General features: G+C 67.1%; 39 protein-coding genes, 1 tRNA gene and 1 riboswitch. Of the genes, 26 read left to right on the top strand and 14 right to left on the bottom strand.

The genetic code is table 11. From position 1 onward, the window contains the following. Nucleotides 1–229: 229 nt before the first annotated feature. The 3 genes from ABE423_RS13275 (at nt 230) to pncB (ending at nt 3,207) form a co-directional block, all read left to right on the top strand. Entirely contained in the window at nt 230–1,084 is an 855-nt protein-coding gene (locus tag ABE423_RS13275) for a glycosyltransferase (protein ID WP_032128059.1), read from the top strand. Beyond that, nucleotides 1,081–1,920: a glycosyltransferase family 2 protein gene (locus ABE423_RS13270; RefSeq protein WP_032128058.1), complete on the top strand. Its 840-nt coding sequence runs from the start codon at nt 1,081–1,083 to the stop codon at nt 1,918–1,920. Before ABE423_RS13275 ends, ABE423_RS13270 begins: the two co-directional genes overlap by 4 nt. Nucleotides 1,921–2,028: 108 nt before the next feature. Then, nucleotides 2,029–3,207, top strand: a complete 1,179-nt coding sequence (pncB, locus tag ABE423_RS13265) for a nicotinate phosphoribosyltransferase (protein ID WP_125894930.1) — start codon at nt 2,029–2,031, stop codon at nt 3,205–3,207. 10 nt (nt 3,208–3,217) lie between these two features. Here the strand turns inward: pncB and ABE423_RS13260 are convergent, their stop codons facing one another. After that, the gene (locus ABE423_RS13260) at nt 3,218–3,583 is read right to left on the bottom strand and encodes a hypothetical protein (protein ID WP_014645902.1); all 366 of its coding nucleotides are present in this window, start codon (nt 3,581–3,583) and stop codon (nt 3,218–3,220) included. 459 nt (nt 3,584–4,042) lie between these two features. Here ABE423_RS13260 and ABE423_RS13255 point away from each other — a divergent pair, with 459 nt between their 5' ends. The 8 genes from ABE423_RS13255 to ABE423_RS13220 all read left to right on the top strand — a co-directional run bounded on the left by ABE423_RS13255 (nt 4,043) and on the right by ABE423_RS13220 (nt 17,712). After that, entirely contained in the window at nt 4,043–4,582 is a 540-nt protein-coding gene (locus ABE423_RS13255; RefSeq protein WP_032128057.1) for a fimbrial protein, read from the top strand. Nucleotides 4,583–4,667: 85 nt separating this feature from the next. Beyond that, on the top strand, nt 4,668–5,396 hold the full coding sequence (locus ABE423_RS13250) for a molecular chaperone (RefSeq protein WP_032128056.1): 729 nt from the start codon (nt 4,668–4,670) through the stop codon (nt 5,394–5,396). A gap of 92 nt (nt 5,397–5,488) precedes the next feature. Then, on the top strand, nt 5,489–8,053 hold the full coding sequence (locus ABE423_RS13245; protein ID WP_125894950.1) for a fimbria/pilus outer membrane usher protein: 2,565 nt from the start codon (nt 5,489–5,491) through the stop codon (nt 8,051–8,053). Further along, nucleotides 8,044–9,078: a fimbrial protein gene (locus ABE423_RS13240; protein WP_125894928.1), complete on the top strand. Its 1,035-nt coding sequence runs from the start codon at nt 8,044–8,046 to the stop codon at nt 9,076–9,078. Before ABE423_RS13245 ends, ABE423_RS13240 begins: the two co-directional genes overlap by 10 nt. A 266-nt stretch (nt 9,079–9,344) precedes the next feature. Further along, a complete protein-coding gene (wecB, locus tag ABE423_RS13235; protein ID WP_346486318.1) occupies nt 9,345–10,529 on the top strand; it encodes a UDP-N-acetylglucosamine 2-epimerase (non-hydrolyzing) in 1,185 nt (394 codons plus the stop codon). Then, nucleotides 10,526–12,727 (top strand): hypothetical protein, encoded by a 2,202-nt coding sequence (locus ABE423_RS13230; protein WP_346486316.1) that lies wholly within the window; start codon nt 10,526–10,528, stop codon nt 12,725–12,727. The genes wecB and ABE423_RS13230 overlap by 4 nt, the downstream gene beginning before the upstream one ends. 6 nt (nt 12,728–12,733) lie before the next feature. Further along, nucleotides 12,734–14,881: a glycosyl transferase family protein gene (locus ABE423_RS13225; RefSeq protein WP_346486314.1), complete on the top strand. Its 2,148-nt coding sequence runs from the start codon at nt 12,734–12,736 to the stop codon at nt 14,879–14,881. Further along, nucleotides 14,878–17,712, top strand: coding sequence for a hypothetical protein (locus ABE423_RS13220; RefSeq protein WP_346486312.1), 2,835 nt, complete (start codon nt 14,878–14,880; stop codon nt 17,710–17,712). Before ABE423_RS13225 ends, ABE423_RS13220 begins: the two co-directional genes overlap by 4 nt. Here ABE423_RS13220 and ABE423_RS13215 read toward each other — a convergent pair. The 3 genes from ABE423_RS13215 to ettA all read right to left on the bottom strand — a co-directional run bounded on the left by ABE423_RS13215 (nt 17,706) and on the right by ettA (nt 21,943). After that, on the bottom strand, nt 17,706–18,716 hold the full coding sequence (locus ABE423_RS13215) for a DUF4434 domain-containing protein (RefSeq protein WP_346486310.1): 1,011 nt from the start codon (nt 18,714–18,716) through the stop codon (nt 17,706–17,708). The genes ABE423_RS13220 and ABE423_RS13215 overlap by 7 nt on opposite strands. 81 nt (nt 18,717–18,797) lie before the next feature. Continuing rightward, nucleotides 18,798–20,114, bottom strand: coding sequence for an NCS2 family permease (locus ABE423_RS13210; protein ID WP_005408048.1), 1,317 nt, complete (start codon nt 20,112–20,114; stop codon nt 18,798–18,800). Nucleotides 20,115–20,278: 164 nt separating this feature from the next. Beyond that, the gene (gene ettA, locus ABE423_RS13205) at nt 20,279–21,943 is read right to left on the bottom strand and encodes an energy-dependent translational throttle protein EttA (protein ID WP_005412220.1); all 1,665 of its coding nucleotides are present in this window, start codon (nt 21,941–21,943) and stop codon (nt 20,279–20,281) included. 253 nt (nt 21,944–22,196) lie between these two features. Between ettA and ABE423_RS13200 the strand changes: the two genes are divergently transcribed. The 6 genes from ABE423_RS13200 to ribD all read left to right on the top strand — a co-directional run bounded on the left by ABE423_RS13200 (nt 22,197) and on the right by ribD (nt 26,959). Next, entirely contained in the window at nt 22,197–22,670 is a 474-nt protein-coding gene (locus ABE423_RS13200; protein ID WP_154262284.1) for an RcnB family protein, read from the top strand. Between the two features lie 184 nt (nt 22,671–22,854). After that, complete coding sequence (gene glyA, locus ABE423_RS13195) at nt 22,855–24,108, top strand: serine hydroxymethyltransferase (RefSeq protein WP_010481990.1); 1,254 nt, start codon at nt 22,855–22,857, stop codon at nt 24,106–24,108. 66 nt (nt 24,109–24,174) lie between these two features. Continuing rightward, complete coding sequence (locus ABE423_RS13190) at nt 24,175–24,594, top strand: hypothetical protein (protein ID WP_346486306.1); 420 nt, start codon at nt 24,175–24,177, stop codon at nt 24,592–24,594. A gap of 27 nt (nt 24,595–24,621) precedes the next feature. Then, nucleotides 24,622–25,071, top strand: coding sequence for a hypothetical protein (locus ABE423_RS13185; RefSeq protein WP_180838553.1), 450 nt, complete (start codon nt 24,622–24,624; stop codon nt 25,069–25,071). A gap of 149 nt (nt 25,072–25,220) precedes the next feature. After that, complete coding sequence (nrdR, locus tag ABE423_RS13180; protein WP_004143350.1) at nt 25,221–25,742, top strand: transcriptional regulator NrdR; 522 nt, start codon at nt 25,221–25,223, stop codon at nt 25,740–25,742. Nucleotides 25,743–25,873: 131 nt separating this feature from the next. Further along, nucleotides 25,874–26,959 (top strand): bifunctional diaminohydroxyphosphoribosylaminopyrimidine deaminase/5-amino-6-(5-phosphoribosylamino)uracil reductase RibD, encoded by a 1,086-nt coding sequence (ribD, locus tag ABE423_RS13175; RefSeq protein WP_346486303.1) that lies wholly within the window; start codon nt 25,874–25,876, stop codon nt 26,957–26,959. 35 nt (nt 26,960–26,994) lie between these two features. Here ribD and ABE423_RS13170 read toward each other — a convergent pair whose 3' ends face one another. From ABE423_RS13170 to ABE423_RS13160, 3 genes are all read right to left on the bottom strand, one after another. Next, complete coding sequence (locus ABE423_RS13170) at nt 26,995–27,429, bottom strand: hypothetical protein (protein WP_346486301.1); 435 nt, start codon at nt 27,427–27,429, stop codon at nt 26,995–26,997. A gap of 95 nt (nt 27,430–27,524) precedes the next feature. Next, the gene (locus ABE423_RS13165) at nt 27,525–28,409 is read right to left on the bottom strand and encodes a hypothetical protein (RefSeq protein WP_121504865.1); all 885 of its coding nucleotides are present in this window, start codon (nt 28,407–28,409) and stop codon (nt 27,525–27,527) included. A gap of 152 nt (nt 28,410–28,561) precedes the next feature. Beyond that, nucleotides 28,562–29,182 (bottom strand): hypothetical protein, encoded by a 621-nt coding sequence (locus ABE423_RS13160; RefSeq protein ID WP_032128042.1) that lies wholly within the window; start codon nt 29,180–29,182, stop codon nt 28,562–28,564. Nucleotides 29,183–29,369: 187 nt separating this feature from the next. Beyond that, nucleotides 29,370–29,515: riboswitch (FMN riboswitch) on the top strand. Between the two features lie 74 nt (nt 29,516–29,589). Between ABE423_RS13160 and ABE423_RS13155 the strand changes: the two genes are divergently transcribed. Both ABE423_RS13155 and ribB read left to right on the top strand, forming a co-directional pair. After that, nucleotides 29,590–30,216, top strand: a complete 627-nt coding sequence (locus ABE423_RS13155; RefSeq protein WP_049425005.1) for a riboflavin synthase — start codon at nt 29,590–29,592, stop codon at nt 30,214–30,216. Continuing rightward, a complete protein-coding gene (gene ribB, locus ABE423_RS13150) occupies nt 30,213–31,313 on the top strand; it encodes a 3,4-dihydroxy-2-butanone-4-phosphate synthase (RefSeq protein WP_346486298.1) in 1,101 nt (366 codons plus the stop codon). Before ABE423_RS13155 ends, ribB begins: the two co-directional genes overlap by 4 nt. A gap of 36 nt (nt 31,314–31,349) precedes the next feature. Here the strand turns inward: ribB and ABE423_RS13145 are convergent, their stop codons facing one another. Beyond that, nucleotides 31,350–33,470 (bottom strand): methyl-accepting chemotaxis protein, encoded by a 2,121-nt coding sequence (locus ABE423_RS13145; protein ID WP_125895749.1) that lies wholly within the window; start codon nt 33,468–33,470, stop codon nt 31,350–31,352. Nucleotides 33,471–33,653: 183 nt separating this feature from the next. Between ABE423_RS13145 and ABE423_RS13140 the strand changes: the two genes are divergently transcribed. Next, nucleotides 33,654–34,109, top strand: coding sequence for an Rrf2 family transcriptional regulator (locus ABE423_RS13140; RefSeq protein ID WP_033833804.1), 456 nt, complete (start codon nt 33,654–33,656; stop codon nt 34,107–34,109). Beyond that, nucleotides 34,099–35,004: an NAD(P)/FAD-dependent oxidoreductase gene (locus ABE423_RS13135; RefSeq protein ID WP_125895748.1), complete on the top strand. Its 906-nt coding sequence runs from the start codon at nt 34,099–34,101 to the stop codon at nt 35,002–35,004. Before ABE423_RS13140 ends, ABE423_RS13135 begins: the two co-directional genes overlap by 11 nt. A gap of 138 nt (nt 35,005–35,142) precedes the next feature. Here ABE423_RS13135 and ABE423_RS13130 read toward each other — a convergent pair whose 3' ends face one another. The 4 genes from ABE423_RS13130 to ABE423_RS13115 form a co-directional block, all read right to left on the bottom strand. Next, the gene (locus ABE423_RS13130) at nt 35,143–36,363 is read right to left on the bottom strand and encodes an RtcB family protein (protein ID WP_197615708.1); all 1,221 of its coding nucleotides are present in this window, start codon (nt 36,361–36,363) and stop codon (nt 35,143–35,145) included. A gap of 56 nt (nt 36,364–36,419) precedes the next feature. After that, a complete protein-coding gene (locus ABE423_RS13125) occupies nt 36,420–37,544 on the bottom strand; it encodes a slipin family protein (protein WP_049398660.1) in 1,125 nt (374 codons plus the stop codon). 357 nt (nt 37,545–37,901) lie between these two features. Beyond that, nucleotides 37,902–37,975: transfer RNA gene (locus ABE423_RS13120), tRNA-Thr, on the bottom strand. Between the two features lie 647 nt (nt 37,976–38,622). Further along, nucleotides 38,623–39,579 carry an aldo/keto reductase gene (locus ABE423_RS13115; RefSeq protein ID WP_032129150.1) on the bottom strand — a complete coding sequence of 319 codons (957 nt, stop codon included), beginning with the start codon at nt 39,577–39,579 and terminating at the stop codon, nt 38,623–38,625. Nucleotides 39,580–39,748: 169 nt separating this feature from the next. Between ABE423_RS13115 and ABE423_RS13110 the strand changes: the two genes are divergently transcribed. The 4 genes from ABE423_RS13110 (at nt 39,749) to ABE423_RS13095 (ending at nt 42,128) form a co-directional block, all read left to right on the top strand. Further along, the gene (locus ABE423_RS13110) at nt 39,749–40,606 is read left to right on the top strand and encodes a class I SAM-dependent methyltransferase (protein ID WP_049398658.1); all 858 of its coding nucleotides are present in this window, start codon (nt 39,749–39,751) and stop codon (nt 40,604–40,606) included. Between the two features lie 205 nt (nt 40,607–40,811). Next, on the top strand, nt 40,812–41,072 hold the full coding sequence (locus tag ABE423_RS13105) for a hypothetical protein (RefSeq protein WP_032129148.1): 261 nt from the start codon (nt 40,812–40,814) through the stop codon (nt 41,070–41,072). 135 nt (nt 41,073–41,207) lie between these two features. Then, entirely contained in the window at nt 41,208–41,459 is a 252-nt protein-coding gene (locus tag ABE423_RS13100; protein WP_346486323.1) for a hypothetical protein, read from the top strand. A 129-nt stretch (nt 41,460–41,588) separates the two neighbouring features. Continuing rightward, on the top strand, nt 41,589–42,128 hold the full coding sequence (locus ABE423_RS13095) for a pseudouridine synthase (RefSeq protein ID WP_253143696.1): 540 nt from the start codon (nt 41,589–41,591) through the stop codon (nt 42,126–42,128). A 94-nt stretch (nt 42,129–42,222) separates the two neighbouring features. Here the strand turns inward: ABE423_RS13095 and ABE423_RS13090 are convergent, their stop codons facing one another. Continuing rightward, nucleotides 42,223–42,597: a hypothetical protein gene (locus ABE423_RS13090; RefSeq protein ID WP_019336760.1), complete on the bottom strand. Its 375-nt coding sequence runs from the start codon at nt 42,595–42,597 to the stop codon at nt 42,223–42,225. A 135-nt stretch (nt 42,598–42,732) separates the two neighbouring features. Next, nucleotides 42,733–45,237 carry an ATP-dependent helicase HrpB gene (gene hrpB, locus ABE423_RS13085; RefSeq protein WP_346486292.1) on the bottom strand — a complete coding sequence of 835 codons (2,505 nt, stop codon included), beginning with the start codon at nt 45,235–45,237 and terminating at the stop codon, nt 42,733–42,735. A 67-nt stretch (nt 45,238–45,304) separates the two neighbouring features. On the opposite strand from hrpB, the gene ABE423_RS13080 reads away from it, so the two are divergent. After that, entirely contained in the window at nt 45,305–46,102 is a 798-nt protein-coding gene (locus ABE423_RS13080) for a TatD family hydrolase (protein ID WP_346486290.1), read from the top strand. Nucleotides 46,103–46,184: the final 82 nt, after the last annotated feature.

Genomic DNA, 46,184 nt, shown 5'->3' with positions numbered 1-46,184 from the left:
GTCCGGTTGTGGGGGCGTGAGCCGCATGGATGCGGCGACCGAGTTTACATGGACGTACTTGCAGCGTCCCCCGCAACCGGACCCACCCCGCCATCCCCCAGGAACCCAGCTTTTGCTCCGGCTGTTGCTTCGGCTCTGGCTCTGGCTCTGGCCTCTGCAGGTGCCGGGTGCAACCCGGCCGATACCCTCCCAGTGCTAGGCTGTGGCTACCGACAACCACGGAGGCGGGATGGGGGCGATCGTGTTGTTGCCGCTGTGCGTGGACGATGCCGCGCTCGACCGCTGCCTGGCCGCGCTGGATGCCGGCACCGCGCCGGGAACCGCGGTCTGGCTGGCCGATGACGCGCAGACCGGCCCGCGTGCGCAGGCGGTGGTGGAGCACTGGTTGGCGCATACGCCATTGCAGGCCGAATACACCCGCCGCGCGCGGCCGTTGGGCGAGGTCGCCCATCTGGATGAGATGCTGCGCGCCTGCGAGGGCATGGACGTGGCGGTGCTGGCGCCGGACAGCGTGCCCGCGCCGGGCTGGCTGCAGCAGCTGCAGGATGCCTTCGCCCGCGACGCCGCCATCGCCACCGCAACCCCGTGGTGCAATGCCGGCGAAACCGCTGCATGGCCGCGGCTGGGCGAAATCAATCCCGAACCGGAGGACCCGGCGCTGCTGGCACACACCTGTGCCACGCTGCCGGTGCTGCATCCGGAGCTGCCCTCGGCGGTCACCCACGCGGTACTGGTGCGCGGCAACGCGCGTCGCCGCGCCGGCGGCCTGGACGTGGACAGCTACGCCGGCTGGAACGCGGCACTGGTGGACCTGAGCCTGCGCATGGCTGGCCTGGGATGGCGCAACGTGCTGTGCGAGACCGCCTTCGTCAGCCGGGCAGGGGAGGCGGTCAGCCGTGATGGCGATCTCGAGGCCCTGGCCGCGCGCTGGCCGGGGTGGGTGCCACGGTTGGCTGACTTCCTCATGCACGATCCGTTGCATGGCCTGCGTGCCGATCTGCAGCAGCGCATGCGGCAGGCGATAATGCCGAAGGAACAGGGTGACCTGTTCGTCTCGTCTTCCGCGCCGGAGCCTCCTGCTTGAATGTTGCCATTGCCGCCATCGTCGTCACCTACCAGAGCGGCAGCACCATCGACGCCTGCCTCTCGCGTCTGCGCCAGGCGCAGGACGTGGCCGAGATCCGGGTGATCGACAATGGCTCGATGGATGGCACGCTGGATATCGTGCAGCGCCATGCCAGCCACGACCCGCGCGTGCGTTTCGTCGGCAATCCGGACAATCCCGGCTTTGCCGCCGCCAACAACCAGGGCGTGGCCGATTCGCACAGCCCATGGCTGGCCTTCATCAACCCGGACCTGATGGTCGAACCGGAGACGTTGGCCGCACTGCGCAGCCGCGCGGAAGGACTGGGCGACTGCCTGCTCGGTGTCGAGCAGGTGGACGAGCAGGGCCATGCCGACGAAGCCGTGCGCCGCCGCGACCCGGATTTCCTGATGATGCTGCGCTCGCCGGGCAAGGGCTCGAAGCTGGCGGTGCCGCGTGACCCGCAGCAGGCGCTGCAGCGGGTGCCGGCGCTGTCCGGTGCGCTGCTGATGATGCCGCGTGCATTGTTCGACTGCATCGGAGGTTGGGACGCCGGCTATCGCCTGCATGCCGAAGACCTGGACCTGTGCCGGCGTGCACGCGAAGCCGGAGCAGTGGTGGCGATCGCCAATGACCTGCAGGTCACCCACGTTCGTGGCGTCTCCAGCCGCTCGCGGCCGTTCTTCGTGGAATGGCACAAGCACAAGGGCCTGTGGCGCTATTTCCAGAAGTTCGAGGCCAGGCAGCGTTCGCTGCCGGTGCGGGTAGCGGTGTGGGGCGCGATCTGGGCGCACGCGCTGATGCTGGTGCCGAAGCTGCTGCGCAGGGCGCTGTAGCGCCGAGCCCACGCTCGGCTCAGGCAACACATCCAGCCGAGCGTGGGCTCGGCTCTACGGAGGGCGGGCGCGCCCACGGTTCACTCCGCCGGGCGCATAATCCGCCCCATGCCTATCATCCAGTCCCTGCTCGACACCGACCTGTACAAGTTCACCATGATGCAGGCGGTGCTCCACCAGCACCCCGGCGCCCAGGTGCAGTACCGGTTCAAGTGCCGCACGCCCGGCATCGACCTGGCCCATTACATCGACCAGATCGACGAAGAGATCGACCACCTGTGCAGCCTGCGTTTCAGCGACGCGGAGCTGGACTACATGCGTGGCCTGCGCTTCGTGAAGCCGGACTTCGCCGATTTCCTCGGCCTGTTCCACCTCGACCGCAAGTACATCCAGCTGCGCGCGTCGGAGACCGTGCCCGGCGAGATCGAACTGGACATCACCGGCCCCTGGCTGCACACCATCCTGTTCGAAGTGCCGCTGCTGGCGATCATCAACGAAGTCTGGTTCCGCAACACCACCACCGCCGACTTCGCCGAGGGCGAGCGCCGCCTGCAGGCCAAGGCCGCGCTGCTGCGTGATACCCCGGGGTTCGAGCAGTGCCGCATCGCCGACTACGGCAGCCGCCGCCGCTACTCGCGTGACTGGCATGCCCGTCTGCTGCCGCTGCTGCGCGATGCGCTCGGCCCGCAGCTGGTCGGCACCAGCAACGTGCACTTCGCCCGCCTGTACGGCATGACCCCGCACGGCACCATGGCCCATGAGTACCTGCAGGCGTTCCAGGCGCTGGGCCCGCGCCTGCGCGATTCGCAGGTGGCGGCACTGGAGTCGTGGGCACGCGAGTATCGCGGCGACCTCGGCATCGCGCTGTCCGACGTGGTCGGCCTGGATGCGTTCCTGCGCGACTTCGACATGTACTTCTGCAAGCTGTTCGACGGCGTCCGCCATGACTCCGGCGATCCGTTCGACTGGGGCGACCGCATGCTGGCGCACTTCCAGCAGCGCCGGGTGGATGCACGCAGCAAGGTGCTGGTGTTCAGCGATGGGCTCGACATCGCCAAGGTGATGCGCCTGTACGACTACTTCCGTGGTCGCTGCCAGGTCGCCTTCGGCGTCGGCACCCACCTGACCAATGATCTGGGGCCAACGCCGCTCAACATCGTCATCAAGATGGTCCGCTGCAACGGCCAGCCGGTGGCCAAGCTCAGCGATTCGCCGGGCAAGAGCATGTGCGACGACCCGGGCTACCTGGCCTATCTGCGCCAGGTGTTCGAGCTGCCGCCGGCGTAAACACGTCGGCTTACAGGTAGTCGACCACCACCAGGTAGGCGCCCTGCAGCGGCTGCTGCTTCGAAGCCTGCACGCTGTAACGCTCGGAGAAGGCGATATCGCCGGCGCGCATCGCGCTGGCCGACACCGACAGCTTCTGGCCCTGGCGCTTGCCGTCGCGCAGCGTCGCGGCCTGACCATCGGCCAGCGCCGTCACGGCCACCGTCGAGCCCTTGGCCGAGGGCGGGCAGGCGGCCAGGCTCAGCTCACCCTGGGACAGGTTCGTCGTGCAGCCCGGCTCGGCGATACGGCCGCTGAAACGGATGCTGCCGCTGCTGGCCTGGGCCAGCGCACTGACGGACATCAGGGCCACACACAGCAGAATGGAGTTCCTCATGACACGTTCTCTGGTTCGGTGTGTCCTAGTTAGCGACAGGTTCGATCCGTCTTTAATAGGACAAATCCGAATCTGCTAGGGCCATCACCAAGAAAGAGTGATGCGCATCAAATAAGGCGATTTCCACCTGAAAAAAGCCTGTTTTCGCGCATGCCGAACGCGCCACGGGAAGCGTCATGCAGGGTCGTTTGTGACCTGATCGCCTTGCCGTCAAATCCCCCACGCCCGCCGGGCTCTCATTCCGCTTACCACGTCACATTTGAGGCGTCAATGAATTGGCGTTCAGAAAAATAATGAGACTTTCATCACAGTTGTGCCTATACTTGCGTCACGGATTCAGGGGAAGGTATGTCCGAGTCCGGCCACAGGTGAGACGCAAGGATGGGTCTTGATAGCCCGGCAGTGCTCCTTGCTTCCTCCTCTACTTCTCATCTCTTCAGTAGGGTTAGGTAAAAGCGAATGCACAAGATCAATATCATCGCCGCTCTGATGCTGGCCGCCGCTCCGCTGGCCGCCAACGCCGCCGACGGCACCATCACCTTCAACGGCAAGGTGACCGACAAGACCTGCACCATCTCGACCCCGGGCGGCAAGGACTTCTCCGTCAACCTGCCGACCGTGTCCAAGAACACCCTGGCCGCCGCCGGTAACGTTGCCGGTCGCACCCCGTTCGCCATCAACCTGACCAAGTGCAGCGCCGGCAACGTCGCGACCTACTTCGAGCCGGGTTCGACCGTTGACTTCAACACCGGCCGCCTGCTGAACCAGGCTTCGGCCAACGCTGCCACCAACGTGCAGCTGCAGCTGCTGGGTTCGAACAACCAGGTCCTGCCGATCAAGGCTGCAGGCGCTGGCCAGGCCCAGACCAACTCGCAGTGGGTCACCGTCGGCACCGACGGCTCGGCCGATCTGAACTACTACGCTGAGTACTACGCCACTGCCGCCGCCACCCCGGGCGACGTCACCAGCAGCGTCAAGTACACGATCATCTACAACTGATCGTAGTCGTACCCGCACTGGCCGGCGTACGCGCCGGCCAGTGCCTCGCGGCCCCTGGCCACATACCTCGAGCGTAGTACTTCCGATGAAAGCATTCTTTCCCCGGGCGCTGCTGCTGGCAGCGTTCACGCTGCCCTTCTGCCAGAACGCTCTGGCCGGCGTGGTGGTCAATGGCACGCGAGTGATCTATCCGGCGCAGGCGCGCGAAGTCACCGTGCAGGTCGACAACGTGGGCGATTCGCCGGCGCTGGTGCAGGCCTGGATCGACAGCGGCGACGCCAACCAGACCGCCGATACCAGCGATGCCCCGTTCGTGCTGACGCCGCCGATCGCGCGCGTCGAGCCGGGCCGCAGCCAGGCGCTGCGACTGATCTTCTCCGGCGCGCAGCTGCCGACCGACCGCGAGTCGGTGTTCTGGCTCAACGTGCTGGATGTTCCGCCGTCCCCGGACAACGCCGACAGCGGCGAACAGAATTACCTGCAGGTCGCGTTCCGTTCGCGCCTGAAGCTTTTCTACCGGCCGCAGGGCCTGAAGGGCGTCGCCAACGACGCGCCGGCAGCGCTGCGCTGGACCCGCACGGGCGACCGTCTGCGGGTGGAAAACCCGAGCCCCTTCCACGTCACTCTGGCCGAAGTACATGCCGTGACCGGCAGCAGTGAAAAGGCCGTCGAGGACAAGGGCGCGATGGTCGCGCCGAAGCAGAGCCTGGAGTTCGCCGCACCGGCGGGCACCGACCAGGTCCGCTTCATCACCATCAACGACTACGGCGGCCGGGTGGAACACACCATCCGCCTCGGCAGCACCGGGGGCTGAACGCGCCGCGCCGGCCTTGGGCCTGCGCATCCCGCCACCGCCGCTGTGCGGCGAATTGAAGGAATGTCAGTGTGATCGGAAACAGATTGACATTGTCGATCCATCAGGCGCTTTGCCTGTTGGTTGCTGGCGTGGCCTGCCCAGGATGGGCGCTGGCTGCCCCGGCCAATCTCGGCGAACAGGCGCTGATGGCGCAGAGTGGTGCGGCCAATGCGCGTGCACCGGAATCGGCCCAGTTCAACTCCAGCTTCCTGTCTGGCCAGGCCAAGCAGGTCGATCTGGCGGCCTTCAGCAACGGCAACCCGATGGTGGCCGGCAACTACCGTGTCGACGTCTACGTCAACGGTGCCTGGCAGGGCCGTCGCGATCTGCAGTTCAAGGCCGATGCGCAGGGCCGTGTCGACGCCTGCCTGCCGCTGCCGATGCTGGAAGAAATGGGCGTGGACAGCGAAGCCGTGCTGCTGCAGCAGGATCCGTCCGTGCCGACCGACAAGACCAGCTGCGTGCCGGTCCAGCAGCGCATGGCCAATGCCTATGGTGTCTATGACAGCGGCAACCTGCGCTACGACCTGAGCATCCCGCAGGTGTTCCTGCGCCGTGAGGCACGCGGCTACGTCAACCCGGCGCTGTGGGACCGCGGTATCAATGCCGGCTTCGTCGGCTACAGCTTCAATGCCATCGACAGCGACAGCCGTGTCGAAGGTGGCCAGCGCAACCGCAGTGCCTACCTCGGCCTCAACGCCGGCATGAACCTGGGTGGCTGGCAGTTCCGCCACGATTCGAACCTGACCTGGTCCGAGGGCGATGGCCGCCATTGGCAGAGCATCGCCACCTATGCGCAGCGCGGCATCCCGCAGGTGCGCGGCATGCTCACCATCGGTGAGGCCTACACCACCGGTGAACTGTTCGACTCGATCGGTTACCGCGGTGCCAGCCTGGCCAGCGACGACCGCATGCTGCCCGATTCGCTGCGCGGTTACGCGCCGGTCGTGCGCGGCATCGCCGAGACCAACGCACGCATCGAAGTACGCCAGAACGAGCAGCTGATCTACTCCTCCACCGTGTCGCCGGGCAGCTTCGTCATCGACGACCTGTACCCGACCGGCTACGGCGGCGACCTGGAAGTGAGCGTGATCGAGGCCGATGGCCGCCGCCGCGAATTCAAGGTTCCGTTCGGTTCGGTGCCGCAGATGCTGCGCGAAGGCGTGTCGCGTTACTCGCTGACCGCCGGCCAGGTGCGCAACAAGCTGCTGGCCGATGAGCCGTGGCTGGTGCAGGGCACCTACCAGCGCGGTATCGGCAACCAGCTGACGCTGTACGGCGGCAGTGCACTGAGCGACGGCTACCTGTCGCTGCTGTACGGCGTCGGCCTGTCCACGCCGGTTGGCGCGTTCGCCGCCGACGTCACCCACGCACGTACGACGTTCGACCACTACGGCAACCACACCGGTGCCAGCGTGCGCTTGAGCTACAGCAACATGATCGGCGAGACCGGGACCAACCTGACCCTGGCCGCCTACCGCTATTCGACCGAAGGCTTCTACAGCCTGCAGGACGCGCTGTATGGCCGTGATTCGGACAAGCGCGGCATCGATCCGACCACCCGTGGCCGTCAGCGCAGCCAGTTCCAGGTAACGCTGAACCAGCCGCTGGGCCGTCGCGGCGGCGCGCTGTACGTGACCGGCTCGGTGCGTGACTTCTACGACCGCCCCGGCACCTCCAAGCAGTATCAGGTGGGCTACAACAACGCCTGGCGTTCGGTGAACTACGGCTTCTCGGCGCTGCGCACCGAAGAGGGCGTGCTCGGCCGTTCCGATACCCAGTACCTGCTGTCGATGAGCGTGCCGCTGGGCCGGGGTTCGCACCCGGTGTCGTTCAGCGCCGACCTCGGCGTGCGCGAGCGCGGTGGCTACGACAACAGCCGCGTTGGCATCACCGGTTCGACCGGCATCGACAACAACTTCAGCTACGGTGTGGCGCTGTCCGACTCCCGCGAAGGTGGCACCACCGCGGTGGGCAGTGCGGAATACCGCAGTCGCTACAGCGCGTTGAACGCGACCTACAGCCACTCGCGCGATTTCCGCCAGGCGTCGGTCGGTGCCAACGGCAGCGTGGTCGTGCATCCGGGTGGCTTCACCTTCACCCCGCAGCGTGGCGACACCATGGTGCTGGTCGAAGCGCCGGGCGCACGCGATGCGATCGTCAGCAACGCCCCGGGCCTGCGCGTCGACGGCCGCGGCTACGCGGTGGTCCCGTACGTGTCGCCGTACCGCCTCAACACCGTCACCCTCGACCCGCAGGGCATGGCCCACGACGTCGAGCTGGAAAGCACCAGCCAGTCGATCGCGCCGTTCGCCGGTGCCATCAGCTACCTGCGCTTCGATACCCGCAAGGGCAACGCGCTGCTGATCCAGGTGCGCAACCCCGATGGCCGTACCATGCCGTTCGGTGCGCAGGTCAAGGACGAGCAGGGCCAGCCGGTGGGCATGGTCAGCCAGGGCGGCCGCCTGTACGTGCGCAGTGACAAGAACCAGGGCAGCCTGCTGGTGGAGTGGGGCGCGGGCGCCGACCAGCGCTGCACCGTTGATTACCAGGTACCGGCAGGCGCCGATGCGTCCAAGACCGGCTTCATCCCGCTGGAGGCAGCATGCCGATGATTTCTTCCCGTGGCCGCAAGGCGTTGGCTGCCATGGCCGTGCTCGGTGGCGTGTTGCTTGCGCAGCAGGCCAGCGCCGCGTGCCGTATCAGCTCAAGCTGGTTCACCGCACAGGACGTCACCATGGACATGGGCCAGATCGTGATTCTGCCCAGCACGCCGGTCGGCGGCGTGATCAAGGAGATCAGTGAGTCGATCACTCAGCGAGATCGGGTTGCCAGCTGTGACTGGAGCGGTGGTCGTTCGATCGGTGAATACGTCAACGCGGCGCAGAAGCGCCCGGTGCCCGGTTTTGCGAATACCTATGAAACCGATGTCCCCGGTGTCGGCATCAAACTGTTCCGTGATTCGGGATCGATCCAGGTCTACTACCCCCATCAGCTGAGCTTCGGCGGTGGTAGCAGTGTTACGTTGATCGGGGGTCGCTTCCGCATCCAGTTGATCAAGACTGCCGCACAGACCGGCTCGGGCGTGATCGCGCCGAATGGTCGCTTCACTACGTATTACTTTGATGGTGACGGTGCCAGCAAGCCAGTGCTGACCTCGACCTTCAGGGGCTCGGGCACCACCGTGGTCAGCCCGACCTGTGAAGTGCAGGCCGGCAGCCGCAACATTGCTGTCGATTTCGGCAGCGTGCCCAACACCACCTTCACCGGTGTCGGTTCCAAGGCTGTCGATCGCGATTTCGAGATCCGCCTGAACTGCCAGGGCAGCAATGTCGCGCAGTATCAGAGCAAGATCGGTATCCGCCTGGATGCCGACCAGGACAGCTCGAACATGCCGGGCGTGCTGAAGCTCAGCGCGGCCACCAACAGTGCCACCCGCATCGGCATCCAGATGGTCCAGCGTGATGGCAGCACCGAGCGCGAAGTGCGTTTCGGCCAGACCGTCAACGTCGGTACCACCACGCCCGGCACCAGCACGATGACCTTGCCGCTGCGCGCGCGTTACGTGCAGACCCAGGCCGGCACGGTGGGTGCAGGTGTCGCAAACGGCCAGGCTACCTTCACCATCCAGTACGAGTAAGTCGGCCGCAGGCCGTGCCACTGCTGCGTTCCACCGCAACGTCGCCCGTTCCACGGGCGGCGTTGACTGCGTCTTGATCTTCCAACGATGAAGATCAATACCACGACGCGCGTACCATCATTCGAATGTGATGTACGTCGCGATTTTGGAGTTTCCTCATGAGGTGACCGTCTCCTGCCTGCGGGTGTTGGACGGGAACGCCGAAAGGATCCAGACGTGGCTACAGCTCCTGGCATTCCCTCGCGCCGGCCTTTCGGAACGCTGCGATGAAGGTCCTGTCGGTGTTCGGCACGCGACCGGAAGCGATCAAGATGGGGCCGCTGGTAAGGGCCTTGGCGGAGGCTGCGGACATCGAATCGGTGGTCTGTATCACCGGCCAGCACCGGGCGATGCTGGACCAGGTGATGTCGCTGTTCGCGATCACCGCCGACCATGACCTCGATGTCATGGTGCCCAACCAGACCCTCAATGGCCTGTGTTCCAAGCTGTTCGAACGGCTTGACGCGCTCTACATGCAGGTTCGTCCGGACCGGGTACTGGTGCACGGCGATACCACCACGGCGATGACCGCCGCACTGGCCGCGTTCCACCACCGCATTCCGATCGGTCACGTCGAGGCCGGCCTGCGTACCGGCGACATCAACCGGCCGTGGCCGGAGGAAATGAACCGGCGGGTGATCGATGTGGTCGGCCACCAGCTGTACGCGCCCACGCCCAGCTCGCGCGCCAACCTGGCCGGTGAACACCTGGGCGGGCAGATCCTGGTCACCGGCAATACCGTCATCGATGCCCTGCAGCAGACCGTAGAGCGGCTGGATGCCGACCCGGCGCTGCGTGCGCGGGCTGACGAACCCTTCCACATGCTTGACCCCGATCGTCGCCTGCTGCTGGTCACCGGCCACCGCCGTGAGAGCTTCGGGCAGGGCTTCGAGGACATCTGCCGTGCACTGGCCGAACTGGCGCGGCGGCCGGACCTGCAGGTGCTGTACCCGGTGCATCTCAACCCGAACGTGCAGGGCCCGGTCAACGCCCACCTCGGCCATCTCGACAACGTGCACCTGGTGCCGCCGCAGGACTACCTGCGCTTCGTGCGCCTGATGCAGCGCGCCGACGTCATCCTCACCGACTCCGGTGGCGTGCAGGAAGAAGCGCCTGCGCTGGCCAAGCCCGTGCTGGTCATGCGCGACGTCACCGAACGCCCGGAGGCGGTCGAGGCCGGTGTGGTGACGCTGGTCGGCACCACGCCCTCGCGCATTGTCGAGGCGGTCAACGCAGCACTGGCCCAACCACCGCAGCCGACCCACTTCGACCCCGATGCCAGTCCCTACGGCGATGGCCGTGCCAGCGCGCGCATCGTCGCCGCCCTGCGTGGCACGCCCCTTCCCGAATTCTCGCCCGGCCTCCGCAACAGCGGTGCCGCCCACCCCCATCCACGCGAAGTGACGCCATGACCCAGACCGGCCGCTCTCCCCTGTTTGCATCCGCCGCCGCGTTCGTCCTGTCGGGCGTGGTTGCCAGTGCCCATGCCGCCGACAGCGTCGCCGGCCAATTCGCCGAATGGAGCGGCGACAGCACGGTCAACCGGCAGATGACCCTGCGTGAACTCGGTTTCCGCCAGCCGCTGGTGCTCAGCGGGCAGGAGAGCCAGCACGAGGTCTACCTGCCGGTGCCTGCAGGCGTCGCCACCCGCGATGCGCAGCTGCAGCTGGACGGGCGCTATGTGCGCGGCCACGCCGGGCGCACTTCCGGCCTGTGGTCGGTCGATGGCGATCCGATCGCCGCGCGCTCGATCACCGATGCGCAGGGGGACGCCAGCCAGCTGCTGGCCATTGATGGCGAACCTCGCCAGAACGGCTTCGTGCGGGTCGGCGTCGGCTGGTGGTCGATCGTCTCCGACTACCAATGTGCCGACCAGAGCGCGCCGGCCAACGTTTTGCGGCTGTCGCCGGACTCGCGTTTCAGCTACCGCTTCGACGGCCGCGCCGTGGACACCGTGGCCAAGGCCTGGGGCGCGCTGCCACCGCAGGTGCGCCTGCTGGTGGACGGCAAGGCGCTGCAGGCGCCCGCCTACGACGCCGCCTGGCGCATCGGTACCGCGTTGCAGGGCGGTGGCAAGCAGGTGCAGGTGGTGGCGCTGCCCAAGGTCGGTGACAGTGTCGACCTGGCCGGCATCAGCATCCCGGCCAGCCTGCAGGGCGTGCCAGCCTATGCCGCGCTGGCTGCGGGCGAGCGCACGCATGCGATCAAGGACCTGGCCGAAGTGGGGGCGCTGCTGTCGCTGCGTGACAGCGGACCCTTGGCCGCTGACGTGATGATCGGCAGCGATGCGCTGCGGGCCGGCGTACGCGCGGCACTGGACGCGCTGGCCGTACAGGTTGCGGCTACGGGTGCCGATGCGGGCGCTGCCTTCGCCGCGTGGCGCGGTACCGATATGGGCGGCCTGGAAAAGCCCACGGCCAACGCATCGGTCAGCGTGGTCGCCGTTGCTGGCCGTCCGACGCTGGTGGTCGACCCGGCGGCGGCGGGCAAGGTCGCCGGGTTGTTCGCCGAACAGTGGCGCAGCTATGCGCTGGGCCGCAGCCTGCAGGTCAGCGCGGCGGGAACACCGAAGCTGGACGGAGACCAGGTGCTGCTGAGCCGGCTCGGCAACATCGCCGGTACGATGGATGTGGTAACCCGCGCGGACCGCAGTGCCACCTTCGACCTCGGCACGCTGTCGGCCGATGGGCGCCTGCCCGAGGAAGTGGTGATCGATGTCTCGGCGGCGCCCAACGCCGCCGGGCAGGGCGCGGTGGCCACGATCCATTTCAACGATTACCTGCTGGGCGGTAAGGTGCTGTCGGCCAATGGCCAGCCGCAACGGCTGGTGGCCAAGGTGCCGGCCTACGCGCTGTCGGCGCGCAACGAGATCCGCGTCAGCTTCCTGCGCCAGCCGGCACGACCTTATTGCCACGATCCGGCCACCGCCTATCCGGTCTCGATCCTGCCCAGCAGCCACCTGACCCTGGCCAAGCGGTCGCTGGGCAGTGATTTCGTCGGCGCCAGCAGTCAGCTGTCGCGCGGCAACCAGGTGTTCGTGCCGGCCACGTGGCTGCAGGATGCACCGGCATCGCTGCGCAAGGTGATTGCGGTGGCCAGTGCAGTGGGTGCCTCGCCGGAGGCGTCGGAACTGAAGGTGGTCGATGCCGGTGCGGCGGTCAGCCCGGGTGCGCCGTGGCTGGCGTTCGGTGTGGCGCCATCGGGTGTCGATGTGGCCGGCCTGAAGGACGGTCATCTGCTGCTCGGCGGGGAGCCGCAGCCGCTGCTGGATGTCAGCGGGTTGGATCGTGCCGCGGTGGTGCAGGTCGGCACCGCCGGCGGACAGCTCGGCGTGCTGTACAGCGACCTGGGCGCACAGGCACCGCCGTTCGGCGCACCGTTCCGGCTGCTGCGCGGTGATCTCGCCGTGCTCGACGGCAGTGAGGCCGTGCGCGAATTCGACCGCCAGGATCCCTATGGCACGCGTATCGCGCAGGACGGCAATCCGCAATCGAAGTGGGAACGGCACATGGTCTGGTTGCTGCTGCTGGTCGGCGTGATCGTGTTCGCGCTGCTGGCCGCCCGCGTTACCCAGGTGCGCCGCCGCAAGTCCGCCAACACAGGGCACTGATCCACCGTGGACGGTCTGTTCTGGAACATCCAGCTGGCCAACTACTACGCTGCCCTGGAAACCACGGCGGCTGCGGTGGCCGTGCTGATCCTGATCTCCAGCCTCGATGACCTGTTCATCGATGTCTGGTACTGGGTGCGCGAGAGCTGGCGGGCGCTCACCATCAAGCGTCGCGAGGCGTACCGGCCACTGACCCAGGAAGACCTGCTGCAGCGGCCGCAACAGCCGCTGGCGATCATGGTGCCGGCGTGGATGGAGTACGACGTCATCGCGCAGATGGTGGAGAACATGATCAACGTACTCGACTACCGCGAGTACGTCGTGTTCGTCGGCACCTATCCCAACGACCAGCAGACCATCGACGAAGTGGAGCGCATGCGCCGCCGCTACAAGCGCCTGCGCCGCGTGGAAGTGCCGCATGACGGGCCGACCAGCAAGGCCGACTGCCTGAACTGGCTGATCCTGGCCATCTTCGATTACGAGAAACGCCACGACATCGAGTTCGCCGGGGTGATCCTGCACGACAGCGAGGACGTGCTGCACCCGATGGAACTGCGCTTCTACAACTACCTGCTGCCGCGCAAGGACATGATCCAGTTGCCGGTCACCTCGCTGGACCGCGAGTGGTACGAACTGGTGGCCGGCGTCTACATGGACGAGTTCGCCGAATGGCATGCCAAGGATCTGGTGGTGCGTGAAAGTGTTTCCGGCATGGTGCCGTCGGCCGGTGTCGGCACCTGCTTCTCGCGGCGCGCGCTGCTGGCACTGAGCGCGCAGACCGACAACCAGCCCTTCAACACCGACAGCCTCACCGAGGACTACGACGTCGGTGCGCGGCTGGCGGCGATGGGGATGCAGTCGATCTTCGCGCGCTTCCCGGTGGAGTTCCGCGTGCGTCGCCCGTCCTGGTTCGGCTGGGGCCCGGTACGCGAGCGCACCCAGCAAATGGCGCTGTGCGTGCGCGAGTACTTCCCCGACAACTTCCGCGCATCGTACCGGCAGAAGGCGCGGTGGGTGCTGGGCATCGGCCTGCAGAGCTGGGAGTCGCTGGGCTGGCGCGGCTCGCTGGCCACCAAGTACCTGCTGGCGCGCGACCGCAAGGGCATCATCACCTCGTTCGTCAGCATCATCGCCTACGTCATCTTCCTGCAGCTGCTGCTGTTCTGGCTGTTGAAGATGACCGGGCTGTGGACGATGCAGTTTCCCAGCGTGTTCCAGGCCGGTACCTGGCAGATGAACGTGGCGCTGCTGACCACGGCGGCGCTGGCCACCCGCGTCGTGCAGCGCTTCTACTTCGTCAACCGGCTGTATGGCTGGGAGCATGCGCTGATGTCGATCCCTCGCATGGTGGTCGGCAACATGATCAATTTCATGGCCACCGCACGCGCGTGGAAGGTGTTCCTGGCCTACCTGCTGTTCGGCAAGCGCATGGTCTGGGACAAGACCATGCACGACTTCCCGGATGCGGCGCAGCTGGTGCAGACCCGCAAGCAGCTCGGTGAGCTGTTGACCACCTGGCAGGCGGTGGAACCCGAACGCCTGCAGCAGGCGCTGGATCAGCAGCAGGCAGGCCGCCAGCAGCCGTTGGGCCGCATCCTGCTCACCCAGGGCTGGCTGGATGATGAAACGCTGGCCGAGGCGATCGCCTTCCAGGGCGACCTGCCACGCGCGGTCATCGACGTGGACTACCTGCGCGCCTGCCAGTTCCCGGTCAGTGCCGATGCCTGCGTGCAATGGCGCATGCTGCCGCTGCCACCGCGTGAGCAAGGCACCCTGCGGCTGGCCGTCGCCAGCCCATTGCCCGAAGAGGCATTGGCGCTGCTGAAGCAGGAAACCCGCAGTGAGCACGTCGAACAGAGCATCGCCCGCGAAAGCGAAATCAACGCGGGCCTGCGCCTGATCGGCGGCGACCGGCAGTGGCACCTGGACAACGTGCCGCTGCTGGGCGACCTGCTGGTGGAAATGCGCCTGATCGACCACGCGCGCTTCGAGATCGCACTGGATGACTACATGCCGCAGCGCGACGGCCGCATCGGCGATTACCTGGTCAAGCAGGGCATCACCACCGAGGAGGCCGTGGCCCAGGCCATGCAGGAACAGCGCCGGCGTGCGGCCACGCTGCAGTCGCCGCCTCCAGGAGCCTTGCCGGCATGAAGACCACGCTGCTGTCCACCGTCATTGCTGTCGCGCTGGCTACAGCCACCGCACCGGTACTGGCACAGGCCGATGCGCCGCTGCCATTGTCCGGTGCGGCCTACCGCATCGCCGAACAGGCGTTTGCCGCCTATGAGCGTGGTGACTACCGAGCGGCGTACCAGCAGTCCACTGAAGCGATCCGGCTGCGCCCGGACGTGGTGCGGCTGCGCCTGCTGCAGATCTATGCGCTGCAGAAACTCGGGCGTGGTGCAGAAGCGCAGCAGCAGGCGCGGCGTGCGCTGGACGCGGGGATGAAGGATCCGGCCTTGCCGGCGCTGGCGGCTGCCACCGCTGCACGTAGCGCGGCAACCGGAGGCGAAGGTGCGCGCACGACATCCCCATCTCGTCCGGTCGGCAGCGCCGCACACCGCAGCAGGCAGCAGGCCTACGCGCTGGCCACCGAGGCGTACGCGGCCTATGACGCCGGGCGGATGGGAGAGGCGGCCAGCAAGGCCGAGCAGGCGTTCCGGAAGCAGCCGAAACAGGGCGCATGGGCCCTGCTATGGGTGGCAGCACTGGAGGCACAGCAACAGCCCGAACAGGCCGACGCCGCCATCGGCACCGCGCTGCAGCTGGGTGCATCGAATGCCGAGGCGCTGCGCACGCGGCGCGTGGCACTGGGTCGCCAACGCGCCCTGCTGCAGGCCCAGCAGGCCTATCAATCGCTGTCCGCAGGCGAGGATGCCGCCGCCATTGAGCAGGCACACGCTGCCGTGGAACTGGCCCCCGACGTGGCTTCATACCGGCTGCTGCTGATCACCGCGCAGCTGCAGGGCGATCAGCTGGCCGACGCTGAGCACAGTGCTGAACAGGCATTGCAGGTAGATGCCAACGACCTCAATGCACGGGTCATGCGCGGTTACCTGCGCCAGCGCCAGGGCAGCACGTTACGGGCCAATGAAGATTTCGACGCCGCGCTTGCCACGCCGGGATCAACCGCGCAGCAGCGCAACGTGCGACTGCTGGCGGTAGATGCGGCACTGGCCGCAGGTGATCGGGTACGCGCTGCTGCACTGCTGGCACCGTTGCAGGCGGCGGTACCGCCAGCTGAAGGCGATGCACGGACACGGCAGCTTCTGCAGCAGGGCATCGAGCAACGCAGCCGGGCGATCCGTTCCAGTCGCGCGCTTCCCCGCATCAGCGCCCAGACCTACCCGGCACCGTTCCAGCACTGCCAGTCTAGCGACACAGGCAATGTCTGCGAGTTGATGCCGGCCGACCTGCAGGGCGACGGCGGTGCCGCACAGCGTGCCTATGCTGCCTACGCGCGCCAGGATTACACCGATGCCATCGGTGAGGCACGGCAGGCCGTGCAACTCGCACCGGACGACGCGAACCTGCAGGGCCTGCTGACCACCACGCTGGCAGCGGGCAACCGCGCACAGCAGGACGAAGCACGGCAGCGCCTGGATGCGGCACTGGCGCAGCGTCCTGACGATGCGGAGGCGCTGATGCAGCGCGGCTACCTCAACCAGAAGGCGCACGAACCTGCGCGCGCACTGGCCGACTTCCGTGCCGCCGAGGCCACCGGCAAGGCACCGAAAAGCGTGGTGCTCGACCAGGCCTACGCCAGCGCAGCCAACGGCGATCATCCACAGGCGGTGTCACTGCTGCGTAGCGCCATCGACCGCGCCGACGTCGGTGAGCTGCCGCTGGATGAGCATCAGCGCTACAACGTGCGCAATGCCATCGCCAACTATTCACGCGAGTGGGGCGTGGTCGCCTCGGCGGGTTTCCGGGGTGCGCGCCAGGCCGCAACCAATGTCGGCGGTGCGGCGATCAGTACGCCCGGCGATTCGGTGTTCAGTACGCTGGAGGCGTTCTGGCGGCCACCAGCGTTCAATGACCAGCATGGCACGCTGGAGCTCTACGCACGCCTGCTCAACACGCTGTACGACGAGGGCGGCACCTACGAGTCGATCCGTGCGGTGGATCCGTGCACCGGCGAATCAACGCCGGATGCGCGTGCTCGCGCCGAGCGCCTCAGTCATTCGCGCTCGACCACCGGCTGGCCGTCCACCATCGCCTCGTTCGGCCTGCGCTACGCCTTTGGCCAGACCGGTCTGAGCGCCGGCATCGAGCGCCGCCAGTTCCTCGGCAGTGCCACCCGCCAGGGCGAGGTCTACCCCGCATCGGCAGCGGTGCAGTGCCGCCTGCAGCTGGCCCTGAACCGGCCACTGGAAGCCAGCACGCTGGCGCGCTACCGCTTGGCCAGCGGTTCCGGTGGATGGATGTCCTACCTGACCTACGGCTATTACCACGGCACCGATCTGCGCACCGATGTGAACCAGTGGTGGATGGTCAGTGGCTATGCGCAGGGGGGATATACCTGGGACGACAACGGTGCCACCTTCACCCTCGACGCGCTCGATGCCAACGGCACGCCGGTGCGGCGGATCGGCGACGCCAACGGGCGCCTGCATCGCGAACAGTGGTTCGCTGCTGGTGAACTGCGCGCCGGGCGCAGCTTCCGTTTCGGTGCCGGGCAGACGCACTGGGTGGTGACACCCTATGTCGTGGTTGGCGCCGATTGGCTGGACCAGCGCTCGCGCGTGCGCGACATCCGTTATCCGCCGTTCCCGGCGCAGTCGTTCGCGCTCAACGATACGCAGCGCAGCTGGTCCCTTGGCGCAGGGCCAGGCGTGGGCGTGCGTTACTGGTTCCGCGAGGACCACTACAACACACCGCGCTCCTACCTGGACCTGACCGTGCAGTACCGCTTCGCGATCGGCGGCGGTGATACGCAGCGCGCCAAGGGTCTGTTCGCCACCGCCATCCTCTACTACTGAGGCAGGCCCCAACGTCGTCGCAGGGCCGCGGCCTGCGGCGTGTCCTGGGTCAGCCATGGCTCCAGTGCATAGACCAGCACGTGCTGTGCGCCGCTGCCGCGTGCCCATGCCAACTGCCGCTGGACGCGCGCGGCATTGGCAGTTTCGCCCTTGAATCCGCTGCCGTCGGCAGGGCCGCCGGGCAGTTCGCGGAACAGTTCAACGATCGCATCGAAGCCGATGCCGTTGGCATGGAGATGATCGAGCAGCGGTTGCAGCTGCTGCACGTTGCCGGCGCCGGCGCCGGCCACCCCCACGCCGTCCTGCACCATCGGCCGCACGGCCGCGTGCGCGAGTACCGCCTGCCACAGCGTGACCAGGTTGCCATTGGTCTGCAGGCGGCTGAAGTAACAGGAGATCGCACAGTCACCGCCGCGTGCGCCGGCGGCCTGCACCAGGCCGTGCAACCACTGCGCCAGCCACAGCTGGCGTGCCGGATCGGCCCAGTGGTACTGCTCCAGCTCGTAGGGCAGGTACCAGCCCCCGAAGGCCGGCTGCTGCGCCCAGGGCGCCTGTGCCAACCAGCTGCGTGCGTGCGCCAGGCTCTCGGCCAGGAAGGCCTGCAGCGTGGCGTCGTCTGCGCCGATAGCCTGCCACCAGCGTTGCTGGAAGGGCAGGCCGACGCGGATGCGGATGTCGTTCTCGCTGGCAGCGGTGAACAGCTGCTGCAGGCTGCCGTCGGGCAATGACCAGTCGCCGTCGTTGCCACCGACGATGCCGGTCCATTGCAGCACCAGCTGCCTGCAGCCCAGCGTACGTGCAAGCTTCAAGGACCGCTGCCAGTCGGCCAGGCCCCACTGCAGGTGGCTGCGCCAGGGCTGCAGGAAGGTGCCATCCACCTGCACCGGCAGCGAGCAGCCGGGCAGGGTGGCGAGCGTACCGGCCAACGGCGCCAGTACTGCCGCACGCAGCAGCCGGCGGCGCAACGGCGAGGACGGATCAGCAGGAAGGACTGGCGGTGGCATGCCCGCATCATCCCAAAGCACCGTGCGCGGCAGGTGAACCACCGCCGGTAGTGCCGGCCGCTGGCCGGCACCGCCCAACGCTTACTCCAATGCGTAGCGCAGGGTAAACAGCACCGCCACCAGCCACACCGCCGGATGCACTTCGCGCCAACGGCCGGTACCGGCCTTCAGCGCGGCATAGGCGATGAAGCCGAACGCCAGGCCATTGGCGATGGAGTAGGTGAACGGCATCGCCAGCGCACACAGTGCCGCCGGCACCGATTCGGTCAGGTCGCTCCAGTCCACTTCCACCAGTTCGCGCAGCATCAGGCCAGCCACGAACAGCAACGCCGGTGCGGTGGCATAGCTGGGCACCATCGCCGCCAGCGGCGAGAACAGCAGCGCGGCCAGGAACAGTGCCGATACCACCAGTGCGGTCAGGCCGGTACGGCCGCCCACCTGCACGCCCGAGGCGCTTTCAGCGAAGGCGGTGGTGCTGCTGGTGCCGAGCATCGAACCGGCCACGATCGCCGTGCTGTCGGCCAGCAACGCGCGGCCGAAGCGCTTCTGCGCGCCCGGCAGCTTCAGCAGGCCGGCGCGGCCGACCACGCCATACAGGGTGCCGGTGGCATCGAACACTTCCACCAGCACGAACACCAGCACCACCTGCAGCAGCACCGCGATCGGCGCACCGCCGTCATGGTGCAGCAGGCCCGGCAGGTCCAGCTGCAGGAAGGTGGGTGCCAGGCTCGGCGGCAGCGAGACCAGGCCCTGGTACTGCACGTCGCCCAGCGCCCAGCCGGCGCCGGTCACCGCCAGGATGCCGATCAGGATCGCGCCACGGATGCGACGCGCTTCCAGTACCGCGATCAGCAGGAAACCGGCCAGCGCCAGCAGCGGCGGCGCCGTGTTCAACGGGCCCAGCGCCACCAGCGTGTCTTCATTGCCGACGATCACGCCGGACTTCTGCAGCGCGATGATCGCCAGGAACAGGCCGATGCCGGCCACGATGGCCGAGCGCAGCGACGAAGGAATGCCCGACACCAGCCATGCACGCACACCGGTCAGCGACAGCACCAGGAACACCAGGCCGGAGATGAACACCGCTCCCAGTGCCTGCTGCCACGGCAGGCCGGCAGCGCCGACCACGGTGAAGGCGAAGAACGCGTTCAGGCCCATGCCGGGCGCCATGCCGACCGGGAAGTTGGCGGCCAGCGCCATCACCGCCGAACCCAGTGCAGCAGCCAGGCAGGTGGCCACGAACACCGCGCCCGCATCCATGCCGGTGGTGCCAAGGATCTCGGGATTGACGAAGACGATGTAGGACATCGTCAGGAAGGTGGTGACACCGGCCAGCAGCTCGGTGCGCACGGTGGTGCCGTGCTGTTGCAACTGGAACAGGCGCTCGAACAGGGACATGGGGGAATCTCGCGACAATAATGCGTCACGACCAACGGTCGTGACCTACCCGAATGCAGAACGTGGGTACCGACCGTTGGTCGGTACGCTTCACAGCGTCACCACCAACGGTGGCGACCTACCAAAAGGAGAAAGGCCGCGCGAGCGCGGCCTTTCCTGTTGCCTTACTTCAGCGCCTTGAAGCGCAGGCGCTTCGGCGCGGCGTCGTCGCCCATGCGGCGGCGCTTGTCTTCTTCGTACTCGCGGTAGTTGCCCTGGAAGAACTCCACGTGCGAGTCGCCTTCGAACGCCAGGATGTGGGTCGCGATGCGATCCAGGAACCAGCGGTCATGCGAAATGACGAAGGTGTTGCCCGGGAACTCCAGCAGCGCATCTTCCAGCGCACGCAGGGTTTCGATGTCCAGGTCGTTGGACGGTTCGTCGAGCAGCAGCACGTTGCCACCCTGCAGCAGGGTCTTGGCCATGTGCAGGCGGCCACGCTCACCACCGGACAGCGAACCGACCATCTTCTGCTGGTCCTGGCCCTTGAAGTTGAAGCGGCCGATGTAGGCGCGCGACTGGATCTCGATGCCGTTGATGTTGAGGATGTCCAGGCCGCCAGCAATTTCCTGGAAGACGTTGTGGTTGCCTTCCAGCGCGTCGCGGCTCTGGTCCACGTAGGACAGCTTCACGGTCGGGCCGACCACGATCTCGCCGGTATCCGGCTTTTCCTGGCCGGTGATCATCTTGAACAGGGTCGACTTACCGGCACCGTTCGGGCCGATGATGCCGACGATGGCGCCGGCCGGCACCAGGAAGCTCAGGTTGTCGAACAGCAGGCGGTCGCCGAACTTCTTGGAGACGTTCTTGAACTCCATCACCGCATTGCCCAGGCGCTCGCCCGGCGGGATGAAGATTTCATTGGTCTCGTTGCGCTTCTGGTAATCGACCGACTGCAGCTCTTCCAGGCGGGCCAGACGGGCCTTGCCCTTGGTGCGGCCGCCCTTGGCGTTCTGGCGCGACCACTCCAGTTCCTTCTGGATCGCCTTCTGGCGAGCCTTTTCCTGGTTGTCTTCCTGCTTCAGGCGCTCATCCTTCTGGGTCAGCCAGTCGGTGTAGTTGCCCTTCCACGGAATGCCGCGGCCGCGGTCCAGTTCCAGGATCCACTCGGCGGCGTTGTCCAGGAAGTAGCGATCGTGGGTGACCGCCACCACAGTGCCGGTGTAGCGCGCCAGGAACTGTTCCAGCCATTCCACCGACTCGGCGTCGAGGTGGTTGGTCGGTTCGTCGAGCAGCAGCATGTCCGGCTTCTGCAGCAGCAGGCGGCACAGCGCCACGCGGCGCTTTTCACCACCGGACAGCTTGCCGACCACGGCATCCCACGGCGGCAGGCGCAGCGCATCGGCGGCCACGTCCAGCTGGTTCTCCAGGGTGTGCGCGTCGCCAGCGGCCAGGATCGCCTCCAGGCGCTCCTGTTCCTTGGCCAGCGCGTCGAAGTCGGCGCCTTCCTCGGCGTAGGCCAGGTACACCGCGTCCAGCGCGGCCTGGGCCTGCAGCACTTCGCCCACGCCTTCCTCGACCGCTTCACGCACGGTCTTGGTCGGGTCCAGTTCCGGTTCCTGCGCCAGGTAGCCGACCTTGATGCCCGGCTGCGGGCGGGCTTCGCCCTCGAAATCGGTGTCCACGCCGGCCATGATCTTCAGCACGGTGGACTTGCCGGCGCCGTTCAGGCCCAGCAGGCCGATCTTCGCGCCCGGGAAGAAGGACAGCGAGATGTCCTTGATGATCTGCCGCTTGGGCGGGACCACCTTGGACACGCGGTTCATGGTGTAGATGTATTGCGAGGACATGCGGTCTCCGTAGGCGCGGCCCTGCGCCCGATCCGTCACGGGAACATCCCGTTGCGGCAGCGGGCACAGACTGAAATGGAATACCGCCAATTATAGCCGGAACCGGTTCCGGGCCGCGCCCGGGCAGGGGCGCCGGGCTGGCCGCGGCCTGAATACCCGGTCACAGTCCTGTAGCGGGAAGCGTTTCCAGCCGGAAACGGTTCAGATCGGATGCGCAATATGGGTTCACCACCCACCCGAGCAGAGGTCTGACATGCGCATCAATCGAGTAATGGCCGGCGCCGTGGCCTCTGTGCTGGCGCTCGGCGCGGTGGCCCCGGCCTTCGCCGACAACGACCACCGCCGCGACCATGATCGCCGCGAGTGGCGCGAGGACCGCCGCGAGTGGCGCCAGGATCGCCGTGACTGGGAGCGCGACCGCCGCGAGGCCCGGCGCGACTACCGCCAGGATCGCCGCGAGTGGCACCGCGACCATGACCGCTACTACCGCCCGGCACCGCCGCGTGTGGTGTACCGCCCGGCCTATGGCCCGGGCTACGGCTGGAAGGTCGGCCATCGCTACCGCGACTACTACCGTGGCCCGATCTATGTGGTGAACGACTACCCGCGCTATCACCTGCGTCGCCCGCCGTATGGCCACCACTGGATCCGCGATGACCGCGGCAACATGCTGCTGGTGGCCATCGCCACCGGTGTGATCGCCCAGTACGTGCTCAGCAGCCGCTGAGTCCGCAGCCACCTCCACGCATGGCGTGGATCTACCGGTACGCCGGTACAGCGCACTCGAAACCATACGGGGCCGGATTCCTTCGGGGATGCCGGCCCCGTCCGTTTCGGCCCCGGCAGGCCCGGTGCGGGGCTACAATCGGGGGCTGAGCCGTACCCCTTTTCCCTGCCTGCTGGAGTACCCGATGTTCCCGCGTGACGTCCGCATCGAATCCTACGATCCCGAACTGGCCAAGGCCATCGCCGCTGAGACCCAGCGCCAGGAAGACCACGTCGAGCTGATCGCCAGCGAGAACTACACCAGCCCGGCGGTGATGGAAGCGCAGGGCAGCCAGCTGACCAACAAGTACGCCGAAGGCTACCCGGGCAAGCGCTACTACGGTGGCTGCGAATACGTGGACATCGCCGAGCAGCTGGCGATCGACCGCCTGAAGCAGCTGTTCGGCGCCGACTACGCCAACGTGCAGCCGCACAGCGGCTCGCAGGCCAACCAGGCCGTGTACTTCGCCCTGCTGCAGCCGGGTGACACCATCCTCGGCATGAGCCTGGCCCACGGCGGCCACCTCACCCACGGTGCCAAGGTGAACGCCTCGGGCAAGCTGTTCAACGCCGTGCAGTACGGTGTGAACGACCAGGGCCTGATCGATTACGACGAAGTCGAGCGCCTGGCCCTGGAGCACAAGCCGAAGATGGTCGTGGCCGGCTTCTCCGCCTACTCGCAGGTGATCGACTGGGCGCGCTTCCGCGCCATCGCCGACAAGGTCGGCGCCTACCTGTTCGTCGACATGGCCCACGTCGCCGGCCTGGTCGCCGCTGGCGTCTACCCGAGCCCGCTGGAGCACGCGCACGTGGTCACCTCGACCACCCACAAGACCCTGCGCGGCCCGCGTGGCGGCATCATCGTCGCCAAGGGCGCCGACGAAGACCTGGTCAAGAAGCTGCAGTCGATCGTGTTCCCGGGCATCCAGGGCGGTCCGCTGATGCACGTCATCGCCGGCAAGGCCGTGGCCTTCAAGGAAGCGCTGGAACCGGGCTTCAAGGCCTACCAGCAGCAGGTGGTGAAGAACGCCCAGGCGATGGCCAACACGCTGATCGCGCGCGGCTACAAGATCGTCTCCGGCGGCACCCAGAACCACCTGATGCTGGTCGACATGATCGGCAAGGACGTGTCCGGCAAGGACGCGGAAGCCGCGCTGGGCAAGGCCCACATCACCGTCAACAAGAACTCGGTGCCGAACGATCCGCGTTCGCCGTTCGTGACCTCGGGCCTGCGCCTGGGCACCCCGGCGGTGACCACCCGTGGTTACGTCGAACAGGATTGCGTGGACCTGGCCAACTGGATCGCCGACGTGCTCGACGCACCGAACGATGACGCCGTCATCGCCCGCGTGCGCGACGCCGTCAGCGCGCAGTGCCGCAAGTACCCGGTCTACGGCTGATCGCAGCAGGGGTCGGATCCCTTCCCGCCGGGAAGGGCTCCGACCCCGGTATGGGAGTAACCGCGCATGGATGAGCGCCACCTCAAGTACCTCTACACCGTCCTGGCGGTGCTGTTCGGCCTGCCCAGCCTGGCGATGGGCGGCGCGGCGGCGACGATGCTGCTGCTGATGGGGCTGGGCCAGTTTGGTCATGGCACGCTGGCCTCGGTAACGGTGATGCCGCTGTGGGGCCTGGCCGGCATTGCCGGCTGCCTGGCCTGGTTGTGGCTGAGCGCGGGTTTTCTGATGCAGGGGCGTGCCGGGCTGCACGTGCACCGCCTCTGGTGGTTGATGCTGCTGGCGGGCGGTCTCGCCGCCTTGCCCCCGCTGGGGCTGGCGCTGTGGTGGGGCATCGCCGTGCACGGCGAAGGCCTCGGCTTGTTGCTGCTGGGCCCGTCGATGCTGGTGCCGGCTGCGATGCTGGTGTGGATCAAACGCCGCGGATGATGCGGCCCAGGGAAGGAAACCGAACGCATGGATGAGCGTCTGCACAAACGCTGGATGGCCATTGCCGGCCTGTTGGTGGGCCTGCCCACGGTGGCCGCCGGAGGCACGGGTGCCGTGCTGGGTCTGATGGTCGTATGGGATGGCAAGTACCTGACCGGTGACGAGTACAGGATCCTGCTGCTGTGGTCGTCGGCCGGGATCATCGGCCTGCTGTCGTGGTTGTGGCTGAGCGGCCTGTTCCTGTGGCGCGGTGTCAGCGGCCTGCGCCAATCGCCGGTTGTCGCCTGGGTCGGCCTGGCGCTGGGGACCCTGGCCGCGCTGGGCGTGGTTGGCGCCACGCTGTACTTCACCTTCAAGCACGGGGAGATCTCGACCCTGGCCTTCCTCGGGTTCGGCCCGCCGTTGCTGGTGATGGCAGGGCATCTGGCGTGGCTGCGTTGGGCGCCCGCGGCCTCGGCGCCGCCGGCACCCGGTTGAACGCGCAGCCGTGACCGCGCTGGCGGCTCTGTTCGGCCGAAATGCAGGCACTTCCGCGCAGACAGCATTTGCTGCGGGGCCCTTTCTCAGGTACCTTTGCGACGCTGCCATGACCGTGGCAATAGGTACTTTCCTGAGCCAGGCGTTCCATGCACTGCCCCTTCTGCCAACATGCCGATACCCGGGTCATCGACTCGCGCGTCTCCGAAGACGGCGCGACGATCCGTCGTCGGCGTGAATGCGAAGCCTGTGGCGAGCGCTTCAGCACCATGGAAACGGTGGAGTTGAAACTGCCCGCCATCGTCAAGAGCGATGGCACCCGTGAAGCATTCGACCAGCGCAAGGTCCGCGCTGGCTTCGACCGCGCGCTGCAGAAGCGTGCGGTGGCCGAAGACAAGATCGAAGCGGCGGTACGCGCCGTGGTCCACCAGCTGCGCATCAGCGGCGAGCGCGAAGTGCCCTCGATCAAGGTCGGTGAGTTCGTCATGAACGAACTGCGCAAGCTCGACCATGTCGGCTATGTGCGCTTCGCGTCGGTCTACCGCAGCTTCGAGGACGTGGCCGATTTCCGCGAGGAGATCGAGAAGCTGGAGCGTGATCTGCCCTCCAGTACCGAACAGCTGCAGCTGCTGGGCGACGTGATCGCCCTGACCAAGAAGAAGAAGGGCTGACGCCCCGGTAGATGCCAACCTTGGTTGGCACAGATATCTGCTTCGGTGGGTGCCAACCTTGGTTGGCACAGTGGCGCCCATCCACGCATGGCGTGGATCTACACCGGCACCAACGGCGCTACCATGGCCGCATGACCACCCCGTTCTCCGTTCTCGACCACCTGCACATGGCCAACGCACTGCGTCTGGCCGAGCGTGCCGCCTACACCACCCGCCCAAACCCGATGGTCGGCTGCGTGATCGCCCACGGCGAACGTGTGGTCGGGCAGGGCTGGCACCAGCGTGCCGGTGGACCGCACGCCGAAGTGTTCGCGCTGCGCGAGGCAGGAAGCGAGGCGCGCGGTGCCACCGCCTACGTCACCCTGGAGCCTTGTGCGCACTACGGGCGCACACCGCCGTGTGCGCTGGCCTTGATCGAAGCGGGTGTGTCGCGCGTCGTTGCCGCGATGCGCGATCCGTTCCCGAAGGTCGATGGTGGTGGCTTCGATCTGCTGCGCAATGCGGGCATCGAAGTCGCTGAAGGGCTGATGGCGACGCAGGCACGTGAGCTCAACAAGGGCTTCCTGTCGCGTGTGGAGCGCAACCGGCCGTGGCTGCGGGTGAAGCTGGCCGCCAGCCTCGACGGTCGCACCGCGATGGCCGATGGCAGTTCCAAGTGGATCACCGGCCCGGCTGCGCGCGAAGACGTGCAGCACTGGCGGGCACGCGCCGGCGCGATCCTGACCGGCGCCGATACCGTGCTGGCCGACGACCCGATGCTGACCGTGCGCCTGGCGGACACCGAAGTGATGCCGCCACTGCGCGTGGTGCTCGATTCGCGCCTGCGTTCGCTCGAATGCAGCCGCGTGCGCGAGGGCGGGGCACCGACGCTGTACCTGCACGATGCTGCAGTGAGTGCACCGGATGCGGCTGACGCAGAATTTGCCAGCGTGCCCAGTGTTGACGGCCGTCTCGATCTGGGCGCGGTGCTGGCATTGCTGGCCGAGCGCGGCATCAACGAGGTGCATACCGAAGCCGGCGCGACGCTGGCCGGTGCCTTGCTGCACGGCGGCTGGGTGGACGAACTGCTGCTGTATCAGGCGCCTACGCTGCTGGGCGACAACGGCCGCCCGCTGCTGGCCGGTCTCGGCATCGATGCCATGGACCAGCAGCGTCGCCTGTGTGTGGTTGACCAGCGTCAGGTCGGCGGGGACATCAGGCTGCTGCTGCGCCCGTGAGGGAATGACGCGGAACAGGGGCGACGCCCTTGTCGTCAGGCATCTTCGTCGTCTTCTTCGCCGACGGGGCACTGGCCTTTCCACTGCTGCTTCCACAGCGCATGCAGGTTGCGGCAGTACGCGCCCAGTGCCTCGCCCGGCAGTTTCTTCGCCTTCAATCGCAGCTGGTGACGGGTAAAGCCGTCGTCGTACTCATGGGGCAACACCAACACGGCACACTGATCGTGATACATCAGGAACGCGTGGCAGTCGTCGTCTTCGCTCATCCACGCATCCAGCTGCCTGTCGCTCAGCAGGGTTGACTCGAAGGCAACCGCTGGGATGACCGAGAAGGTCGTAATCCTGGACTTGGGTACTTTGGCTTGCCCGCACGCCGTCAGCGCCAGCAGCGCCATCAGCATGACCGTGGTCGACGTCGTGCGGTGTTTCATGCGGTTGCCCCGATGGAAGAGGGCAACAGCATTGATCATGCGGGCCGCACAGGGCCATGCAACGGTTCTGAAAGTGCGGGTGCAGTCGTCATCCGCGACCGAGAGCCGAGCACGGGTTCGGCTCTACAGGCGGCTTACGCGCACTCGTCGGTCCACATCATCTCGGCGATCGGGCGCAGTGCCTTGCACTCCTGCGTCATCTCATCGGCCGACTGCACCTGTGCCTTGGCCTTCAGCTCCTCGGCCATGGCGTCCACGCCGCTGATCTGGTCCGGTGCGACCTTCGCCACGCAGGCACGATGCTGCTGCAGCAACAGGTCGCAGCCCGGTACGCCGGTCACCTTCGGCGCGTTGGCCGCCTGCGCGTCCTGCATCCAGTCCTCGAACGGTGCCAGCGCACCGGCCACGGTGCCCACCAGGTCATCGAAATTGCCGCTGTACCAGTAGCCGTTGTCCTTGGCCGGGTACAGGGTGAAGGTGCCGCTGACCGGCACGCGCGCGCCACTCTGCAGCGCCTGGGTGTAGGCATCGGTGAACTGCTTGCGCGAGGCCGGGCTGGCATCGGATGCGAGGCTGGCGGCGAACAGCGGGCGCACCTTGCCCAAGTCGGGCAGCTGGCAGCTGTAGGTGATCCGCGCCAGCTTCTGGTCTTCAACGTATTCGTTGTCTTCGATCACGCTCTTGGTGGCGCGGCACTTCGAATCACGCAGCGCCTTGGCATACAGCGCTTCGGTGGCCGCAGCGTCGACCTTGGCGCCGGTGCTGGCCAGTACGGTCTGCCAGGGTTCGGCCAATGCCTTGGCCAGCGCACCCGGATTCGGGGTTACAGCGTCCTGGCCTTCGAATGCCGGTTTCAGTGCGTCGTTGAGCGCGCGCGTGGCGGTCGCGTCGTCTTCCAGCAGGGTGCGTGCATACAGGTCGAACGCCTGTTCGGGCGACAGCGTGGCCGGGGCGGCCGTGGCGATCAGCGGGGCGCACAACAGCATGCTGGCCAGCAGAGTACGGGTGGGGGTCTTCATGACGGTGTTTTCCTGTTCCAGAGGCGCGCAAGCCTAGCGCATCTGCGTGGACTTTCGATGGCGCGATGGGGTCACGAGGTCGTGTATGCCGGCCAAAAAAACGGGCCCCTTGCGGGGCCCGTTCGATCGCACGACGAGGAGCGATCGTTGGATCAGAAGCTGGCGCGGACGCCGGCCGAGTACTGGGTGACGTCGCGGTAGCCGGAGATCTCGCCCACCAGACCCCAGGTCCTGGTGAAGTTGATCTGGCCACCGATGGTGCCGACCCAGGTGCCCTTGTAGTTGTTGCCGCCGTCCATGTAACCGGCCTTGGCCCAGGCTTCGGTCATGCGCGACGGCTTGCCGCGGATGCCCATGGTGGCGCGGGCCAGGTTGGTGTGGTCCTTGTAGCGGTCGCTGTAGCCGTCATAACGATCGGTCAGCTCAGCGTTCTGGCGCACCCAGGCGATGTCGGCGGTGAAGTCGACGCGGTCGGTCCACGGCATGTGGTAGCCGATGCCCAGCTCCGGCTGATTCAGTTCAACCTTCAGCGAACCGTCGCTGTAGTGATAGGTCTTGCTGGTGCGCGACCAGCCACCAAACACGTAGACCTGTTCGGCGATGGCCACGGAGCCACGCAGGTAGCCGCCGTCGACCTTCGGGTCGTCCAGTGCGTTGTCGTCAACCTTGACCTGCGTCCAACCGCCTTCAACGTAGGTGTAGCTCAGGGCGTCGGCCGAAGCCGAGAGCGGGGCGGCGGCCAGCAGGGCGGCCACGATCAGCATCTTGCGCATGGGAATTCCTGTGAATTTCAGTCCTTTGGCGGGCCTGCCCAGCGGGCTACCCGTGGCGACCTCATGTCGTCCGGGGCAGAATTTTAATGAAAGTTTTACAAATTGCGAGCGACGGCCGTCACAGCTGTGGCATCCGACCCCGTTCAGCACGGGCTGGTACACTAGCCACGCCGGTTCGCCGGTACACAAACGTCTTCAGGGCGGGGTGCAATTCCCCACCGGCGGTAGGTGCGCAAGCACGAGCCCGCGAGCGCCCCGGCCCACGGCCGGGGGTCAGCAGATCCGGTCCAATGCCGGAGCCGACGGTCATAGTCCGGATGAAAGAAGACGGTGCCACAGGGCTCATGCCCTGCGTGCGCCTGTTTGCCTTGCGGCGTTTTTCGCTCACTTTTCGCGGAGAACGTTACTTGTTTACTGGAATCATCGAAGGCGTCGGCCGTCTGGCCGCACGCGAATCCATCGGCGGCGATGTCCGCTTCACCTTCAATGTCGGGACTCTGCCGTTCGACAACGTGCAGATGGGCGAGAGCATTGCCATCAACGGCGTCTGCCTCACCGTCATCGCATTCGACGCCAGCAGCTTCCAGGCTGACGCGTCCACCGAGACCCTGGGCCTGACCACGCTCGGCCAGCTGTCCGAAGGGGCGGTCATCAACCTTGAACGCGCCATGCGCCCGACCGACCGCCTCGGCGGCCATCTGGTCAGCGGCCACGTCGACGGCCTCGGCCAGGTGCTGTCCATCCACGAAGACGCGCGTGCCCAGCGTTGGCGATTCGCAGCGCCGGCCTCGCTGCGCCGCTACATCGCCAAGAAGGGCTCGATCTGCGTGGACGGCGTCAGCCTCACCGTCAACGAAGTGGATGATGAGGGCTTCGAAGTCGCCCTGATCCCGCACACGGTGGCCAACACCGCCTTCTCCGCCGCGGGCGTGGGCAGTGCGGTCAACCTTGAAATCGACCTGGTGGCCCGATACGTGGAGCGCCTGATCAGTGTGCCGGCCAACGGTCAGCACCCGCATGGAGATGCAGCATGAATTTCGCCCCGATTCCGGAGATCCTGGAAGACATCCGCCTGGGCCGCATGGTCGTCATCGTCGATGACGAAGACCGCGAGAACGAAGGCGACCTGATCATGGCCGCCGAGCTGGTCAAGGCCAGCGACATCAACTTCATGGTCACCCATGGCCGTGGCCTGGTGTGCCTGCCGCTGAACCGCACCCGCGCCGCCGATCTCGGCCTGGCGCCGATGGTGCAGGCCAATACCGCGCAGTTCCAGACCAATTTCACGGTCAGCATCGAGGCCGCCGAGGGCGTCACCACCGGCATCTCGGCGCATGACCGCGCGCATACCATCCGCACCGCGGTGAAGCCCAACGCCAAGCCGTCGGACCTGCACCAGCCGGGCCATATCTTCCCGCTGATCGCCCAGCCGGGCGGCGTGCTGACCCGCGCCGGCCACACCGAAGCCGCCGTGGACATGGCCATGCTGGCCGGGCTGGAACCGGCCGGCGTGCTGGTGGAGATCCTGAACCCGGATGGCAGCATGGCGCGCCGCCCGGAGCTGGAAGTGTTCGCCCGCGAGCACGGCCTGAAGATGGGCTCCATCGCCGACCTGATCGCCTACCGTCTGGCCACCGAGAAGACCGTCGAGCGCGTCGATGAACGCGACATCGATACCGAATTCGGCCCGTTCAAGCTGGTCACCTATCGCGACCGCATCGCCCACGACGTGCATTTCGCCCTGGTGCGCGGCACTCCGGATGCCGAAACGCCGACCCTGGTGCGCGTGCAGGTGGAAAACCCGCTGGCCGACCTGCTGCACTGGCGCCGTGACGACTTCGGCGTGGCCGCCACCGATGCCCTGCGTGCCATCGATGCCGAAGGCGCCGGTGTGATGGTGGTGCTGTCGGCTCCGCGCGACGGTGAGGCCCTGCTGGCGCGTCTGCGCCAGCAGCCGGCGCCGATGGTGCCGGGCAAGGACAAGGACGTGAGCCAGTGGCGCCGCAATGGTGCTGGCGCGCAGATCCTGTCCGACCTGGGCCTGGGCAAGCTGCGCGTACTGGGCACCCCGCGTCGCCAGATCGGCCTGGCAGGCTACGGCCTGGAAGTGGTGGAGACGGTCACCCTGTAATGGGTAGTGCCGGCCGCTGGCCGGCAACCGGATCAATCAGGCCGCGCGCGCCAACGCGTCCTTCGCCGCTGTTGTGGTCGACAGATCGAACACATCCACCGCGTCGATCAAGCGGTTCGCCTGTTGTTCCAGGCTGCGTGCGGCGGCACTGGCTTCCTCCACCAGCGCGGCGTTCTGCTGGGTGGTGCCATCCATCTGGATCACGGTCTGGCTGACCTGCTCGATACCCGCGCTCTGCTCCTGCGAGGCCGCGGAAATCTCCGCCATGATGTCGGTCACGCGTTGCACCGATGCCACAATCTCGGCCATGGTGTCACCGGCCTCGCGCACGCGCTGTGCACCGTGTCCGACCTGCTCAACCGAGGTTTCGATCAACGCCTTGATCTCCTTCGCGGCCGCCGCCGAGCGCTGCGCCAGCGTGCGTACTTCACTGGCGACCACCGCGAAGCCGCGGCCCTGCTCGCCGGCACGCGCGGCTTCCACTGCCGCGTTCAGCGCCAGGATGTTGGTCTGGAACGCGATGCCATCGATCACGCTGATGATCTCGGCGATCTGCCGCGACGAGGTTTCGATCGCGCTCATCGTCGTCACCACCTGGCCGACCACGTTGCCGCCCTGCGAGGCGACCGTGTGCGCGCCGATCGCCAGCTGGTTGGCCTGGCGTGCGTGCTCGGCGTTCTGGCGCACGGTGGAGGTCAGTTCTTCCATCGACGCGGCGGTTTCTTCCAGATTGGCCGCCTGCTGCTCGGTACGGCGCGACAGATCATTGTTGCCGGCGGCGATCTCTGCAGCCGCAGTGTGGATGTTGCCGGAGGCGTGCTTGATGTCGGTGACGATGGTCGCCAGCTGCGCGGCGGTGGTGTTGGCATCGCCGGCGATGCGCGCGAACACGCCCTGGAAATCGCCATGCATGCGCGCGCCGAGGCGGCCATCGGCAATCGCGCGCAGCATGCTGGAGACCTCGCCGAGGTTCAGTTCGGTCGTCTGCATCAATCGGTTCAAGCCGTCGACCATCGCGCGGAAGTCATGCTCGAAGCGCGCGCTGTCGCCACGCTGGCTGAAGTCACCCCTGGCAGCGGCTTCGGCCAGGCGGCGGATCTCGCCATTGATCGTGCCCAGATTGGCCTTGGCGGTATCCAGTGCGTCGGTGATCACCGCCTTCTCGCCGGGCAGGCGTTCCATGTCCTGGCTGAGGTCACCGATGGCGTAGCGCCCCATGATCGCGATCGCGCGCAGCTTTACCTGGATGTGCGCATCGACCAGCGCGTTGCTGTCGGCCACCATCGTGCCGAACGCGCCGGGGAAGGCACTGGCATCCATGCGGTGGCTGATGGTGCCGGCTTCATGCGCCTGTGCCATCGTGGCCTGTGCATCGAGCACACCGCGCAGCGTGGACTGCACCGCCTGCATGGCCTGCGCGAGGCGACCGATCTCATCGCGGCTGCGCACCTGCACAACATGCTGCAGATCACCGGCGGCCACTGCACGCGCAGCGGCTTCCACCGCCAGCACCGGCTGCACCACCGCACGCCGCAGCCACCAGCCCAGGCCCATCAGCAGCAGCACGGCGGCCAGCACGGTCAGCGCCGCGCACAGCAGCAGCGTCTGCCGCGCCTGCTGCGAACGGGCCGCTACCGCCGCTTCGGCCACCTGCGTGGCGTGCGTACTCAACGCATCCAGCGCGGTTGCCACCGGGCGGTCCTTGCCGCGCACGAGGTTGTCGCCGGCGGCGGGATCGTAGCTGGCCTCGGCGAACGCCTGCAGCGCCGCGTGATAGTCCTGCTGCAGCTGCGCATGCAGGCCGATGAAGGCCTGCGCCAGTTCGCGCGTGCGTGCATCCGGGCTGCTGACCAGGCCCTTGGCCAGCTGCTCGACCAGACGACCCTCGCTGTCGAAGGCGTCCAGGTGGCGTTGGCGCAACGCGTCGTCGTGGCCGCGCAGCAGCACGTTCTTCCATTCCTGCACCTGGCCGCGGAACTCGCGCTGCAGGCGTTCGGCATCGCGGCTGTGCGCGACTTCGGGTGGAACCTCGGTGGACAACTTCAACCAGGCGGAGGCCAGGCCGGCCAGAGCGCACAGCAGGACCACAGCCAGACCAACAGAAACCGCGCCGAGCAGCTTGGACTGCAGGCGCGGAGCACGGACAGACGCATTCATGGGGAAGAACTCTCGGGAAGGGGCACTGCGGTATCGACCCGCTGCGCACGCCCTGAAGTGGGATGTTGATCACATTCGCGTTTCGTTTAGTGATGTGAAGGAGATGTTTCATAGGACAGATGTGTCCATATGGAACGAAAGCAGACCCTCGACAGAGGAATTAAATGTAACTAATGTTGTTACATGAAATCCGCGAACCCACTCTCCGACGCCCTGCACGTGATGGCGCATCTGGTCGGCCATGCCGCCCCGCGCACGTCCGAACAGCTGGCGTCGTGCCTGCCGACCCATCCGGTGGTGATCCGTCGTCTGCTGGCACAGCTGCACAAGGCCGGCCTGGTGCGCAGCACCCGTGGTCACGGCGGCGGCAGCCTGCTGGCACGCGATGCCGCGGCGATCACCCTGCATGACATCTATCTGGCGGTGGGAGCACCGCCGCTGGTCCAGGTCGGCGCTCGCGATTCCGGCGGTGGCTGCCCGATCCAGCAGCTGGTCAACAGCGCCCTGCTCGAAGGCGCGCGCGAGGCGCAGCGGCTGCTTGAGCAGCGCCTGCAGGCGACCACGCTGGACCAGCTCGGCGCCGACTTCGCCCGCCATCTTGCCCATCACCGTTCCCTGGAAGGTCACCATGAATCCTGATGTGCTCATCGTCGGCGGCAGCTACGCCGGCATTGCCGCCGGCCTGATCCTGGCCCGTGCCCGTCGCCCGGTCACCGTCATCGATGCCGGTTCACCGCGCAATCGCTTCGCCAGTCATTCGCACGGGGTGCTGGGGCTGGATGGCATCAGTGGCGCCGAGCTGCTGAAGACCGCGCGTCAGCAGCTGTTGGACTACCCCACGGTGCGTTGGGTGCATGCCGAAGTGGAGCACGCCCGCACCACCGCCGAAGGCGTGGAAGTGCGTACCGCCGATGGCCAGGTGCTGGCCGCGCGCAAGCTGCTGCTGGCCAGCGGCATCGCCGACCAGCTGCCGGAACTGCCCGGACTGGCCGAGCGCTGGGGCAGCACCGTGCTGCACTGCCCCTACTGCCACGGCTATGAAGTCGGTGGTGGTGCCATCGGCCTGCTCGGCGGCCATCCGATGTCCGCCAGCAAGGCGCCGCTGTTCGCCGACTGGGGCAATGTCACGTTCTTCAGCTTGGGTCTGGAGATCACCGATGAGGAACGCGCCGCCATGCAGCAGCGTGGCGTGCACATCGAGACGTCACCCGTGCTGGGTGTGCAGGGCGACCAGCCGACCTGGCTGGAAGTGGAGCTGGCCGATGGCCGCCGCATCGCACAGCGTGCGCTGTTCGTGCCGGCTACCCAGGCGATGGCCACGCCGCTGGTGCAGCAGCTGGGGTGCACATTGGTCGAGAGCCCGCTGGGGGTGCTGATCGAGGTCGACATGATGAAGCAGACCTCGGTGCGGAACGTGTACGCCGCAGGCGATGCAACCACGGTTGGCAACATCACCCTGGCCACCGCCGAGGGCGTGCGTGCGGGGATCGGCGTGCATCATGCGCTGGTGGCCGAGGACAGCGTGCCGCGCTGACCCCCGACGCGACGTGCTGCTCTGGTAGATGCCGACCTTGGTCGGCGCCGTTTCATCCACGCATGGCGTGGATCTACTGCAGGGTGGTCGGGCACCATTGAGGCACGGTGGGTGCCGGCCGAGGCCGGCACCGTTCCATCATCCCTTCACGCACAGCACCTGGCGCAGCGTGTGCACCACGTCGACCAGGTCGAGCTGCGCCGCCATCACGTCGTCGATCGACTTGTACGCGGCCGGCGATTCATCCAGCACGCCGCTGTCCTTGCGGCATTCCACGTGCGCGGTTGCTTCGCGATGCTGGGCCAGCGTGATCTGCTGGCGCGCGGTGCCACGGCTCATCACCCGGCCGGCACCATGGCTGCAGCTGTGGAAGCTGTCCGCGTTGCCCTTGCCACGCACGATGTAGCTGCGCGTGCCCATGCTGCCGGGAATGATGCCCAGCTCGCCCTCGCGGGCACTCACTGCACCCTTGCGCGTAACGAGCAGCTCCTGGCCGTGGTGCGTCTCCTTCTGCACGTAGTTGTGGTGGCAGTTCACCGCCATCGCCGCCAGCTGGAACTTCGGCAGCCGGTGGCGCATCTCGGCCAGCACCCGCGACATCATTGCCTCGCGGTTCTGCCGGGCGTAGTCCTGCGCCCACGACACTGCTTCGACGTAGTCATCGAACAGCGGCTCGCCTTCCATGAAGAACGCCAGGTCCTTGTCCGGCAGGTGGAAGCCGAGCACACGGCGCGCAAGCTCTTCGCGCGCCTTCTCGATGAAGTAGGTGCCGATCAGGTTGCCGGTGCCGCGAGAACCGCTGTGCAGCATCACCCACACCGTGTCCGTCTCGTCCAGGCACAGTTCGATGAAGTGGTTGCCGCCGCCCAGCGTACCCAGCTGGCGGTCCAGCTTGTCGGTGCGGATTCTGCGGTGCTTGTCCTTGATCTTCTCCAGACCGGCGGCCAGCCCGGACTGCACCAGCCGCGTGTGGATGCTGTCGGGCATGCGGTGGTGCTCGCCGCCGCGTCCGTTGCCGACCGGGATGCTGCGCTCGATGCTGTTGCGCAGCTGCCGCAGGTCATCGGGCAGGTCGTTGGCACGCAGCGTGGTGCGCACGGCGGCCATGCCGCAGCCGATGTCGACGCCGACCGCGGCCGGGATGATCGCACCGCGGGTCGGGATCACCGAGCCCACGGTCGCGCCCTTGCCCAGGTGCACGTCCGGCATCACGGCCACCCACGGCCCGACGAACGGGATCGCGGCGATGTTGCGCAGCTGCTCATGCGCCTGCGCTTCCAGCGGCACACCGTTGACCCAGCCCTTGATCGGCGTGGTGCCCTCGGCGTGCAGCCATTGATAGTTGTGTTGAGTGTCCATGTCTTCGTGTTTGTCCTTGATGGGCCGGCGGCGCGTCCCTGCGCCGCCGCGACCCCCTACCTGATCGTCACCAGCTGCTTCAGCACGCCATCCAGGCCGCCGAACACGGTGAGCTTGTCGATCTTCTCGGTGACCTTCTCCAGTGCCTCCAGCTCCTTCAAGCGCATCAGCACCGGGTTGTCCTCGATCAGCTTTGCGGTGTTGAGCTGCGAACGCGTGGCGTTGGCCTCCTCGCGACGGCGGATCACGCTGGCCTGGGCCTGCTTCTCGGCCAGCACCACACCGTTGAGGATCTCCTTCATCTCACCCGGCAGGATCACGTCCTTGATGCCCACGCCGAGCAGCCGCACGCCGTGGCCCTCGATCGCTGCCTGCACATGGGCGGCGATCTCGCCGTCCAGTGCCGCCTTGTCACCCAGCAGCTCGTCCAGGCTGCGCGCGGCAATCGCCTGGCGCAGGCCGAACTGCAGCTGCCGGTAGACGAACTCGTCGGCATTGCTGAGCGTGCGGTGTGCACGCACCGGGTCGACCACCTGCACGGTCGCGGCCAGGTTCACCCGCAAGGTCACCTTGTCGCGGCTGAGCAGTTCCTGGCCGGACACGTCCAGCGAACGCGCACGCAGCTCCACACGCTCCACCGACACGTTGCCGTTGAAGTTCCAGAACGCGTGCAGGCCGGCGTCCAGCGTCTGTCGCAGCGTGCCATCGATGAACAGCAGGCCGACCGACTCGCTCGGCACGGTGCTGATCACTGCCACACGCGGCAGCACGCCCAACTGGCCCAGGCGCTGCTGCACGTCCGCCGGAATGCGCGGCTCGTCACCCAGCGCCATCACGCGCACCTGGGTGTCGACCGAACCCCGCCAGTACAGACGGCGGCTGCCCGGCGGCAGCACTTCATCGATGCGGCCGTTGCGCAGCAACAGGCCGACCTCGCTGGCGCCGACGTTGGCCAGCACGAAGTGCGTGTCCAGCTCGGTGCCCAGCGCTTCGATCAGGCTGTCCTGGTCGCTGCCGGTATAGGCCGCGCCCTTCGATGCGGTGTGGATGTCCACGTGCGGGCGGCCGCCGAACGGCGACAGGCGGTGCACGCCCGGCAGCAGGATCTGCTGGAAACGACGGTTGCGATACACCAGGCCGCGCTCGCCGTCGCCGATCACGACCTTGATGGTCCAGAACATGGGAGTCTCTCCTTGTATGGCTCTGGTGGTTCGACCCGATGGGAATGAATCGCCATGACCCGGGTCGATCAGGTCGTGGCGAGGCCGCCTGCACACCACGTGCAGGCAGCGGAAGAGGGCGGCCATCGGCGGACGGTCCGCGCGCGGAGCCTTCGGTGCACCGGCACGGCTGCCATCGTCGTTCCCGGCAGGCAGCACCGGTGCGGAACGTGGCTGGCAGTGGCGGCGGGCCGGGGCCCGGCGTGCGGTCCGTTGCCTTCCACGTTCCTGCCCGAAGGCGTTGTCCGTGGACGGCGACGATGGCCGCTGGGGCTTGCGCCCCGGGTGTTGCTTCAAGTCATGACGTGACAGGTCATGTGGTTTGGAGTGGGAATCGAACCCACGACAGACGGATTACGGATCCGTTGCTCTGACCAAGCTGAGCTATCCAGTTGGGGACCGCGCGGAATCGAACCGCGTACCGGCGAACCGATGCCTGCTTCCAGCAGGCGATCCAGGCGATGGCATGTCCGAGACCTCCGGCATACGCCACGGCAACGCCGCGCGCACCAGCCCGTGGTGGAAACGGGACCGTTGGAGAATCGAGGGTGCAGGCCATCGACATTATCGCGAGCGATAATGTTTTGATGCGATGCAGATAATGTCCAGGCGTCGCCACTCGCGCGAAGTAAATCCTTCGGCGGAGCGGAAAAAACCTGTGTCAGTGAGCGGCGGGTTGCCGCGCGGGGTGCAGTTCTGGCATCGCGGGTCCTTGTGCCGACGCAAACGAAAACGCCCCCGGGACTTGCGTTCCGAGGGCGTCGTCAAGCCTCGGAGATCGGGGTGGCCGATCTCCGCAGGGCGGGTATCAGGCCGTTGTCAGCTGGACTTCCTTGCCGAACGCGCGCGCCAGCACGTCCATGCGCAGGCATGGCAGCAGTTTGGCGATGGCGACGGAATGCGCGTTCAAGGGAAGTTTCCAGTGGTTGTTGAAACGAGGTGCGCACGATAAACCACGATTTACTCGCGCGCAACCATTTTGTTCAATTATTTTCTTCTTTACCGCGCAATGCCGGCCAGCGGCCGGCACTACCGGGTCTCAAGCTTCCGTGCTGGCGGCATCCAGCTGCGCGACATCCTGCACGCTCAGCGACACGTTGGCTGCGGCCAGCAGATCGTGCAGCTGCTCGACGCTGGTGGCGCTGACGATCGGCGCGGTGATCGACGGCCGTGCGATCTGCCACGCCAGTGCGATCTGCGCGGCACTGGCGCTGTGCTTGCTGGCCACGTCATCCAGCGCCTGCAGGATGCGCAGGCCACGCGGATTCAGATAGCGCTTCACCACGTTCTCGCCACGCGCCGGGCTCTTGGCCGCATCGGCCGGCGTGCGGTATTTGCCGCTGAGGAAGCCACTGGCCAGCGCGTAGTAGCCGATCACCCCGATCTGTTCGCGCTGCACCAGCGGTTCCAGTTCCTTTTCGTAGCCGGCGCGGTCATACAAGTTGTACTCCGGCTGCAGGGTTTCGTAGCGTGGCAGTTTGTAGTCGGTGGATACCTTCAGCGCATCGGCCAGGCGCGTGGCGCTGTAGTTGGAGGCACCGATCGCACGCACCTTGCCGGCTTCGATCAGCCGGCCGAATGCGGCCAGGGTCGCTTCCAGCGGCGTGGATTCATCGTCTTCATGGGCCTGGTACAGATCGATCACGTCGGTCTGCAGGCGGCGCAGCGAGTCTTCCACCGCGGCGTTGATGTTGTCCGGGGTCAGGCCGGGGCGCTCGGCCCACTTGGCCACCTTGGTCGCCAGCACCACCTTGTCGCGCTTGCCGCTGCGGGCAAACCACTTGCCGATCAGCGTTTCCGATTCGCCGCCGGCATTGCCCGGCACCCAGGCCGAATACACATCGGCGGTGTCGACCAGGTTGAAGCCGGCATCGACGAAGGCATCGAGCAGGGCGAAGCTGGCCTTCTCATCGGCGCTCCAGCCGAACACGTTGCCACCGAAGGCGAGCGGACGTACATGCAGGCCGGAACGGCCCAGTTCGCGGGTTGCCGTCATGGGCACGGACTCCTTGGGGGAAGTGCTCCAGAATAAAACGCGTTGTGTGACCGTGCTGCGGCGGTGACCACAAAACAGTGTTCCGCGATACGCACGCAGCTAACGTTTTGTGAACACCTGGGACGCCGCGGCTGCTAGTCTCGCCGCATCTTCCGCTGGAGTCGCTCCGATGATGCCTGCTTCGTCCCTGCGTGGTTGCCGCCTGCTGCTTGCTTCGGCCCTGCTTGCCGCTGTTCCCGCGTTCGCCGCACCGGCCACGGTGGCACCGGCGAAGATCCAGGTGTCACCGGCCATCGATGCGGCGGTGAAGGCGTCGACCCGTGATGCCAACAACGTCAAGCGCGATGGCTTCCGTCATCCGGCGCAGACGCTGTCGTTCTTCAAGGTGACGCCGGAAAAGACCGTCATCGAGATCACCCCCGGCAACGGCTGGTACTCGGAAATCCTGGCGCCGCTGCTGCAGGACAAGGGCCACTATGTTGCCGCCGTGGTCGACCCGATGGCGGTGCCCGAGGGCCGCGGCCGTGACTACCAGCAGCGCAGCCGCGACAGCCTGGAAAAGAAGTACGCCGGTGCACCGGCACAGTTCGGCAAGACCGCCGTGGTCGCCTACGATCCGGCCAAGCCGGTGTTCGGCCCGGCCAGTTCAGCCGACGTGGTGCTGACCTTCCGCAACGTGCACAACTGGCGCAAGGCCGGCCAGGCGCAGGGCATGTTCCAGGGCTTCTTCAACGTGCTCAAGCCGGGCGGTGTGCTGGGCGTGGTCGAGCATCGCGCCAAGGCCGACGTGGCCGATGACGATGACACCGGCTATGTCGGCCAGCAGCAGGTGATTGCAATGGCGGAAGCCGCCGGCTTCAAGCTGGACGCGCGCAGCGAGGTCAACGCCAACCCGCGCGACACCAAGGACCACCCGAACGGCGTGTGGACGTTGCCGCCGACCAACCAGCACGACAAGGCCGATGATGCGAAGTACCAGGCGATCGGCGAAAGTGACCGCATGACCCTGCGCTTCATCAAGCCGTAAGAGGGGTGCCGGGCTGGCGCATGTTGTCTCTGTAGAGCCGAAGGCAGCGGCAGGAGCCGCTGCCTTCGTCGCGTGCGACGGCCCGAAGGGTGCCGGTCAGGACGGCCGGCATCGTCCCTGCTCGGCTCATCGCGCGTACCGCGGCGAGTGGCTGGTCCCAACCGGCCATGCGCCGGAATTCGATCGTATGCAAGGACATGAATTGTTGAAGAAGATCTTTTACATCGCTGTCGCGGTGCTGGTGCTGGGGCGGTTGATCGATTTTGTGTTCTACGGTGGTCATGCCCACGATCTGATGGCGACGGTAGGGTTTGCCGTGCTCTTCGCGGGTGCCCTTCTGGAGGAACGTTCGCGCAAGGCCGACCCGCCGGCCGCAGGCCTGCGGCGCCGGGCCAATGTCATCGCCGCGTGCGGCATCGCACTGGTGCTGGGCTCGTTCCTGCTGGAATGGAAGGTTTTCGGCTGAGCCGGCCGAGATTGGGGCGGCAGGAAAGCGCAGCCGCAACCACGCTCACCGCGCGCAGCGCAACGTATGGCTGGCCCCAGGTCCGGCCATGCGCCGGAGTCCAATCGAACTCAAGGACATGGACCGTTGAAGAAGGTGCTGTATATCGTCATCGCGGTGCTGGTGCTGCCGCGGCTGTATGACTTTGTGTACCACGGTGGGCATGCTTACGACCTGCTGGGAGCGACGGGTTTTGCGGTGCTGTTCTTTGGCGGGGTGCTGGACGGACGCGCCCGCATGACCTGTCCGCCACCCGCGGCGCTGCGTCGCCGGGCCAATGTCGTCACGGCATGCGGTTTCGTGTTGGTGCTGGGGTCGTTCCTGCTGCAGTGGAAGGTATTCGGCTGAGCCCTTCGTGTTCGTGGTCGCAGGAAAGCGCAGCCGGGCATGGGCTATGCCGGCCGACTTGACCGGCACCTTTCGAGCCGCCGCACGCGGCATGGGACAATGCCCCACCTGCCGACTGCCGTGCCCGCAATGCTGATCGCCTTCAACAAGCCCTTCAACGTGCTCTGCCAGTTCACCGACCGCAGCGTGCCACCGCGGCCGACCCTGGCCGGGTTCGGCCTGCCGCCGCGCGTGTATGCCGCCGGTCGCCTGGACCATGACAGCGAAGGCCTGCTGCTGCTGACCGACAACGGCACGCTGGCGCACAAGCTGACCGACCCGAGGCACAAGGCTGACAAGACCTACTGGGTGCAGGTGGAAGGCATGCCCAGCGACGAACAGCTGCAACAGCTGCGCGACGGCGTGGTGCTCAATGACGGGCCGACCCTGCCGGCGAAGATCGAGCGCCTCGATCCGGCGCCGTCGCTGTGGACACGCGATCCGCCGGTGCGCTTCCGCAAGACCGTGCCCGACGCCTGGCTGGCGATCACGATCCGGGAAGGCCGCAACCGGCAGGTCCGGCGGATGACCGCGGCGGTGAGCCTGCCGACGCTGCGGCTGGTCCGCGTGTCGATGGGGCCTTACCGGCTGGACGACCTGCAGCCGGGGCAGTGGCGGCAGATCGGTTGATGCAGAAAGGGCCGGATACCTTCCGGTGTCCGGCCCTCATGTAGTGCCTTGGGGTCAGAGTCCTTCCTGTGGAAAGGATCCGACCCCGGCAGGCTCAGGCGTCGCTGCCGATATCGCTGTGCTCGTCCACCACGGTGTCGTTGCGGCGGTCACGTGCGTTGATCCGCTGCGCCTGCCCATTCACCACGTGGCCATTGGCGGCCTTCTTCTTCTGCTGCTTGCGGTACAGCGCGTAGCCGAGCAGGCCTACACCGACCGCAGCGGCGGCCACGGCCACTGCCGGATTGCGGCGCACGAACTTGGTTGCGGCCTTGCCGCCGGTCTTCACTGCGCCGATGGCGGCGCCGGTCTTGATCCAGTCCGCATTGCGCAGGCTGCCACCGGCGCTCTTCAGGCCATCGCCGGCGGTGTGGGCCAGCTCCAGGGCGCGCTCCAGAGCGCGGTCGGTGATTACGGTCAGCTTGCTCATGCGGGGGTCCTTTGCCTCGGGTCGAAGTCCAGTGTCGCGTGTTGCCCGTAAACGGTATGTCAGTCGAGGTCACACGTGGCGTGACTTTACCGCAGCCATTCAGGATCAGGCAGGGTCCGCAGCCGGCCCCACCGGTCAGGTCCCGCGCGGCTTGGCCCGATGGGTGGCCGTCGCCGTCCACGGGTCATCCGGCCACGGATGGCGCGGGTAGCGGCCCTTCATTTCCTTTTTCACTTCCGCGTAGGTGTTTTCCCAGAAATTGCGCAGGTCCTGGGTGACCTGCAGTGGGCGGCCACCGGGCGAGAGCAGGTGCAGGGTAAGCGGCACGCGGCCGTCGGCGATGCGCGGGGTGTCAGCCAGGCCGAACAGTTCCTGCAGCTTCACCGCCAGCACCGGCGGCAGCGGTTCGCCGCTCTCGCTGTCCAGCGCGTAGGTGATCGGCCGCTCCAGCCCGGAGGGCACGGTGATGCGGGTCGGTGCATGACGCTCGACCAGCTGACGCTGTGACCACTCCAGGGGCGACTTCAGCGCTTCGCCGAAGCTGGACTCGTCCAGCGCATCCAGGCGCGTCTTGCCGGCGAACGCAGGCTGCAGCCATTGCGCACGCGTGGCCAGCAGGGCGTCGTCGCTGCAGTCGGGCAGGCCGAGTTCGGGCATCCAGCGCCGCAGCGACTCCACGCGTGCCTGCCATTGGCGCAGGCCTTCGGTCCACGGCAGCGCCTGCAGGCCGAGTTCGGCCACCGCGTCGGTCAGCGCCTGTGCGGCGTGCTGCGGATCAACCCGCCCGGCCGAGCGGCTGTCCAGCACGATGCGGTCGAAACGGGTCTCGCGCAGTGCCACCAGGGCGCGACGCTCGCTGTCCCAGCGCACCACATCCTCGGTCACGAAGCGCTCCGGCCACGCCTTGCGCAGCTGGCCCTCGTCCACCGGTGCGGCACGCAGCAGCAGCGCGTCGCGTGCCTCGAAGCGCAGTTCACTGGCTACCAGCCACGGCTCGCCACGCAGGTCGCTCAGCTCGTGCAGGCGTGCGCTGCGACCGTTGGCCAGCAGGTAGCGCAGTGGGTCGCTGGGGTGCTGGACACCGATGCGGTCGGGGAAGGCGTGCGCGAGCAGGTCACCGAGTTCATGGGCTTCGATGCTGGCCGGCGGTGCGGCATCGCAGCGCAGGCGGCGACGCCATTGTTTGGCGGCGGCATCGATCGCGGCCAGGCCGCTGCGGTTGGCGTCGCCCGGTGCGCGGCCATTGCGGAATGCCGCCAGCGCACGCCAACGCGCGGCCAGCGCATCACCGCCCTGGCGCAACGGATCGCGCGCCTCCAGCAGGGCGGCCAGATCGGCGGCCAGCGCCTGTGCGCGGGCATCGGACGCGGCCAGCAGCATCGCCGCCATCCGCGGATGCGTGCCCAGCGCCAGCACACGGCGGCCAAGTGCGGTGATCGCACCGCTGCTGGACAGCGCGCCGAGCCGCTGCAGCAGTTCGCGGGCGGCACCCATCGGGCCGGCCGGTGGCGGATCGAGGAAGCGCAGGTCGCTGCTGCCCCAGGCGGCCAGTTCCAGCGCCAGTCCGGCCAGCTCGACCTGATCGATTTCGGCGCGGCGCTGCGGCTCCAGCCGCTGCGACTGCGGCCACAGCCGCCACGCCACGCCCTCGGCGACACGGCCGGCGCGGCCCGCGCGCTGGTCGGCCGATGCCTGCGCGATGGCCACCACGTCCAGCCGGGTGAAGCCGCTGTTGGGGTCGTAGCGCGGCTCGCGCGCCTGGCCGCTGTCGATCACCACGCGCACGCCCGGCAGCGTCACCGAGGACTCGGCCACGTTGGTGGCCAGCACCACGCGCCGACGACCATCACTGGCCGCCTGCAGGACCCGCGCCTGCTGCTCCACCGGCAGTTCACCGTGCAGGGCCAGCACTTCGACGCCGGCATCCAGCGATTCCTGCAGCCCGGCCTGCACCCGCGCGATCTCGCGCTGGCCGGGCAGGAACACCAGCAGGTCACCGGGATGTTCTCCCAAGGCCTGCTGCACCGCGCGGCGAACCTGCAGTTCCAGCGCCTCATCGCGGCGCGCCGGGAAATGGCTGACCGTCACCGGGTAGCTGCGGCCTTCGCTGCTCAGCCGCGGCGCATCGAGGAAGCGTGCCAGCCGTTCGCCATCCAGCGTTGCCGACATCACCACCAGGCGCAGGTCATCGCGCAGCTGTGCCTGCACGTCCAGCGCCAGTGCCAGGCCGAGATCACCGCTGAGGTGGCGTTCGTGGAATTCGTCGAACAGGATCGCGCCGACCTCTTCCAGCATCGGGTCGTCCTGCAGCATGCGGGTCAGGATGCCTTCGGTAACCACCTCGATGCGGGTGCGCGACGAGACCTTGTTCTCGAAGCGGATGCGGTAGCCGACGGTGCCGCCCACCTCTTCGCCCAGCTGCCGCGCCATGAACAGCGCGGCGCTGCGTGCGGCGACCCGGCGCGGTTCCAGCAGGATGATCTTCCGCCCCTGCAGCCACGGTGCATCGAGCAGCGCCAGCGGCACCTGGGTGGTCTTGCCGGCGCCGGGCGGTGCCTCCAGCACCAGTCGTGGCTGCGCGGCGAGGTGCCGCTGGATCTGCGGCAGCAGCGGGGAAATCGGGAAGAGCGGCGCGTTCATGTGTAAAGGATAAGGGGCCACGGCGGGCGCAGGTACAATGCGCGGGCACTTTTCCCCCGCGATGACCATGCACCTGATCGATATCGGCGCCAACCTGACCCACGACTCCTTCGACCGCGACCGCGATGCCGTGCTGGACCGCGCGCGCCAGGCCGGCGTGGTGCAGATGGTCATTACCGGCGCCAGCCGCGAGCACTCGCCGCTGGCCGTGCAGCTGGCGCAGCAGCATCCTGGTTTCCTGTATGCCACCGCCGGCGTGCACCCGCACCACGCTGTGGAATACACCGAGGAATGCGATGCCGAGATGCGCGCGCTGCATGCGCACCCGGAAGTGGTGGCGGTGGGCGAGTGCGGGCTGGACTACTTCCGTGACTTCTCTCCGCGCCCGGCCCAGCACCGCGCGTTCGAGCGCCAGCTGCAGCTGGCCGCAGACAATGGCAAGCCGCTGTTCTTGCACCAGCGCGACGCGCATGCCGATTTCATGGCACAGATGAAGAACTTCGAGGGCCGCATCGGCCCGGCAGTGGTGCATTGCTTCACCGGTGAGCGCGACGAGCTGTTCGACTACCTGGACCAGGACTGGCACATCGGCATCACCGGCTGGCTGTGCGACGAACGCCGTGGCGCGCACCTGCGCGAGCTGGTGAAGAACATCCCGGCCAACCGCTTGATGATCGAGACCGACGCGCCGTACCTGCTGCCGCGCACGCTGAAGCCGATGCCGAAGGACCGCCGCAACGAACCGATGTTCCTCTCGCACATCGTGGAAGAACTGGCGCGTGACCGTGGTGAAGACGTGGCGGTGACCGCCGCGAATGCAACTGCCGCGACGCGTGCGTTCTTCCGCCTGCCGGACGCGGGTTGATCAGGTAGTGCCGGCCGCTGGCCGGCAGCAGCATGAACGCCGCAAACATCGCGCGGTTGCCGGCCAGCGGCCGGCACTACCG

It is taken from the genome of Stenotrophomonas sp. TWI1409 (genome assembly GCF_039673015.1).
Lineage (GTDB): Bacteria > Pseudomonadota > Gammaproteobacteria > Xanthomonadales > Xanthomonadaceae > Stenotrophomonas > Stenotrophomonas maltophilia_A.
Note: the sequence above shows the minus strand (reverse complement) of the source record. Positions and strands in the feature narration are given on the sequence as shown.

Excerpts from the sequence above, each read along its gene's own strand:
- ribD (WP_346486303.1), top strand. The coding sequence starts at position 25,874 with ATGACCACCCCGTTCTCCGTTCTCGACCACCTGCACATGGCCAACGCA.
- ABE423_RS13130 (WP_197615708.1), bottom strand. The coding sequence starts at position 36,363 with ATGGACACTCAACACAACTATCAATGGCTGCACGCCGAGGGCACCACG.
- ABE423_RS13185 (WP_180838553.1), top strand. The coding sequence starts at position 24,622 with ATGGATGAGCGTCTGCACAAACGCTGGATGGCCATTGCCGGCCTGTTG.
- ABE423_RS13125 (WP_049398660.1), bottom strand. The coding sequence starts at position 37,544 with ATGTTCTGGACCATCAAGGTCGTGATCGGCGACGGCGAGCGCGGCCTG.
- hrpB (WP_346486292.1), bottom strand. The coding sequence starts at position 45,237 with ATGAACGCGCCGCTCTTCCCGATTTCCCCGCTGCTGCCGCAGATCCAG.
- ABE423_RS13115 (WP_032129150.1), bottom strand. The coding sequence starts at position 39,579 with ATGACGGCAACCCGCGAACTGGGCCGTTCCGGCCTGCATGTACGTCCG.
- ABE423_RS13090 (WP_019336760.1), bottom strand. The coding sequence starts at position 42,597 with ATGAGCAAGCTGACCGTAATCACCGACCGCGCTCTGGAGCGCGCCCTG.
- ABE423_RS13215 (WP_346486310.1), bottom strand. The coding sequence starts at position 18,716 with ATGCCACCGCCAGTCCTTCCTGCTGATCCGTCCTCGCCGTTGCGCCGC.
- ABE423_RS13210 (WP_005408048.1), bottom strand. The coding sequence starts at position 20,114 with ATGTCCCTGTTCGAGCGCCTGTTCCAGTTGCAACAGCACGGCACCACC.
- ABE423_RS13200 (WP_154262284.1), top strand. The coding sequence starts at position 22,197 with ATGCGCATCAATCGAGTAATGGCCGGCGCCGTGGCCTCTGTGCTGGCG.
- ABE423_RS13230 (WP_346486316.1), top strand. The coding sequence starts at position 10,526 with ATGACCCAGACCGGCCGCTCTCCCCTGTTTGCATCCGCCGCCGCGTTC.
- ABE423_RS13160 (WP_032128042.1), bottom strand. The coding sequence starts at position 29,182 with ATGCGCAAGATGCTGATCGTGGCCGCCCTGCTGGCCGCCGCCCCGCTC.
- ABE423_RS13220 (WP_346486312.1), top strand. The coding sequence starts at position 14,878 with ATGAAGACCACGCTGCTGTCCACCGTCATTGCTGTCGCGCTGGCTACA.
- ABE423_RS13080 (WP_346486290.1), top strand. The coding sequence starts at position 45,305 with ATGCACCTGATCGATATCGGCGCCAACCTGACCCACGACTCCTTCGAC.
- ettA (WP_005412220.1), bottom strand. The coding sequence starts at position 21,943 with ATGTCCTCGCAATACATCTACACCATGAACCGCGTGTCCAAGGTGGTC.
- ABE423_RS13135 (WP_125895748.1), top strand. The coding sequence starts at position 34,099 with ATGAATCCTGATGTGCTCATCGTCGGCGGCAGCTACGCCGGCATTGCC.
- ABE423_RS13275 (WP_032128059.1), top strand. The coding sequence starts at position 230 with ATGGGGGCGATCGTGTTGTTGCCGCTGTGCGTGGACGATGCCGCGCTC.
- ABE423_RS13095 (WP_253143696.1), top strand. The coding sequence starts at position 41,589 with ATGCTGATCGCCTTCAACAAGCCCTTCAACGTGCTCTGCCAGTTCACC.
- ABE423_RS13145 (WP_125895749.1), bottom strand. The coding sequence starts at position 33,470 with ATGAATGCGTCTGTCCGTGCTCCGCGCCTGCAGTCCAAGCTGCTCGGC.
- ABE423_RS13255 (WP_032128057.1), top strand. The coding sequence starts at position 4,043 with ATGCACAAGATCAATATCATCGCCGCTCTGATGCTGGCCGCCGCTCCG.
- ABE423_RS13165 (WP_121504865.1), bottom strand. The coding sequence starts at position 28,409 with ATGAAGACCCCCACCCGTACTCTGCTGGCCAGCATGCTGTTGTGCGCC.
- ABE423_RS13110 (WP_049398658.1), top strand. The coding sequence starts at position 39,749 with ATGATGCCTGCTTCGTCCCTGCGTGGTTGCCGCCTGCTGCTTGCTTCG.
- ribB (WP_346486298.1), top strand. The coding sequence starts at position 30,213 with ATGAATTTCGCCCCGATTCCGGAGATCCTGGAAGACATCCGCCTGGGC.
- nrdR (WP_004143350.1), top strand. The coding sequence starts at position 25,221 with ATGCACTGCCCCTTCTGCCAACATGCCGATACCCGGGTCATCGACTCG.
- wecB (WP_346486318.1), top strand. The coding sequence starts at position 9,345 with ATGAAGGTCCTGTCGGTGTTCGGCACGCGACCGGAAGCGATCAAGATG.
- pncB (WP_125894930.1), top strand. The coding sequence starts at position 2,029 with ATGCCTATCATCCAGTCCCTGCTCGACACCGACCTGTACAAGTTCACC.
- ABE423_RS13260 (WP_014645902.1), bottom strand. The coding sequence starts at position 3,583 with ATGAGGAACTCCATTCTGCTGTGTGTGGCCCTGATGTCCGTCAGTGCG.
- ABE423_RS13170 (WP_346486301.1), bottom strand. The coding sequence starts at position 27,429 with ATGATCAATGCTGTTGCCCTCTTCCATCGGGGCAACCGCATGAAACAC.
- ABE423_RS13240 (WP_125894928.1), top strand. The coding sequence starts at position 8,044 with ATGCCGATGATTTCTTCCCGTGGCCGCAAGGCGTTGGCTGCCATGGCC.
- ABE423_RS13190 (WP_346486306.1), top strand. The coding sequence starts at position 24,175 with ATGGATGAGCGCCACCTCAAGTACCTCTACACCGTCCTGGCGGTGCTG.
- ABE423_RS13250 (WP_032128056.1), top strand. The coding sequence starts at position 4,668 with ATGAAAGCATTCTTTCCCCGGGCGCTGCTGCTGGCAGCGTTCACGCTG.
- ABE423_RS13140 (WP_033833804.1), top strand. The coding sequence starts at position 33,654 with ATGAAATCCGCGAACCCACTCTCCGACGCCCTGCACGTGATGGCGCAT.
- glyA (WP_010481990.1), top strand. The coding sequence starts at position 22,855 with ATGTTCCCGCGTGACGTCCGCATCGAATCCTACGATCCCGAACTGGCC.